Below are 57,671 nucleotides of genomic sequence, written 5' to 3'. Positions count from 1 at the left end.
AAGGGGCAATGGAACAAACGTATCGAACGTTGGCTGAAAAGCTTGGCGCTTCCGGCAATGTCCGCTTTTACGGCTTTTGCCGCGACATTCACGAGCTGATTCAACTGGCAGATGTATCTGTCGCATCCAGCATCAGAGAAGGCCTCGGCATGAATGTGCTTGAAGGGATGGCGGCGGAAAAACCGGCGATTGCCACGGATAACCGCGGGCATCGGGAAATCATCCGGGACGGAGAAAACGGTTTTTTGATCAAAATCGGTGACAGTGCCGCTTTTGCCCGCCGGATTGAACAGCTTTACAATCAGCCGGAACTCTGCAGAAGGCTGGGGCAGGAAGGCCGAAAAACAGCCTTGCGCTTTTCGGAAGCGCGAACGGTAGAAGAAATGGCAGATATATATTCCGCGTACATGGAGATAAAGGAGAAAAGCGTATGAACTCAGGACCGAAAGTTTCTGTCATTATGGGCATTTATAATTGTGAACGCACTTTGGCGGAAAGCATTGAATCCATACTCAGCCAATCCTATAAAAATTGGGAGCTGATTATGTGCGATGATGCGTCAACAGACGGCACGCTCCGAATCGCGAAGCAGTATGCCGCTCATTACAGCGACCGCATCAAGCTGATTCAAAACAAAACAAACAAGCGGCTTGCCGCCTCATTAAATCATTGTCTTTCGCATGCGACAGGCGAATATATCGCCCGCCAGGACGGAGACGATCTTTCGTTTCCGCGCCGTCTGGAAAAGCAGGTCGCGTTTTTAGAAAAGCATCGGCATTACCAGGTGGTTGGCACCGGCATGCTTGTATTTGATGAATGTGGCGTAAGGGGCACACGCATCCTGCCTTCTGTTCCAGAGCCGGCCATCATGGCAAAAGGGACCCCGTTTTGCCACGGAACGATTATGATGAGAGCCAGCGCCTACTGCACGCTGAAAGGCTACCGTTCGGTGCGGCGGACGAGACGGATGGAGGATATTGATTTGTGGCTTCGCTTTTTTGAAGAGGGCTTCAGGGGCTACAATCTCCAGGAGGCCTTGTATAAAGTAAGGGAAGACAGCGATGCATTCAAACGGCGGTCATTTACGTATTCCATTGACAATGCCATCCTTGTCTATCAGGCATGTAGGCGCTTGAAGCTTCCTTTATTTGATTACATATATATCGCAAAACCGTTAATCCGCGCGTTTATGCCCCCAGCCGTGATGAATCGCTACCACAAAAATAGAGTGACGAACCAAAAGGAAGGGCTTGTCAAGCATGAGTAGCGGCCAAAAACGCGTGCTCCATGTTCTCAGCGGCATGAACAGGGGCGGCGCGGAAACCATGGTGATGAATTTATATCGGAAAATGGACAGAAGCAAAGTACAATTTGATTTTTTAACGTATCGAAATGATCCGTGCGCTTATGATGAAGAAATTTTATCTTTAGGCGGGCGACTTTTTTATGTCCCGAGCATCGGACAAAGCAATCCCCTTACATTTGTGAGGAATGTGAGAAACACGATAAAAGAAAACGGGCCGTTCAGCGCGGTCCATGCCCACACGGATTTCCAAACGGGCTTTATCGCCCTTGCGGCAAGGCTTGCCGGAGTGCCGGTCAGGGTATGCCATTCCCACAATACGTCGTGGAAAACCGGCTTCAATTGGAAGGATCGCCTGCAACTGATGGTGTTTAGGCGGCTTATCTTGGCGAATGCGACAGCATTGTGCGCCTGCGGAGAGGATGCGGGCAGGTTTTTATTCGGGCAGTCCAACATGGAACGGGAGTGCGTTCATCTCCTTCCGAACGGGATTGATCTTGATTTGTTCGCTCCAAATGGGCAGAGGGCTGATGAAGAAAAAACAACACGCGGCATAGCGGCTGACCGGCTCATTATTGGCCATGTGGCCCGGTTTCATGAAGTGAAAAACCACGCGTTTTTGCTGAAGCTTGCCGCACATCTCAAGGAACGAGGGGTTCGCTTTCAGCTCGTTCTCGCAGGAGACGGGCCGCTGCGCGAGAAAATGGAAGAGGAGGTACGGCGGCTGAATCTGCTTTCAGAGGTCCTTTTTTTAGGCACTGAAGAACGCATTCATGAATTGATGCGCACATTTGATGTGTTTGTCATGCCGTCTCTGTACGAAGGCTTGCCGGTTGTGCTTGTGGAAGCGCAGGCATCGGGGCTTCCATGCATCATTTCAGACAACATTACAGAAAAAGTCGACGCCGGTCTCGGGCTTGTGACGAGATTGAGTCTTTCTGAGCCGATCGGTATCTGGGCTGAAACCATTGCAAGGGCAGCCGCCGCAAGCAGGCCGAAGCGGGAGCTCATCAAAGAAACACTTGCCGAACTCGGCTACGATGCACAGCAAAATGTAGGAGAGCTGCTGAATGTGTACAACATCAGCAGCGGAAAAGGACTATAAACGATGATTGTATATGCCGTCAATATGGGAATTGTATATATTTGGTCTTGGTTCGCTAAAATGTGCGGCGGCCGTGACGATTCGCTCGCTACGGGGTATCGGCCGAATAAGCTTCTGATCTGGATTCCGCTCGCCTCACTTGTGCTCGTGTCGGGTCTCCGCTACAGAGTCGGCACGGATTTTCAGACGTACACGCTGCTGTACGAAATGGCGGGCGATTATCAAAACGTGTGGCAGATATTCGGTTTCGGCACAGCGAAAATGGCGACAGATCCGGGCTTTACCGCACTGCTTTGGCTGATGAATTTCATCACGAAAGATCCCCAAATCATGTATATAACGGTTGCGGCCGTGACCTACAGCTTTATTATGAAGACACTCGCTGACTACGGAAGGCCGTTTGAGCTGAGTGTCTTTTTATTTTTAGGAACCTTCCATTATTACGCGTCTTTTAACGGCATCAGGCAATACATGGTGGCCGCTGCTTTGTTTTGGGCGATCCGTTATATCATCAGCGGGAACTGGAAGCGATATTTTCTGATCGTGCTGATCAGCTCGCTCTTTCATTCCTCGGCGCTGATTATGATTCCAGTGTACTTTATTGTCAGAAGAAAAGCCTGGTCACCGTCAATATTCGGCCTATCCGCTTTATTTCTCGGCATGACGTTTTTATATCAAAAATTTATTTCTGTGTTTGTCGTTGTGCTTGAAAACAGCTCATACAGCCATTATGAAAAATGGCTCATGACAAACACGAACGGAATGAACGTGATCAAAATCGCTGTCTTGGTTCTGCCGCTGTTTCTCGCCTTTTGCTACAGAGCGCGTCTGCGGAAGCTGTGGCCGCAAATCGATATCGTCGTCAATTTGTGCCTGCTCGGGTTTTTGTTCGGGCTTTTGGCCACAAAGGACGTGATCTTTGCCAGATTCAATATCTATTTCGGCCTGTATCAAATGATCTTAGTCCCTTATTTCGTCAGGATCTTTGATGAAAAATCGAATGCCCTTATCTATATCGCTATCGTTGTTTGTTATTTTCTTTACAGTTATTTGCTTATGCCGGTTGATTCGTCCGTTCTGCCCTACAGAACGATTTTTTCCCGGTAATTTATGCAAGAGGAGCCGGTCATTATGGAAACACCTGCGGTTAGTCTGTTAGTCGCTGTTTATAACACAGAAACATATATCAAAACGTGTCTCGAATCATTACGGAATCAGACGGTGGACAATATTGAAATCATCGTCGTCAATGACGGTTCAGCAGACGCCAGCCCGGATATCGCGGAGGAATACGCTAAAAACGACAACAGGTTCAGAGTGATACATCAGGAGAATCAAGGGCTCGGCGCGGTTCGGAATAAAGGCATCGAGGCGGCACGCGGCGAGTTTATCGCGTTTATCGATTCAGATGATTGGATCGAGCCTGATTATTGCGAGCGGATGCTCCAGGCAGCAGGCCATGAAACTGATCTGGTCATTTGCAATTACGCCGCGGAGTTTGAGGACACTGGAAAAACGATGATCTCTGACATTGCGGAAACCTATCAGGGGCAGCCGAAGGAGCACTATATCAAGGCGTTATTCGAAGGGAAGGTCAGAGGGTTTTCATGGAACAAACTGTACAGAAGAAGCATGATTGAAGCACACCGGCTGTCGTTTCCGCTCCGAGGTGAGCTGGAGCATGTCGAGGATCAGTTTTTCAGCTTCCGGGCTCATTTTTTCGCCCGCTCGGTATCCTACGTAAAAGCGTCGCTCTATCATTACCGAATTCACCTTTCCTCCATTGTGCAGCGCTATCAGAAAAAATTGTTTGAATCAGGACTTGCGCTATATGAGGCAAATGCGGCGTTTTTACAGGAGAACAACAAACTGGAGGAGTACCAAAAGGAGCTTGATACTTTTATGGTGCTTCACAGCAGCATCTGTATGCTGAACGAATGGAAAACAAGCGGCAGCCGCAGGCTGCTCGAAAAGCTTAGAAATGTCGGCGTGATTTGCGCGGACCCGGTGTTTCAGGAGAGCCTCTCAAAAACGGGTACTGCGCCTTTTGATGCAAAACGGTCATGCCTGCTTCTGATGGCGAAATACAGAATGATTCCGTTCGTCGCTATGGCGTCAGCCGTGTATCAGCGGGTAATCGAGTACAAAATGAGAAACAGAGGGTGAGGACATGTCGTTACAATCGTTGAAAATCAATCTTGCAGAATGGCTGCTGCTTAAGGTCAAATACCCGTCCCAATATTGGCTGGGTGCGGCCGATCAGCCGGTAAAGGCCGCAGCACATCAGAAAAAAATCATACTGACCCTGCTGCCGTCTCATGATAATTTGGGAGACCACGCGATTGCTTATGCCAGCAAGGCATTTCTTGAGCGGGAATATCCCGATTTTGACATCGTTGAGGTCGATATGAAGGACATTTACAAATCAGCGAAAGCGCTGCTCCGCTCGCGCCATCCGGAGGATATGGTCTTTATCATCGGCGGCGGAAACATGGGGGATTTATACCGTTATGAGGAGTGGACGCGCCGCTTTATCATTAAAACATTTCACGACTATCGAGTTGTCCAGCTTCCGGCAACGGCTCATTTTTCTGATACGAAAAAGGGGCGCAAAGAGCTGAAACGGGCACAGAAAATTTATAACGCGCACCCCTGCCTATTGCTGATGGCTCGGGATGAAACAACGTATCAATTTATGAAACGGCATTTTCAAGAAAAAACGATTTTGAAGCAGCCGGACATGGTGCTGTATTTAGATAGAAGCAAGACCCCCGCAGAGCGCGAAGGGGTTTATATGTGTTTGCGCGAGGATCAGGAAAGCGTCCTTCAGGAGGATGAGAGAAACCGGGTCAAGGCCGCGCTTTTTGCAGAATTCGGCGAAATCCAATCCTTTACAACAACGATTGGGCGCCGGGTCAGCCGCGACTCACGGGAGCAGGAGCTTGAAGCGCTGTGGTCTAAGCTGCAAAGCGCAGAAGCTGTTGTCACTGACAGGCTTCACGGCATGATTTTTTGCGCGCTGACAGGAACGCCGTGTGTTGTCATCCGTTCCTTCGACCACAAGGTGATGGAGGGCTATCAATGGCTCAAAGACATCCCATCCATGAAGCTGATTGAACATCCGGACCCCGAGCGCGTGACAGACGCAGTAAAAGAGCTGTTAACAAAAGAAACACCCCGTGCCGGCTTTCCAAGAGATGTGTATTTTAAAGGGCTGCGTGACAAAATCAGCGGTGAAGCGCAATGAACCCGCTCGTCAGCATTATTGTTCCGATGTATAACGTTGAACCATTTATAGAGGAATGCATTGACTCACTGCTTTGTCAAACGCTTTCTGATATTGAAATCATCCTCGTGAATGACGGAACCCCGGATCGTTCAGGCGAGATTGCAGAGGACTATGCAAAACGGGATGCGAGAATCCGGGTCATTCATCAGACAAACGGCGGGCTGAGTTCAGCACGAAATACGGGAATAAAGGCCGCGCGGGGCACTTACATCGGCTTTGTCGATGGAGACGATTATGTATCTTCCGACATGTTCCAGAGGCTGATTGAAGAAGCGGAGGAGAACCGGCTCGACATCGCTGGATGCGGTTTTTACAAGCAGTCAGCGGACAGGCGGCTGTATGTGCCGCCGCAGCTTGACATAAACCGCGTGCTGATAAAACCTGAAATGGCTGAACGGCTTAAACATGCTCACGAAACGAGATTTATCTGGTATGTATGGCGTTATGTTTATCGCCGTGAGCTTTTGGAAAGGGCCAATCTGCTGTTTGATGAAGACATCCGTTTTGCCGAAGACTCCCCCTTCAATTTGTCCGCTTTTTTCGAAGCGGAACGGGTGAAAATGCTGGATGAAGGCTTGTACATCTATCGTGAAAACCCGAACAGCCTGACAGAAATGCCTTATAAGCCGGCGATGGATGAACAGATTCAAAAGCAATATCAGGCTAAAATCGCATTCTACAATCATTACGGTTTAGCAGGTGCATGCAAAGAAGATTTAAATGTGTACATTTGCAAGCACCAGCTTCCGATGCTTCTGGCAAATGCCTGTGCTTCTCCAAATCCGCCGAAAGACATCAAAAAGCAGATCAGGCAGATTTTATCCTATGACATGGTGCGGCAGGCTGTCAGAAATACGCCGTTTCAGCATGAGAAATTATTAAGAGGCGAGCGTTTGGTATTAGGCCTGTGCAAACTGCGGCTCATATTTCTCATCAAGCTGTTTTTCGAGCAGCGGGGGACAATGAAAGGCAGTGCGAAGCAGGCATGAAATTCACGATAAACTTCAGCGCTAATCTCACGGCTTTTCTCTTGTCAGTATTCCTGTCGGTCTGGATGACGCCTTTTATTGTCAAAACACTTGGTGTGGAAGCGTTCGGCTTTGTTCATTTGACACAAAATGTGATTAATTACTTTTCAATTATCACCGTGGCGCTCAGCTCGGTTGTCGTGCGGTTCTTTTCTGTCGCCGCCCACAGGGGAGAGCGGGATAAAGCAAATGCGTATATCAGCAACTATTTGGCGGCGTCTGTTCTGATATCATTGCTTCTTTTGCTGCCTCTTGCGGGGTCAGCTTTCTTTATTGGCCGTATCATGAACGTGCCGCCAGCGCTTTTGGCCGATGTGCGTTTGTCGATTTTGATCGGCAGTCTGCTGTTCATCTTAACGTTTCTGATGGCGGGTTTCGGCGCTGCTCCATTTTATGCCAACCGCCTTTACATCACCAGCTCAATTCAGGCGGTGCAAATGCTTGTACGCGTGCTGTCTGTGCTGCTCTTGTTTGCATGCTTCACACCGAAAATCTGGCAGATCCAGCTTGCCGCTTTAGCTGGTGCTGTCATCGCGTCTGTGCTGTCTCTCTATTTCTTCAAAAAGCTGATTCCGTGGTTCTCGTTTCGTATGAAGGATCTTTCATTCCGCACAAGCAAGGAGCTGTTTCAGGCGGGCACATGGAGCTCCGTCAATCAAATCGGCGTCCTGCTTTTTTTGCAGATTGATCTATTAACCGCCAATTTGGTGCTGGGGGCGTCTGCATCCGGGAAATACGCGGCGATCATCCAGTTTCCGCTGCTGCTGCGCAGCTTGGCTGGTACTGTCGCATCCCTGTTTGCGCCGCTTATGACTTCGTATTATTCAAAAGGCGATATGGACGGATTGGTGAATTACGCCAACAAGGCAGTGAGGCTGAACGGTCTTCTGCTTGCGCTTCCCGCTGCCTTATTGGGCGGTTTGGCGGGGCCTTTTCTGACGATCTGGCTCGGACCGTCCTTTTCGTCTATAGCACCGCTTTTATATATTCATGCCGGATACTTAGTGGTCAGCCTCGCCTTTATGCCAATGTTCTATATATGGACCGCCTTTAATAAACAAAAAACACCGGCGATCGTTACCCTGCTGTTAGGCGCGGTGAATGTGGTGCTGGCCGTCGCGCTGAGCGGGCCGGCTCATCTTGGCCTGTACGGCATTACATTGGCCGGGGCGATTTCTCTTATTTTAAAAAATGCCATCTTTACGCCGCTTTACGTATCCCGCATTACCGGCTACAAAAAGCACGTGTTCTTCAAAGGCATAATTGGGCCTCTTTCAGCAGCTGCGTTTGCCTGGGCGGTCTGTGAGGCGATCCGGTTCTTTGTGAAGATTGACGGCTGGACATCACTGATAGCGGCGGGAATGACAGTCAGCTGCTGCTACGCCGTTTTCGCTTTTACGCTCGTTTGTACGAAAGAGGAAAGACAGCTGGTACTGAAACGGTTTCGAAAAACGAAAGGAGCTGTGAATCTTTGATCCTGAAACGACTTTTTGATCTGACGGCCGCCATTCTTTTATTGTACTGTACGAGTGTCATCATTTTGCTCACCATCGCCGTTGTCAGGCTGAAAATAGGATCACCCGTCTTCTTTAAGCAAGTAAGGCCGGGCCTGCACGGCAAACCGTTCACCCTTTATAAATTCCGAACGATGACGGATGAACGGGACAGTGAAGGAAATCTGCTGCCTGATGAAGTCCGGCTGACGAAAACGGGCAGGCTGATCAGGAAGCTGAGCATCGATGAGCTTCCGCAGCTGCTGAATGTCCTAAAAGGCGATCTCAGCCTTGTCGGTCCGCGGCCGCTGTTGATGGACTATCTGCCGCTTTATACAGAAAAGCAGGCACGGCGCCATGAGGTGAAGCCGGGTATCACAGGCTGGGCGCAAATCAACGGTAGAAACGCAATTTCCTGGGAAAAGAAATTTGAATTCGATGTTTGGTACGTTGACAACCGATCATTTTTTCTCGATTTGAAAATTTTATGTTTGACGGTGCGAAAAGTGCTTGTTTCAGAAGGGATTCAGCAAACCAATCATGTGACGGCGGAACGGTTTACAGGAAGCGGAGATGTGTCCTCATGAGAAACGTGGCTATTGTGGGTGACGGCGGACACGGAAAGGTGATCAGAGAGCTGATAAACGCCCGGCCAGACACGCGCTTAACCGCTGTGCTGGATGATAAATTCAGATCGTTTGAAGCCGGAAAAGAGTGGTGCACAGGCCCGCCGGAAGCCATTTCTGAAGTGCGCAGGCTGGTCCCCGATGTGTTGTTCCTCATCGCCATCGGAAACAACAGTGTCAGAAAACAGCTGGCAGAGCGACTGGGACTGAAGAAAGAAGATTTCATTACATTGATTCACCCGACAGCCATCGTCAGCAAGTCTGCTGTCATCGGAGAAGGGACCGTGATTATGGCGGGCGCGATCATTCAGGCGGATGCGCGTATCGGCGCCCACTGCATCATCAATACGGGTGCAGTGGCAGAGCACGACAATCAAATCAGCGATTATGTCCATCTTTCCCCGCGTGTCACGCTGTCAGGAGCGGTCGTTGTTCAGGAAGGCGCTCATGTCGGAACCGGCGCGTCCGTCATACCGCAGCTCACAATCGGGGCCTGGAGCAATGTCGGCGCCGGCTCCGCGGTGATCCGTTCCATACCGGACAGGGTAACGGCGGCCGGTGCCCCGGCGCGCATTATTTCTTCCATTCAAACATAAAACAAAGGATGATTATATGCATAAAAAAATCTACTTATCTCCCCCTCACATGAGCGGCAGAGAGCAGCACTATATTTCAGAAGCCTTTCGCTCAAACTGGATTGCGCCGCTTGGGCCTCTCGTGAATTCATTTGAAGAACAATTGGCTGAACGCGTCGGCGTAAAAGGGGGGGCTGCGGTCAGCTCTGGAACGGCGGCGATTCATCTGGCGCTGCGTTTGCTTGAGGTAAAAGAAGGAGACTGTGTGTTTTGCCAGTCCTTTACATTTGTGGCGACCGCCAATCCGATTTTATATGAAAAAGCGGTGCCCGTCTTTATTGATTCTGAGCCTGATACGTGGAATATGTCGCCGAAAGCCCTTGAACGAGCGCTGGAGGTTGCGAAAAGAAACGGAAAGCTGCCCAAAGCGGTCATTGCCGTCAATTTATATGGGCAAAGCGCGAAAATGGATGAAATCGTAAGCCTGTGTGACGCATACGGAGTTCCTGTCATTGAGGACGCAGCCGAATCTCTCGGCACAGTTTATAAAGGGAAGCAAAGCGGGACATTCGGGCGCTTCGGCATTTTTTCATTTAACGGGAACAAAATTATCACCACATCAGGTGGCGGGATGCTCGTTTCAGACGATGAAGCCGCCATTGAAAAAGCTAGATTTCTCGCTTCACAGGCCCGTGATCCGGCTGTTCATTATCAGCACAGCGAAATCGGACACAATTACAGACTGAGCAATATCCTAGCCGGCGTAGGCATTGCCCAGCTTGAAGTACTAGATGAGCGGGTGGAGAAAAGAAGGGCCATTTTTACGAGATACAAAAATGCGCTCGGTCACATAGACGGCGTCCGCTTTATGCCGGAGTATGCAGCAGGCGTATCCAATCGCTGGCTTACCACACTCACACTTGATAACGGGCTGAATCCATATGACGCGGTTCAGCGTCTTGCTGAAGAAAACATTGAAGCGCGGCCGCTGTGGAAGCCGCTCCATGCCCAGCCATTGTTTGCGCCGTCTTTATTTTATTCTCATGAAGGTAATGAGAGCATATGCGAAGATCTTTTCAAGCGAGGGATCTGTCTCCCGTCTGGGTCAAATCTGACGGAAGAAGAACAAGACCGGGTCATTGATGTGCTAGTACACTTATTCCAAACTGCCGAGGTGAAGAAATGGACAGCAAGCATTCGATGATCAGCCTGAAACAGAAACTGTCCGGGCTGCTCGATGTCATTCCGAAACAGTCCGAGATCATATATGCCGACTATCCTCTATACGGAAATGTAGGGGATTTATTTATTATGAAGGGAACAGAAGCCTTCTTTAAAGAACATGGGATCCGGGTCAGAAAACGCTGGAATCCCGACAATTTTCCAGTTGGGCGAAAGCTGGATCCGAACCTCATCATCGTCTGCCAGGGAGGCGGCAACTTCGGGGACTTGTATCCGTATTATCAAGGTTTTAGAGAGAAAATCGTCCAAACCTATCCGAACCACAAAATCGTGATCCTGCCGCAATCGATTTATTTCCAAAACGAAGACAATCTCAAACGGACGGCGGAGATATTTTCTAAGCATGCAAATCTCCATATCATCACAAGGGAAAAAGCTTCCTATACAACAGCACAGGCTTACTTTACAAGCAATCATATTAAGCTTCTGCCTGATATGGCTCATCAGCTGTTTCCTGTCGTTCCAACGCTGCAGCCGATTAATCAAAAGCTGAGATTTATCAGAACAGATCATGAAGCAAACAAGGAGCTTCAGGAAGACGCAAAAGCGGAAAGCTACGATTGGCGCACGGTGCTGTCAGCTTCAGACCGCCGGACGATCGCTTTTCTGCAAACGGTGAACGTTCTGAACAAAAAAGCGGGCAACCCTCTGCCCATCGCGTATATTTGGGAAAAATACTCGGATTATATCGTTAAAAAAGCGATTCGGTTTTTCAGCCGTTACGAATCGGTAGAAACGTCAAGGCTGCACGGCCACATCTTGTCCTCTCTTCTTCAAAAAGAAAACACGGTCATTGATAATTCCTACGGGAAAAATGCCAATTACTATCACACCTGGATGGAAGGCGTGCCGAATACTCGACTCATCCAGAGCGCTTCAAAGAAGGAAAACCTTCCTGCTCACATGTGAGCGGAAGGTTTATTTTGATTCTCCCCGTTTGACTTTGTTGTACGCTTCATCTAAATGCTGAATCCGTTTCAAGACGACTGCGTTTTTCGTCAGCTGGTCCTGCACAAGCGTTGAGACGACGGAACGGTAGTAACTGTTCATCGCGTGGATTTTATCCTCAGACTGATTCATTTCAATATGCTGTTTGAAATTCTCAATAAAATAAGGTACGGAAAAAAGTTCAGACATTTCTTTGGCAGCTCCTTTTTCATAAATGTATACGGTGCGATCTCAATCATGTACAATGAAGAAAGGGGAGTGAGCAAGATGGATATGAAACTTCAGCAAGTACAAGTATTAAAGCCTCAACTGACACAGGAGCTCAGGCAGGCCATCACGCTGCTTGGCTATCATTCGGCAGAACTCGCCGAATACATTGATGAGCTCTCACTGGAAAACCCTCTTATTGAACGAAAGGAAACAGACACACCGCCACTATCTTACCATAAAATAAACAAAAACAGGATGAATGCACAGGAAGCAGGCCTTCAATTAAGTGATCCGCAAAAAACATTGCAGGATGTGTTAAAACAGCAGTCACTTGATATGAATTTGACAAACTCTGAAAAAAAGATTTTCAATTATCTGATTCATTCGCTTGATTCGAACGGGTACTTGGAAGAAGAAGTGGAGGAGGCAGCACGGCGACTATCTGTTTCAATCAAGGAAGCGGAAGCTGTTTTGGCAAAACTCCAGTCGTTAGAGCCGGCTGGAATCGGTGCAAGATCTCTGCAGGAATGTATCCTTCTTCAATTACAGCGGCTGCCGAACAGAAATGAACAAGCGGAAATGCTTGTTTCAGCTCATTTTGATGCTTTCGCGCAAAAAAACTGGAAAGCGCTTTCAAGAGAAACGGGATTTCCGCTTCATACCATTCAAGATATCTCTGATGACATCGCAGCTCTTCATCCAAGACCGGGCCTTCTATTTGCCCGGCCAGAGCAAGATGTGTATATCGAGCCTGACATTTTTATCACCGTGAAAAACGGGCACATCGCAGCGGAGCTGAATACCCGCTCGTTTCCAGAAATAGACCTGCATCCTCAGTACAGAACGCTTTTATCGTCCGGCTCCTGTCAGGATACCGCCTCTTATTTATCTGCAAAATATCAGGAATGGCGCTGGCTGAGCCGCGCGCTGCGACAGCGAAAACAGACGATCACGAGAATCGTAAATGAACTGATCACACGGCAAAAGGATTTCTTTCTGAAAGGGCGAAGCGCAATGAAGCCGCTGACCCTCAGGGAGGTAGCGGACTGCCTAAGCCTTCATGAATCAACTGTGAGCCGGGCAATTAAAGGGAAAACGATACAAACGCCGTACGGACTGTTTGAGATGAAACTCTTTTTCTCAGCAAAAGCCGAGGCTTCAGGAGATGGAGATGCATCTAACTATGCAGTCAAAACGCATCTTGAAGGCCTGATCAATCAAGAGGACAAAACAAAACCGCTCTCAGATCAAAAGCTAGCTGATTTGCTATATGAACAGCACGGCATCCAAATCTCCAGACGAACCGTGGCAAAATACCGCGATCAAATGAACATTCCGTCATCGGCGGCGAGAAAACGGTATAAATAAAATCCTCCCTTGACGGGAGGATTTTTTTAAGGAATCATCCAGCTGAACACATGATGCTGCAAAAAAGTGATGATACAAACGAGCAGCAGCAAAAACAAGCTGTGCTTAATCGTAAAGCGGAAAAGATCTGATTCCTTTCCCGCGAGCCCTACCGCGGCGCACGCCACCGCAATTGACTGCGGCGAAATCATTTTTCCTGTGACACCGCCTGATGAGTTGGCAGCGACAGACAGAACCGGGTCCATGCCGACTGATAATGCGGTGACTTTCTGCAGGTTGCCGAACAGCAGGTTGGCAGAAGTATCTGAGCCGGTAATAAAGACGCCGAGCCAGCCGAGAACAGGCGAGAAGAAGGTAAACATTGAACCTGTCAGCGCGAGTGTCATCCCGAGTGTCGTGCTCATTCCAGAGGAATTGGTGACATAGGCAAAACCAACGACAGAAGCAATGGTCAAAATCGGAAACTTCAGCTCTTGGATCGTTTCCTGAAAAACAGCTCCCCAGTTTTTCCACGAAATCGCCGTGATGAACTTTGACAGCACAGCGGCAATCAATATCGCGGTGCCGGCCGAACCAAGCACCTCGAGCTTGTAAACCGCTTCAATCGGCGCACCGTCAGCATTGACAATTTGATTGTTCAAAAAAGGCACACCGGGGGCAAAAGTCAATTTTTCTCCAACAGCATTCAGCCACTTCAGGAAAACAGCGGAGCCTTCATAATGCCCGGTCAGCGCCGATTTGACAGATGGAATGCCCCATACAGAAATCATCACTGTCAGCAGCAGAAATGGCGACCAGGCCTTGAATATCTGTCCGCCGCTGTACGCAGGTGCTGCTGGATTCGTTTTCGCCGTTTCAATCGCAGCGGCCGATTCCTGTTCACTGGCAAACCGAAATGTTGTTTTCGGCTTCCACCATTTTAAAAACACAGCAAGTGCAGCCATCGAAACCAGAGCGGACAAAACATCCGGCAGCTCAGGCCCTAAAAAATTAGAACTGAGATATTGAACAACAGCAAAGGAAACACCGGAAACGAGAATCGCCGGCCAAACTTCAAAGGCTTTCCTGAACCCGCTCATGATAATGATTAAATAAAGAGGAATAAATACGGATAGAAACGGCAGCTGCCGCCCGACCATTTGCGAAATCTCCATCGCCGGAATCCCTGTCGGCCCTTCTACAGCTGTAATCGGAATCCCAATCGCCCCAAAGGCCACAGGGGCTGTATTGGCGATCAAACAGATTCCCGCTGCATAAAGAGGATTAAAGCCGAGGCCGACCAGCAGCGCGGCAGAAATGGCGACCGGCGCCCCGAAGCCCGCCGCTCCTTCTAAAAAAGCACCGAATGAGAAAGCGATCAGAAGCGCCTGAAGCCGGCGGTCATCGGTAATCGAGAGAACAGAGCTGCGAATAATATCAAACTGTCCCGTTTTCACAGTGATTTTATACAAAAAAACAGACGTTACAATGATCCAGCCGATAGGCAAAACCCCGTATACGGCTCCTTGTGTAGCGGACATCAGCGCTTTTTCCGCCGGCATCCGATAAACCAATACAGCAATCACAAGCGCGATCCCCAAGGTGGACAAGCCCGCTGTATACCCCTTCATCCGTTTAATCGCGAGTGCCCAAAAAAAGAAAATAATCGGTACAAGTGCGGCAAGCGCTGATAAAAGCAAATTTCCCCCTATAGGCGTAAATGCCTGTGTCCATTGCATCCCAAACCCCTCCTTGAAACATAAACTGGCGTCATATGTAAGCGGTTTCTAAAGATGATATGATCATCTGATGACTGGGTAATAAGACCAGTTACCTAGCATTATATTTTGAAAAAAATCAAAGTACAAGACTTTTTGACAAAATTGTCAAAATCTTTTGGCGGCCCCCAAAACAGAGTATAATAGATCGTAACCAGCCAGACCTACAAGTTACGGGGTGAATTGCATTGAAATACAAACAGATTAAAACAAAGAAAATATATGAAGAAGTAGCGGATGCATTATTAGATATGATCAAAAACGGCGAATTGAAGCCGGGAGATAAATTGGACTCCGTTCAGGCGCTTTCTGAAAGCTTTCAAGTCAGCCGCTCAGCGGTCCGCGAAGCACTTTCTGCATTAAAAGCGATGGGGCTTGTCGAGATGAAACAGGGAGAAGGCACGTACTTGAAGGAATTTGAACCGAATCAAATTTCTCAGCCGCTCTCAGCCGCGCTTCTTATGAAAAAAGAGGACGTCAAGCAGCTGCTCGAGGTCAGAAAACTGCTTGAAATCGGCGTGGCGTCATTAGCTGCTGAAAAAAGGACAGAAGAGGATCTCGAAAGAATTCATGCTGCGTTAAAGGAAATGAGCAGCATTGAAGCGGACGGGGAGCTGGGCGAGAAAGCAGACTTCGCATTTCATCTGGCGCTTGCTGACGCTTCCCAAAATGATCTTCTCAAACATTTGATGAATCATGTTTCATCATTGCTGCTGGAAACGATGAGAGAAACACGGAAAATCTGGCTGTTTTCCAAAAAGACCTCAGTCCAGCGGCTTTATGAGGAGCATGAACGGATTTACAAAGCCGTGGCAGCACAGGATGGAGCGCAGGCGGAGGCTTCCATGCTGGCGCATTTAACGAATGTGGAAGATGTGCTTTCGGGATATTTCGAGGAAAATGTGCAATAACCAACTCATTTCCCGGGCAATTCCACCGGTGCCGCATGATACAAACAACCGAGACTGAGCCGCAAATGGTTCAGTCTTTTTACATGATGCAGCAAGGGCTTTGTGCACTTGACATTTGCGGAAAAGGAAGTAAAATATTTTACTAAAATGAACAGCAAGCTGAATAATGGAGGCAGATGCAATGGCGACAATTAAAGATATCGCGCAGGAAGCGGGATTTTCGATTTCAACCGTTTCCCGCGTTTTAAATAACGATGAAAGCCTTTCTGTTCCTGATGAGACACGGGAGAAAATCTATGAAGCGGCAGAAAAGCTCAATTACCGCAAGAAAACAGTAAGGCCGCTAGTGAAACATATTGCGTTTTTATATTGGCTGACAGATAAAGAAGAATTAGAAGATGTCTATTTTAAAACGATGAGATTAGAGGTAGAGAAACTGGCGAAAGCATTCAATGTCGACATGACCACTTATAAAATATCGGATGGAATCGAAAGCATTCCTGAACATATCGAAGGGTTTATTGCCGTCGGCACATTTTCTGATCAAGAGCTGGCTTTCCTCAGAAATCTCACTGAAAACGGCGTCTTTATCGATTCAACTCCTGATCCCGATCATTTTGACTCGGTAAGGCCTGATTTAGCCCAAATGACAAGAAAAACGGTAAACGTCCTGAGCGAGAAGGGGCATAAGAGCATCGGGTTTATCGGCGGCACATACAAAAATCCCAACAACAATCAAGATGAAATGGACATCCGCGAACAAACCTTCAGATCCTATATGAGGGAAAAAGGCATGCTGGACGAGCGGTATATTTTCTGTCATCGCGGTTTCTCTGTGGAAAACGGGTACCGCCTGATGACAGCAGCGATTGACACATTAGGTGATCAGCTCCCGACCGCTTTTTTGATCGCGGCGGACCCGATTGCAGTAGGCTGTCTGCAAGCCCTGAATGAAAAGGGAATTGCCATACCGAACAGGGTGAGCGTTGTAAGCATCAACAACATCAGCTTCGCAAAGTATGTTTCGCCTCCTTTGACGACGTTTCATATTGATATACATGAATTGTGTAAAAATGCTGTTGAAATGCTGCTTGAACAAGTGCAAGACAAAAGAAGAACGGTAAAAACATTATACTTGGGGGCGGAATTAATCGTCAGAAAGAGTATGAATTAACAATGGCTTAGGAGACTAAGTCATTTTTTATTTAGGTAAAAAAATTTACTGATAGAGGTAAATAGTTTGTTTACACATTTTCTCAGGCGTGCTATATTATTTTAAAAGCGCTTTCATTCATACCGAGAGGGTGACAATCAATGAAAATGGTAAAAAAGTGTTCCGTACTCATGCTCTGCTCGGCTGTCAGTTTATCCTTGGCGGCTTGCGGCCCAAAGGAAAGCAGCAGTGCCAAATCAAGTTCAAAAGGGTCAGAGCTTGTCGTGTGGGAGGATAAAGAAAAGAGCATCGGCATTAAAGACGCCGTTGCTGCGTTTGAAAAAGAGCATGATGTAAAGGTTAAAGTCGTGGAAAAACCGTATGTCCAGCAGATTGAAGATTTGCGGATGGACGGACCGGCCGGCACGGGGCCTGACGTGTTAACAATGCCCGGTGACCAAATCGGAACGGCTGTGACGGAAGGATTACTTAAGGAATTACATGTCGAAAAGGACGTTCAATCGCTCTATACTGACGCTTCCATTCAGTCTCAAATGGTAGATCAAAAGCTTTATGGGCTGCCTAAAGCTGTCGAAACGACAGTGCTTTTTTACAACAAAGATCTCATCTCAGAGAAGAAATTGCCGCAAACGCTGGAAGAGTGGTACGACTATTCTAAAAAGACAGCTGACGGAAGCAAGTTTGGATTTTTAGCCCTGTTCGATCAAATTTATTACGCGGAAAGTGTGATGAGCGGATACGGCGGATACATTTTCGGTAAGAATCAAGACGGCAGCTATAACCCGTCTGACATCGGGATCAATAATGAAGGCGCTGTCAAAGGTGCGGCGCTGATTCAGAAGTTTTACAAAGAGGGCTTATTCCCGGCCGGCATTATTGGAGAACAAGGGATTAATGTGCTGGAATCACTGTTCACAGAAGGAAAAGCCGCCGCGATTATTTCGGGCCCGTGGAATGTAGAAGCCTTTTCGAAAGCAGGAATCAATTATGGCATAACGAAACTGCCGAAGCTGGAAAATGGGAAAAACATGAGCTCCTTTATCGGCGTCAAAAGCTACAACGTCAGTGCGTTTTCAAAGAATACAGAGCTGGCGCAAGAATTAGCCGTTTTTCTCGCGAACGAAAAGAATTCTAAAACACGATATGAACAAACGAAGGAAGTCCCTGCTGTGAAATCCTTAGCCAATGACCAGGCTATTATGAAAAGCGAGGCGGCACGGGCTGTTACTGAACAATCCCGCTTCTCAGAGCTGACGCCAAATATCCCGGAAATGAATGAAATATGGACGCCGGCTGATTCGGCATTACAAACGATTGCAACAGGAAAAGCGGATCCCAAACAAGCATTGGATCAAGCAGCTGAAACGGCCAAAGGACAAATCAAGGCAAAGCACAGCGGAAAATAAAGAGAAAGCTAGATTTGTATTGTAAGAGAGGTGAAAACGGTGCAGCATCGTCAAATCGCTTTGTTGCTGTCAATCATCCCGGGGCTGGGGCAATTTTATAACAAGCAATGGATAAAAGGTTTTGTCTTTCTTTTCTTAGGCGCATCGTTTTTTGCGGTCTTTGGAGATCTGCTCAATATGGGGTTTTGGGGAATCTTTACTCTGGGAACAGAAGTGCCGCGGGATAACTCCGTGTTTCTGCTGGCGGAAGGAATTATCGCTGTGATTGTGGCCTGCTTTGGCCTTGCGGTGTATTATGCGAATCTTCGCGATGCGTTTCAAAGCGGAAAACGGCGTGATGAAAACAAGCCGTTGGGTTCCCTAAAGGAACAATACCAAAATATCATTTCTCAGGGCTATCCTTATGTTGTCAGCGGCCCATCTTTGTTTATTTTAATATTCGCCGTGGTTTTTCCTATCTTGTTCAGCTTTGCAGTAGCTTTTACAAACTATGATTTGTACCATTCCCCTCCTGCTAAATTAATCGATTGGGTCGGTTTTCAAACCTTCTCAAACATCTTCACAGTTGATATTTGGAGGTCGACTTTTTTTGATGTGCTGGCTTGGATGGTGGTTTGGACACTTGCCGCATCCACACTGCAAGTCAGTTTAGGGATTTTTCTCGCGATCATTGTCAATCAGAAAGACATTCGTTTTAAACGCTTTTTCCGGACGATTCTGATTTTGCCATGGGCCGTTCCCGGATTTGTTACGATTTTAATTTTTGCAGGGCTGTTTAATGACAGCTTCGGTGCGATGAATCACGACATCTTGGCTTTTTTCGGGATAGAGCCTCTTCCGTGGATGACAGATGCCAATTGGTCTAGGCTTGCGCTGATTCTCATGCAGGGCTGGCTCGGGTTTCCGTACATCTTTCTCGTCTCAACAGGCGTGTTGCAATCGATCCCGGACGATCTGTATGAAGCAGCCACGATTGATGGCGCTTCTGTCTTCGCAAAGCTGAGATACATCACGCTTCCAATGGTGTTCATTGCCATGGCTCCGATTATCATTACTCAGTTTACGTTTAATTTTAATAACTTTAATATTATCTATCTATTTAATGGCGGAGGCCCGGCTGTAACTGGATCAACAGCGGGCGGGACAGATATTCTCGTTTCGTGGATTTATAAATTGACAATGCAGTCCAGCCAATATTCACTTGCCGCGGCTTTAACAATTTTATTATCTGTGTTTGTCATTTCCATCGCATTGTGGCAGTTCAGACGGACGAAGTCTTTTAAAGAGGAGGCATGAGGCATGCTGGCAGATATGAAGGTCAGAAAATATATCCGTCTCCTTTTCTCTTACTTGTTGTTAGCCTGTATGACGGTCATCATTGTTTATCCTCTCCTTTGGACGGCAGGCGCTAGCTTTAACCCCGGCAACAGCTTGATCAGTACATCCATCATTCCGAAGCATCCGACATTCGACCATTACAAGGAATTATTTGTGGGCAAAGAAAGCCTTCAATATGTGCAGTGGTATATCAACTCAATGAAGATCAGCCTGTTTACGATGGCAGGGTCTTTGATCTGTGTGACATTTACCGCCTATGCGTTTTCGCGGTTTCGATTTAAAGGGAGGAAATACGCTTTAACTCTCTTTTTATTGCTGCAAATGATTCCCCAGTTTTCGGCGTTAATTGCCTTGTTTGTATTGGCGCAAATCTTGGGGATGATCAATAGCCACTGGCTGTTAATCTTGCTTTATATCGGCGGCCTGATCCCGATGAATACGTATTTGATGAAAGGGTACATGGATTCCATCCCGATGGATTTAGACGAAAGCGCCAAGATTGACGGGGCCAGCAGCACAAGAATCTTCTTCCAGATCATTCTGCCATTATCAAAACCGATGGCGGCAGTGGTCGCTATGAACGGCTTTAACGGCCCGCTCGGAGATTTTGTGCTGTCCTCAACGATATTGAGAACGCCTGAATCATATACATTGCCCGTCGGCCTATTCAATTTAGTGAATGACGTCATGGGAGCCAGCTATACGACTTTTGCGGCCGGAGCCCTGCTCATCAGCATACCGGTTGCCGTCATCTTTATCATGCTGCAAAAGTATTTTGTGTCCGGATTAACCGCAGGGGGAACGAAAGGCTAAGAGAATAAGGAGGAGAATGTGATGTCAAAGCTTGAAAAAACGCATGTAACAGAAGCAAAATTTATGCTCCATGGAGGAGACTACAATCCTGATCAGTGGCTGGATCGGCCAGATATTTTAGCTGATGATATCAAGCTGATGAAGCTTTCTCATACGAATACGTTTTCTGTCGGCATTTTTGCATGGAGCGCGCTTGAGCCAGAGGAGGGCGTGTATCAATTTGAATGGCTGGATGATATTTTTGAACAGATTCACAGCATAGGCGGCAGAGTCATATTAGCAACGCCAAGCGGAGCGCGTCCTGCCTGGCTATCGCAAACCTATCCTGAAGTTTTGCGTGTCAATGCTTCCCGAGTCAAACAGCTGCACGGCGGAAGGCACAACCACTGCATCACATCAAAGGCCTATCGTGAAAAAACGCGCCACATCAACCGGTTATTAGCAGAGAGATATGGCAATCATCCGGCACTGTTAATGTGGCATATTTCAAACGAATACGGAGGAGATTGCCACTGCGAACAATGCCAGCATGCCTTCAGGGAGTGGCTGAAATCGAAATATGACAACAGCCTCAAGGCACTGAACCATGCGTGGTGGACTCCTTTTTGGAGCCATTCATTCAATGATTGGTCACAAATTGAAAGCCCTTCGCCGATCGGTGAAAATGGTTTGCACGGTCTGAACTTAGACTGGCGCCGGTTCGTCACCGATCAAACGATTTCGTTTTATGAAAATGAAATCATCCCGCTGAAGGAATTGACGCCTGATATCCCCATCACAACGAACTTTATGGCTGATACACCGGATTTGATTCCGTATCAGGGCCTCGACTACAGCAAATTTGCGAAGCATGTCGATGTCATCAGCTGGGACGCTTATCCGGTCTGGCACAATGACTGGGAAAGCACAGCTGATTTGGCGATGAAGGTCGGCTTTATCAACGACCTGTACCGAAGCCTGAAGCAGCAGCCTTTCTTATTAATGGAGTGTACGCCAAGCGCAGTCAATTGGCATCACGTCAACAAGGCGAAGCGCCCGGGCATGAATCTGCTGTCGTCCATGCAAATGATTGCCCACGGTTCGGACAGCGTTCTCTATTTCCAATACCGCAAATCACGCGGGTCATCAGAAAAATTGCACGGGGCAGTAGTGGATCATGACAATAGCCCGAAGAACCGGGTCTTTCAAGAAGTGGCCAAAGTCGGCGAGACATTAGAACGGCTGTCCGAGGTTGTCGGAACGATGAGGCCCGCTGAAACCGCTATTTTATATGACTGGGAAAATCATTGGGCGCTCGAGGATGCTCAGGGGTTTGCGAAGGCGACAAAACGTTATGCGCAAACGCTTCAGCAGCATTACCGCACATTCTGGGAACACGATATCCCTGTCGACGTCATCACGAAAGAACAAGATTTTTCACCATATAAACTGCTGATTGTCCCGATGCTGTATTTGATGAGCGAAGACACCATTTCCCGTTTAAAAGCGTTTACGGCTAACGGCGGCATCCTAGTCATGACGTATATCAGCGGGATTGTAAATGAGCATGATTTAACGTACACAGGCGGATGGCATCCGGATCTGCAGGCTGTTTTCGGGATTGAGCCTCTTGAAACCGACACGCTGTATCCGAAGGATCGAAATGCTGTCAGCTATCGTAGCCAAACATATGAAATGAAGGATTATGCAACGGTGATCGATGTCAAGACCGCGTCGGCAGAAGCGGTGTATCAAGAAGATTTTTATGCGCGTACGCCAGCGGTGACAAGCCATCAATATCAGCAGGGTAAGGCGTATTTTATCGGTGCACGTTTGGAAGATCAATTTCATCGTGATTTCTATGAAGGGCTGATTACAGACCTGTCTCTTTCTCCTGTTTTTCCGGTTCGGCACGGAAAAGGCGTCTCCGTACAAGCGAGGCAGGATCAGCACAATGATTATATTTTTGTCATGAATTTTACGGAAGAAAAGCAGCTGGTCTCGTTTGACCAGAGTGTGAAGGATATGATGACGGGGGACATATTGACAGGCGACCTGACGATGGAAAAGTATGAAGTGAGAATTGTTGTAAACACACATTAGGCTGTTGCTCCGCTCGATTTGGGCGGATTCTTTTATATTCGAAAACACTTACTTTGGAGTGAGGGGTGAAATCATGAGAAGCAGAGTGAAAATGTTCTTTGCAGCTGTTATCGTGTGGAGTGCATTCAGTTCAACGGGATATGCCGCTGTCATTGAGGGGGAGAAACATGTGCCAGAGCTTCGGGCAGATGATCTTTACGTTAAAAAAGTAAAGGGCATGAATAAGGACTTTATCAAGGGGGCAGATGTGTCCAGCGTTATTGCCTTAGAAAACAGCGGTGTCACCTTTTATAATACAAGCGGAAAACCTCAGGACATCTTTACAACCTTAAAACAAGCTGGCGTCAACTATGTTCGCGTCCGCATCTGGAATGACCCATATGATTCAAATGGCAACGGGTATGGAGGAGGAAACAATGATATCCAAAAAGCGATCGAAATCGGAAAAAGAGCGACAGCGAACGGAATGAAGGTGCTGGCCGACTTTCATTATTCTGATTTCTGGGCCGATCCTGCGAAACAGAAGGCACCTAAAGCTTGGGCGAATCTCAGCTTTGAAGCTAAAAAAGCAAAGCTCTATGAGTATACGAAACAAAGCCTTCAAAAGATGATCAAGGAAGGCGTCAACATCGGCATGGTTCAAGTCGGAAATGAAACAACAGGGGCATTTGCCGGCGAAACCGATTGGGCGAAAATGAGCCAATTATTTAATGAAGGAAGCCGAGCGGTCAGGGAAACAGACCCAGGCATTTTGGTCGCACTGCATTTTACCAACCCTGAAACGGCTGGAAGGTATTCATTTATTGCAGAAACACTCCGCAAAAACAAAGTGGATTATGATGTGTTTGCCAGCTCGTATTATCCTTTCTGGCACGGCACACTACAGAATTTAACCTCCGTGCTGAAGGCTGTTGCCGATACGTACGGCAAAAAAGTTATGGTGGCGGAGACATCGTACACCTATACCGCTGAGGATGGTGACGGTCATGAAAATACAGCGCCAAAAACCGGGCAGACGCTGCCATATTCAATTTCCGTTCAAGGCCAGGCAGATGCGATAAGAGATGTGATGGAGGCTATAGCAAATACAGGCACGGCAGGACTTGGTGTTTTCTATTGGGAGCCAGCGTGGATTCCAGTCGGGCTAAAAACGCAAATAGAGAAAAACAAAGTGTTATGGGAAACGTACGGGTCAGGCTGGGCCTCCAGCTACGCTGCCGAATACGACCCTGAAGATGCCGGGAAATGGTATGGGGGAAGCGCTGTGGATAATCAAGCTTTGTTTGATTTTAACGGACACCCGCTGCCTTCCTTGCAGGTGTTTCAATATGCGGAGTCAGGACATAACCCGAAGAAACGCTGAAACAGAAAATCCATGAGATGTAACAAATTATTGTTATGTCTCATGGATGTTTTTATTTCAAATCAACTAATATAAAACATTCGTCATCACTTTTATGATGGGCTTCCTTATGTTGATGGAGTGATGTAAGGATTTTCTCTTTCAGGTCGGTAATAGGAAACTCGGGATGCTCCTTCAATAAATCAAATAAATAACATGAAGCCGTAGGGTCCATCACGCCATCTGTATAAAGAAGAAGCCTTCCGCCCTCCGTGTATGGAAGGCTGCTTGACTGAAACACCGTGTCTTCAAACATCCCGATCGGAGGCGCAGTTGCCTGCAGCAGATTTTGGGTTCCTCCGGCGCCCTGCCATAATGCCGGGGGATGCCCTGCGTTGACATAATCAATTCTTTGCCGGGCTGTATCAATCTCGAGATAAATGGCAGTGCAATAATGTCTTGCTTCCTCATCATTTTGAAACAAGCTGTGAAGATGTCGGTCTAATTCTTTCATGACTTTGACGGGACTGAGACCTTGCGTGATCTGGCGCTGGAACAAAGGATGAAGAGACATCGTAATCAAAGCAGATGAAATCCCATGACCCATCACATCAAGGATAATAATGCCGTAACGGTGTTTATCGATTTGATAAAATCCGTATAGATCACCTGATAAGTCACTGGATGCTTTGTAATAAGACTCAATCTGAATCTGATCATTTACAATCGGTTCAGTCAACGAGTTTTCCTGAATCTTTCTGGCGAGCTCAAGCTCTCTTTTGGTGTTTAATTTAAATTGCTGATTTTGTTTGTTGATCTTAAGAAGCTCTTCTTGTTTAGCCTTCAGCGTTCCTAAAGCAATTTCTAATTCTGCATTGGCTTTCTGTTTGGCAAACAAAGCTTCTTGGGCCGCGTTTCTGGCCATCAGCAGTTCATTTTCATATTCATTTCGCTTCTGCATCGGAATCAGAACACACTCGGTGACAGATGCTCCGCGATCAGCTCTTACAACCGCATTGACAAGGACGGGAATTTCTTCTCCATCTCTTGTTTGCAGGGAAATGTACATTTCTTCAATGTGCTGCTCCAGTTTCAAAAGCGGAACAAAATAAAGCTGGTAGAAAAGCTGTGCGGAAACGGTCAAGATCGTATCCATATGCTGGCCGATTACCTGTTCCTGCTCATATTTTAGGATGTTGAGCAGGGTACGGTTGACCGCTATTATTGAACCCTCTTCTGACAAAGTGAGGAAACCGCATGGTGCATTATTCAATTGTTTGTCCATTCAGAGGGTCACCTCTATCCCTTTCGTTCCATATCACACGTGTGCTTTCAAATAATCGCTGATCAGCTGTATCGTTTCTTCAGGATGGCTCATGTGGGGACAATGCCCGCGAGCCTCCATTTGTTTCAGTCTGCTATAAGGCAGGTGTTTATGCATATACTCACCTACTGCTGCCGGTGCGATGATATCATCTGCGCATTGGAGAATAAGAGAGGGAACCGTTACCTTCGAAAGATCCTCCCGGTGATCAGAAAAAAACGCTGCTTTCGCGAATTGGCGGGCAATCACAGGGTCAGTAGAACAAAAACGGCTCTCAAGCTCTTCCCTGATTTCAGGCCGGTCTGGCTGATTCAGAACAGTTGCCGCAAATACAGTTGCCCAGCCTATGTAATTTTTCTCCATCATCTCCAGTAAACCAATTAGCTGTTCCTCCTCAAATCCTCCGTAATACTCAGGCGGGTCATTCAAATAGCAAGGAGAAGGGCCCACCATCACCAGATGGGAAAAGAGTTCCGGGCGGCGGATGGAAGCAAGCATCCCAATCACAGCTCCGACAGAGTGACCCACAAACACGGTATCTTCCAGATCTAAAGCTTCACAAACATCTAGAACATCCTGGGCATAGCCGTCAAGTGTCCGGTAACGATTCAGGTCATATGCGCGCAAATCTGAATGTCCCGAACCGACGTAATCAAATAAAATGACCTGATGATCTTCTTCGAAGGCCGGCGCCACGGCATTCCACACGCTTTGATCGCATCCAAAACCAGGTGCGAAAATGATAGATGCTTTGCCGCTGCCTTTCACCTTCACATCATTTCGAGACAAAATCGCTTCGTTCATGATTGGCTCCTTTCAGCCGGAAAGTAAAATAAAGTTCAATATGTATATCATAACACTCGGGCGGTTTGAAGAGGGTGTCTTTCTATGAAAGTAAATAGCAGTTTAAAAGAAAGAGGACATCCGGCATAGGAGAGCTGGATGAATTGGAAGATCTAGAGGATGGATGGCCTAGGCACCTGCGGCGGGAAAAAATATGACATTTGTCACTCAATCATCATGACACCCCATACTAACATCATCATCTCAGTCATTTTACAATCAATGTAAGCCATCAGGAGGTGCTCATGTGATGAATGAGGCAGTATCAGTAAGCAACGTGACAAAACATTTCCAGCAAAAAACAGCTGTAAACAACATCAGCTTCAGCATTGAAAAAGGAGAAATTGCAGCCATTCTCGGACCGAATGGGGCAGGGAAGACGACCGTTATCTCCATGATATTAGGATTGCTGAAACCGACTAAGGGAGAAATCAAACTATTTAACCGGGTTCCCGATGATCAACGGGTTCGCGAAAAAATAGGCGTGATGCTGCAGGAAGTGAGTGTCATGCCGGGTCTAAAGGTGAATGAAATCCTCGAACTCTTCCGAAGCTATTATCCGAATCCATTGTCCATGAAAGAACTCGTTTCGTTAACAGCACTCACAAAAGAAGACTTGAAAACAAGAGCAGAAAAATTATCCGGCGGACAAAAACGCCGTTTGAGCTTTGCTTTGGCTCTTGCCGGGAACCCGGAGCTGCTTATATTCGATGAACCGACAGTCGGAATGGACACATCATCAAGACATCGATTCTGGCAGACCATTCATGGGCTGGCGGATCAAGGGAAAACGATTATTTTCTCAACTCACTATTTACAGGAAGCAGATGATGCCGCACAGCGAATCTTATTTTTTGCTGATGGACGGCTTGTGGCAGACGATTCACCAATGCAGCTCCGCTCTAGGATTCAAAAACAGTCTGTTTCCTTTACGCTTCATTCAGATGAATCATTGGAAAAGCTGTCTCGTCACCCGGAAGTAGAGCGAGTGATCCAAAAGCATCAGAGAACCATCATCCAAACATCAAATACAGACAAAGTGTTAGCGCTGATCTTTCAAGAAAACATACATGCACGCGATATTCGAATTGAGCAAGGAACGCTTGATGAGGCATTTCGCCAGCTGGCTGACGGAAACAGGGAGGCGATGTGAGTGAACATGCTCCAGAAGCAAAGCATAGCTGAAATGAAAAGGGTGCTTAGGAATAAGTACTTTGTGCTTTGGTCGCTGATGATGCCGATTGCCTTTTATTATCTCTTTACCAATGTAGTGAATACCAACGTCCCTGATCAACGTGCATGGGACGCCCATTACTTAATGTCGATGACAGTCTTCAGCGTGATGGGTTCTTCTATCATGACGCTTGGAATCCGTATGGTTCAAGAACGGTCACAGGGCTGGACTGCCTTTATCCGCATTACCCCTCTTCCGGATCATATTTATTTATCAGCTCAGATGATTGGCCAAAGTGTGATTCACGTTTTATCCATTACCGTCATTTTTCTTTTCGGCGCCATTATCAATGACATTGCCTTGTCACCGTTTGAATGGGTCATGAGCGGACTGTGGATTTTGTTTGGCGCATTGCCGTTTTTAGCATTAGGCACACTAATAGGCCTCATGAGAAAAGTAGAAACAGCGGCCGGAATCAGTAATGTGCTTTACATGCTGCTGGCTTTAGGCGGTGGCATGTGGATGCCGTTTGAGGTCATGCCTGACATGATGCAGAACATTGGCCGGTGGCTTCCGTCTTATCATTTCGGGAGCGGAGCGTGGGAACTTGTCCGAGGCGAATTCCCATCCTGGAAAAATATTCTGATATTAATCGCTTATTTGATGCTCTTCATGCTACTATCTAAGTATATTAGAAGAAAACAAGAAGCGGTGTAATACATGAAAAAGGCAATATCAATTTTCCCGAAGCAATTCGGGTTTTTCCCTTATATCTTTCTGGTGTACACCATTATGCCGTTCCTCTCTTTATTGAAAGAATCAGGCATCAAACAGGTGATTGGATATGGCATGCTGGTCCTTTTTGTCGTAGCATATCGCCAGTTGTTCTGCAGCTTGGGCAGGGGATCGTTTACGTGTTGGCTCATCGTGCAAATGGCGGTTATTTTTATATACAGTCTGTTTTATGATATCAGCTATATGTACTTAGGTTTTTTCCCGGCAAACTTTGTTGGGTATTACAGAGAGAAAACGAAGTTTAACCGTGCTTTCTGCGGTTTAATCTTCATGCTGCTGCTCCCTTGTCTGTATCAATTATTTGCGAATTCGGTCTCAATTCGGGAGCTTTTCTCTATTCTTCCATTTCAGGTCATCATGCTCATTTCTCCATTCGGAATCCGTTCTATGTTTCGGAGAATAGAGCTTGAAACGAAGCTTGACCAAGCAAACGAACAGATAAGGGAACTCTCCAAAAGGGAGGAGCGCGTTCGAATCGCCCGTGATCTTCACGATACCCTCGGCCATACCCTGTCGCTTCTTACATTAAAAAGCCAGCTGATTCAGCGGCTGGCAACATCTGATCCAGAACGGACACGGCTTGAGGCAAAAGAAATGGAAACAAGCTCACGAGCCGCACTTAAGCAAGTTCGTGAGCTTGTTTCTGATATGAGAACAGTCACGATGACGGAGGAGCTCGCCAACATTCAGCACATATTAAAAACGGGGAACATTACCTTTCAATACGAAGGAGACGAAGACTTTTCAGCAATATCTCCCGTCACTCAAAACATTATCAGTATGTGTATGCGGGAAGCCGTGACCAATATCATCAAGCATAGCAAAGCAACCCACTGCGCCATCACCATTTCTCAGTTTGCTGACAAAATGAGGATTGTCATACGGGATGACGGAAAGGGAGCGGCAAAGGAGAAAACATTTGGGAATGGCTTGCGGGGAATGGAAGAACGGCTCATGCTCATTGAAGGCGGATTAACGCTTTCAGTCCATAACGGAACGGTTTTGACACTGACGATTCCGCTTATTAAAAAAGCAGAATGATAGGAGGACGAAAAGAATGATTCGCCTGTTTATTGCTGAGGACCAGCGAATGCTTTTAGGCGCTTTGGGATCTCTGCTTGATTTAGAAAAGGATATGACAGTCATCGGACAAGCATTAAACGGGGAAGAGGCGCTAAAAGCCATTTTGAAGCTGGAGCCGGATGTGTGCATCATGGACATTGAAATGCCGGTTCGAAGCGGGCTGGATGTGGCAGAGGCATTAATGCAAAAAGGCTGCGGCAGCAAGGTCATTATATTAACCACCTTTGCCCGCCCCGGATATTTTGAACGCGCCGTCAAAACCGGTGTACATGGCTACCTGCTGAAAGATGGGGAAATTGACGATCTGGCCGATGCCATCCGAAAGTGTGTAAAGGGAAAACGAGTGTTCAGCCCGGAGCTGACGTTTAATATGATTCGAGACGAAAATCCGCTCACCGTAAGAGAGCAAGAAATTCTGCGGCTGGCGGCTTTAGGCAAGACAACAAAAGATATTACGCTTGAACTCTATTTATCTCAAGGCACAGTCCGAAACTATATATCAGAAATCATCCAAAAGCTTGATGCGAAAAATCGGACAGAGGCCGCCAGCATTGCTGAGGAAAAGGGCTGGATTTAACCATGTGTTTTTCACCATCACGGCACTCCTGGGAGATCAGGAGTGTTTTTTATATGCCCGCAAATGAAAATATCCCCAGAAAACCCTTTCCTTCCATTATCAGAATAGTGTACGATATTCATATAGTTATTTTAACTCAGGTCATCTGATGACCTGATCATATATTGGGGATGAGAGAGGGGTTCATCATGAAAGTCTCACTTTTTGTCACTTGTCTTGTTGATATGTTTCAAACAAACGTAGGAAAAGCAACGGTTGAGCTGCTTGAGCGGCTTGGGTGTGAGGTTGATTTTCCGGAGGGGCAGATCTGCTGCGGCCAGCCGGCTTACAACAGCGGTTACGTGAATGATGCCAAAAAAGCAATGAAACGAATGATTGAAACGTTTCAGGAGTCAGATTATGTCGTCAGTCCATCCGGTTCCTGCACCACAATGTTCAGGGAGTATCCGCACCTGTTTAAAGATGACCCGAAATGGGCGGATAAAGCGCAGAAGCTTGCGGATAAAACGTATGAATTAACGGATTTCATCGTGAACGTCCTCGGGGTGGAGGATGTCGGCGCAACTCTTCATAAAAAAGCAACCTTACATACGTCATGCCATATGACAAGGCTCCTCGGGGTATCGGAGGAGCCGATGAAGCTGCTGAGCCATGTGAAAGGGCTTGAATTCACGCCGCTTCCGGGCAAACACAATTGCTGCGGATTCGGAGGAACATTCTCCGTCAAAATGGCCCAGATCTCTGAACAGATGGTCGATGAAAAAGTTGCATGCGTGGAGGAAACGGAAGCAGAGGTGCTGATCGGTGCTGACTGCGGCTGTTTGATGAATATCGGGGGACGGCTTGACCGAAAAGACAAGAATGTCAAAGTGATGCACATCGCCGAAGTGCTCAACAGCAGATAAAACTGGATTCAGAGGGGGAAAGGATCATGGCGATGAAAATCGGTACTGACGCTTTTAAAGAGCGGGTATCACAGGGGATTGATAATGAATTTATGAGAGGCGCTGTTTCAGGTGCGCAGGAACGTCTGCGGACACGGCGCCTTGAAGCAGCCGAAGAGCTGGGAAACTGGGAAGAGTGGCGCTCGCTATCAGAGGAAATCAGGCAGCATGTCCTTGAAAACCTCGATTTCTATCTTGGCCAGCTTGCGGAAAATGTGGCGAAAAGAGGCGGGCATGTCTATTTCGCGGAAACAGCGGAAGAGGCGTCTTCTTACATTCGCGATGTCATTCAAAAGAAGAACGGGAAGAAAATCGTGAAATCAAAATCAATGGTCACAGAGGAAATCAATCTGAATGAGGTGCTGGAACAGGAAGGCTGCGAAGTCGTCGAAACCGACCTCGGCGAGTATATTTTGCAGATTGATGATCATGATCCGCCGTCACATATCGTAGCGCCCGCCCTTCATAAAAATAAAGAGCAGATACGCGATGTGTTTAAAGAGAGGCTGGACTATCAACATACAGAAAAACCGGAAGAGCTCGTCATGCATGCGCGCACCATCCTCCGGGAAAAGTTTCTGGAAGCGGATATCGGCATTACCGGCTGTAACTTCGCCATCGCTGACACGGGCTCTGTCAGCCTTGTGACCAATGAAGGTAACGGACGGCTTGTGAGCACTTTGCCGAAAACGCAAATCACCGTGATGGGAATGGAGCGAATTGTCCCGTCATTTTCTGAATTTGAAGTGCTTGTCAGCATGCTGACAAGAAGCGCTGTCGGACAGCGGCTGACAAGTTATATTACGGCTTTGACAGGCCCGAGGCTTGAAGGGGAAGTGGACGGGCCGGAGGAATTCCATCTTGTCATTGTTGACAATGGCCGCTCCAACATTCTCGGTACGGAATTCCAGTCTGTGCTGCAATGTATCCGCTGTGCCGCTTGTATCAATGTCTGCCCTGTGTACCGCCATGTCGGCGGACACTCTTACGGCTCAATTTATTCGGGGCCGATCGGAGCGGTTTTATCGCCGCTGCTCGGCGGTTATGACGATTTTAAGGAGCTCCCGTACGCGTCTACATTGTGCGCGGCTTGTTCAGAAGCCTGCCCGGTCAAAATTCCGCTTCACGAGCTGCTTCTCAAGCATCGCCAGAACATCGTCGAAAAAGAAGGAAGAGCACCGATCAGCGAAAAGCTTGCGATGAAAGCGTTCGGACTTGGCGCGTCCTCTTTGTCGCTTTATAAAATGGGCTCAAAATGGGCGCCAGCCGCCATGACGCCTTTTACAGAGGACGAAAAAATTTCGAAAGGGCCCGGCCCGCTCAAAAGCTGGACTCAGATCCGCGACTTCCCGGCACCGCATAAATCAAGATTCAGAGACTGGTTTACAGACAGAGAAACAAGTGAACGCACGAAGGAGGAGCAGTGATGACGAAGGGAACCGTTCAGAATCAGGAGAGCTTTTTAAACCGGATCGCATCACGCCTAGGCCGTGAAAGAAGAACAGGAGGCGTGGCAGTCCCTGAGTGGGCGCACCAGCCGCAATATAAAACACTTGAAGGATATTCAGCAGATGACTTAGTGACAGTGCTCAAAAACCATTGTGTCAAAATCCATACAGAGCTGATTGAAACCGATTCAACCGGACTTTACGATGCCCTCCGTGAACAAGTCAGCCGGTTTTCCGGAGGCCCTGTCATCATTCCGAAAGACTCCCGCTTTGAAGCATACGGACTAAAAAGCCTGCTTACCAAAGACTGGCCGAGCGATGGAACACCGGTCTGGGAGTGGGATGCTGACAAAGGCGAAGAAAATATCAAAAAAGCGGAGCAAGCCAATGTAGGGATCACATTCAGTGAAATCACACTGGCTGAGTCGGGGACGGTTGTCCTCTTTTCCTCAAAAGACATCGGCCGGTCTGTCAGCCTTCTGCCGACGACATACATTGCGATTGTCCCGAAATCAAGCATTGTTCCGAGAATGACGCAAGCCAGTGATATCATCCGCCAAAAGATTGCGGACGGCGTCACTGTTCCCTCATGCGTCAACTACATTACCGGACCGAGCAACTCAGCCGACATCGAAATGGATTTGGTCGTCGGGGTGCACGGACCTGTAAAGGCAGCATACATTCTCGTATCTGATCGCTGATCTCAGGAAGCCCGGCATGTGTTGCCGGGCTTTTTGATTGAAAAAACTTCAACTTCCAATTTTTTGGCCGATGAGAAGAGTATGACTTGAAAAGGAGGAAATGCGATGAAAAAATGGCTGATTATTGCTGTTTCACTGGCGATTGCGATCGTGCTGTTTATGTATACAAAAACAGAAGCGAAGGCAGCCGGCATGACATTAGGCTACACCACTGGAGATACGGCCTCATACAATTCTCTTACGAAATATCATTCATACATGAATTCCATCGCCACAGATACGTTTGCCTTTGAAAAAAACGGACAAGTCATTGGCGATGCCCCGAGCAAGCAGCTGACATATGCGAAAAAGAAAAAAATCAAGACATGGGCTGTCATTTCAAACTATAATGACGCCATATACGATTTTGACGGAGATTTAGCGAGTCGAGTCATGAGTAATCAAACAGCGAAAAAACGATTCACAGATCAGCTGATAGCACTGGCCAAAAAGCACTCATACTACGGTATCAATATCGATTTTGAAGCAGTGCATCCAGAAGACCGATCCAAATACTCAAGCTTTATTCAATATGTCTCACAGGCCCTGAAAAAGAAACATATCAAAACAATGGTTTCCGTTCCGGCCAAAAGCGCCGATGATCAAAATGATGACTGGAGCTGGCCGTATGATTATGCGAAAATCGGTAAATATGCCGACTACGTACAAGTCATGACTTACGACGAACACGGCATTTGGGGCGAGCCGGGATCAGTGGCAAGCACAAGCTGGATCAAAAGCTCTCTGCAGTTTTCAGTCAAGAAAATCAAAGCCAATAAAGTCATCATGGGAATCCCTGCGTACGGCTATGACTGGGATGTAAAAGACGGAAGCGGCAGCGCCATGCGGGAATGGAATGAACTTAAGTCCCTCATCAAGAAGCAGAAAGCAAAGCCGGCATTCAACAAAAAATCAGGTTCGATGACGTTTTCTTACGTTGACAAAAAGAAGCATAAACATGTCGTGTGGTATGAAAATGAAAAAACCGTTCAAACGAAAAGCCATCTGGCAAAGCAATATAAAATAGCAGGTGTCTCAGTCTATGCATTAGGAAACGAGTCAGAATCCTTTTGGAAAGCCATCCAAAAAGGGACAAAATAACAGTTTCTTTTTTCTCTGAAGTTATTGACAGGGAAAAGAGAAGCACGTATATTATGTTAATATATTCAGATCATAAAATTTAAGTTTTTCAGAAAACTACAACACATAGAATGGGAGCAGTAAAAGAAAGCGATCAGAAAAGAGAGCTGCGGGGTGGTGCGACGCAGCCTGATTCTTCTTTGAACTCGCCCGGGAGTGGTAAGACGGAACGGAATAGATTGAATATTCCCTATGTTTTAACGGCTAACCTTCGTTACAGGTCAAAAGCTGGATTCTTCATGAAGAATCAACAAGAGTGGTACCGCGGTCAGCCAAAGGCTCGTCGTCTCTTTATCTATTAGATAGGAGACGGCGGGCTTTTTTGTTTTTGAAAACCAGAAGGAGAGGTACAAGAGGATGAAAAAGGACAATCAGACGTTAAAACGCACGATGACGTCCCGCCATATTATGATGATGGCGCTGGGCGGAGCAATCGGCGCAGGTTTATTTAAAGGGAGCAGCTCAGCGATCGATGTGGCAGGTCCATCTGTCATTATCGCATACCTGCTCGGCGGAATTATTTTGCTGTTTATTATGCAGGGGCTCGCGGAAATGGCTGTGCGCAACCGAAACGCCAGAACCTTCCGGGATCTTGTCCAGCAGGTATTAGGAAATTATGCTGCTTATTTCTTGGATTGGATATACTGGAAAATGTGGGTGCTTAACATTGCGGCTGAAGCTGTTGTCGCTGCGATCTTTATTCAATATTGGCTGCCGGGCTGCCCGATCTGGGTGCTGGCATTAGGGATCTCGCTTGTCGTCACGATTGTGAACTTGCTTTCTGTTAAAATCTTTGCTGAAACCGAATATTGGCTGGCAATGATCAAGATTACCGTTATTATTGTCTTTATTATATTAGGATTGCTGCTCTTATTTGTATCATTCGGTGATCATACAGCTGCCGGGTTTTCAAACCTGACAGAGCACGGCGGATTTTTCCCGCACGGCGGGACAGGGCTGATTACGGCGATGCTTGTCGTGATCTACTCCTACGGCGGTACAGAAATTATCGGTGTGACGCTTGCTGAGACAAAGAATCCTGAAAAGGTTGTCCCGAAAGCAGTCCGCAGCACATTGACACGGATTGTCGCGTTCTACCTGCTGCCGTTTTTCATCATCGTCAGCCTGATTCCATGGAATCAAGTCAATTCCGTTCCAGAAAGTCCTTTCGTCATGGTCTTTAAAATGGTAGGCATTCCGGGCGCGGATCATATCATGAACGCAGTCATCCTGCTGGCGATCATTTCTTCTATGAATTCAGGTTTATACGGATCATCACGCATTTTATATACACAGGCTACTGACGGAAGGCTTCCGAAGATCTTTTCGAAGCTTTCATCGAAAAATGTACCGATGTTTGCGATTCTAATGTGCACTTCCTCTCTCTATATTGGCGTATTGATTTCTCTGTTCGCAGGAAGCCAAACGTTTAATTACTTAATGGGATCCTTAGGGTATACCGTTTTATTCATTTGGCTGATCATCGGATTTGCTCATTTGAAATCGAGAAAAGAGCAAACAGAAACACCGGCCTATTATGTAAAATGGTTCCCGTACACGACATGGTTTGCGGTTTTGGCGTTACTCGCCATTCTGATCGGGGTCATCATGACAACGTCAATTGTCATTACCCTCATCACTGCCGCGATTTATCTTTTGATTACAATTTTTTATTGGATCAATGGACGCAAACATCAGTAAATGAGAAACCTCTTGTCACAACGACAAGAGGTTTTTTTATTATTGTGCAGCCTTCTCATTTACACCAATCGCCGCCGCTTTCTGTGCTTTTGATTTTGAATTTACGAGGCAGATGCTCGTCACAATCAGCAGCAGACCCGCCAATAGGCTTAAGGTAAGCGGTTCATGAAGGAAAATGGAGCTGGCCACAATCGAAATGAGCGGAATCAAAAAGGTATAGGATGCGACCTTGCTTGCTTCCCCTGAACCGACAAGTGTAAAAAAGACAAGCCATCCAAGCGCGATAACGAAGACAGAGATGAACAACAAGCTCGTAATAAACGGAACTGTCCATTGGATCGCAGAAAAGCTTTCTGTCCAAAAGCCGGATATAAGCAGAAACACGCTTCCGATCGTCAGCTGCAAAGCGACCATCCAGATGGAATCGACGCGGCTGCCTGTTTTTTTCATATATATTGTCCCGAGCGCCCAGCTGAGTGCGGAGCCGAGAGCCAGCAGAACCCCAATGACAGAAATATGCCCGCCAAAGCCTGCGGCACTGATGACAGCTACTCCCGCAAAACCAAGGATAAGCCCGATCACTTTCAGCGCAAACATGGATTCGCCGAGCCACAGCCAAGAAAACACGCCCATCAGCACCGGCTGAAAGAAGACGATCGCGGAAAACAGGCCCGCCGGGAGGTAATTCAGCCCGATCGTTTGCAGGCCGTAGAATAACGTAATATTTAAAAGTGCAGAAACAAGATAAATCGGCCACGTTTCTTTTAAGCGTAATTTATGAATACGCGGCAATGCGACAATAACTAATAAAAGCCCACCGATCAGCGTCCGGATGCCCGCGAACAATAATGGCGGCGAATAGGCGAGCGCTGCTTTCGACAGCGGCCAATTGATGCCCCACGTGATGACGAGAAAGGCGAGAAGGATAGCTGTCTGCGTTTTTGAAAGCTGTTTCACTTTTCAATCACTCCTTGTAGAACTTTTCCATTATGATACTGTAGAATATAAGATAAATAAAATGAATCTTTTTTATAAGGAGCATAAGTAAATTGTTATGACCATTACACAATTAAGGGTTTTTGTAAAAATAGCTGAAACGGGGAGCTTTACAAAAGCGGGGCAGGCGCTGAACATGACACAGCCGGCTGTCAGCCATGCGATTTCTGCGATCGAGGCTGAGCTTGATGTGAAGCTGATCATTCGTGACCGCCGCAATGGCCTGATGCTGACCGATACGGGGAAAAAGATCTTAGTCCACATCAGGGAAGTCTTAAAAGGCATTGAAAAAGTTGAGCAAGTTGCAGCCGCGGAAAAAGGGCTTGAACTGGGAACGATCCATATCGGCACATTCTCAACAGCCTCGGCTTATTTTATGCCGAAGCTGATCAGTGAGTTTAAACAAAAATATCCGAAACTGGAGCTTGTGCTGCACGAAGGAACGGTAGATGAAGTCAAGGAGTGGCTTCACACGCGGATGATAGATGTCGGGATTCTTCTGTATCCAACGGAGGAAATCGAGTACATTCCGCTGAAAAAAGACAAAATGTCCGTCGTTCTCAGGGACGATCACCCGCTTTGCAGCCGTTCGGCCATTACGCTGAAAGATCTAGATCACGAACCGATGATCGTCTGTGACGGGGGCTATGAATCACCTTTTATCGATATGTTCAGGCAGGCGGGCGCTACACTGCACGCCGCTTTTACAGTCTATAACATTAACACCTCGATCAGTATGATCAGAGAAGGACTGGGCCTGGCGATCTTATCAGAAATGTCCATGTCGGGCATGCCGCTGCCGGAGCATGTGGTGACGCGGGATCTGGACCCGCCGGTATACCGTGATGTGCAGCTTGCTGTTCCGTCGCTAAAGGAGGCTTCTCTGGCGGCTAAACTATTTATTGATATGGCGCAGGAACTGTTTGGGACAAAATAACGGTGCCAAAACGTTCGTTTTATATTGTTCGAATTTCATCGAATCAAATTCTTTTATTCCTGATTGCAGTTGTGTTATGGTGTGATAGAAGTCCTTTCGATCATGACTTGACAGCTTGAGGCTGTTTACTGATATCACAATTGCAAAGGAGAAAAACATGTCTACTCAACAACGCAAAGATACCTTGCTTTCTGTCTTGAATTTATCTCCGGTTGTTCAGGGAGGAACGGTTGCGGAATCATTCCGAAACAGCATGGACTTGGCGCGCTGTGCTGAGGAATGGGGCTATCATCGCTACTGGCTCGCTGAGCATCATAATATAGAAGGTGTCGCAAGCTCTGCCACATCGGTTCTGATTGGCCATATTGCCGGCGGCACAAAGAAAATCCGCGTCGGTTCCGGCGGTATTATGCTTCCGAACCATTCTTCACTAGTGATTGCCGAGCAATTCGGCACACTGGAAACGCTGTATCCCGGACGGATTGATCTGGGGCTCGGGCGTGCTCCGGGAACGGACCAATTGACAGCAAGAGCGCTCCGCAGAAACATCAACAGCGGTGAAGATTTCCCGGAACAATTAGAGGAACTGCGCAATTACTTTAAACCGTCTGGAAATGTGCGCAATCAAGTCCGTGCCATTCCGGGAGAGGGCATAGATGTGCCAATTTGGCTGCTGGGCTCAAGCGGCTTCAGCGCCCGTCTGGCAGGCGAACTAGGTCTTCCCTTTGCATTCGCCGCTCATTTTTCACCGGCGAATACGGTTCCCGCTTTGGAGCTGTACCGCAATTCCTTTACGCCGTCAGACGTGCTCGACGAACCGTATGCGATGGTCGGCGTAACCATTATCGCGGCAGATACAAACGAGAAAGCGCAGCATCTTGCGACTTCGCATTATCAAAGATTTCTTGATCTTGTCCGCGGCACACCGAACCAGCTTAAGCCGCCTGTTGAGGATATGGATCAAATCTGGAGCCCGTATGAAAAAGCGATGGTCAATGAGCAGCTGAGCTCGACGATTGTCGGCGGTCCGGAAGAAGTGAAGGCGAAGCTCGAAGACTTTGTCAAAACGACACAGGCTGATGAAATTATGGTCAACTCAGAAACCTTTGAACATACAGATAGAATGCGTTCGTTTGAAATCATCGCAGACGTTTGGAAAAACAGATAACAGCTATAAAAAAAAGCAATGTAGCGGGGAGACCCATACATTGCTTTTTTTATTCATTCAGTTTTCTGGCTGACTGGCGGATGATCAATTCAGGCTCAAAAATGACATCCTCCTGCTTCGGCTTTTTATGCTCTAAGCAGTCAATGACATATTTGGCAGCTGCTTTTCCGAGCACGGATTTCGGATGCTTCACAGAGGTTAATTTCACCTCGGAGATTTGCGCAAAATGCGAATCATCATACCCGACGATAGACATATCCTCTGGCACTTTGATATCCATCTCCCGCAGCATATCAATCACCTTCAGCGCAATTTCATCGTTATAACAAAGAATGGCTGTCGGCATATGCTTGCTGTTTTTCTCCAGTGTGGCCTTCACTTTCTCCAGCAGCTTTGATTCTTTTTCCTCCGTCGTAAATGTCACAATCATATCCGGAGAAGGGAATAGCTCACGATCCCGGTGCGCCTGAATAAACCCGTTCATCCGCTTCACACCTTGTGTATCATCAGCTTTAAAAATGCCCATCATGTGCGTGTGGCCGAGAGAAAGAAGATGCTCTGCCGCCATCATGCCGCCTTTCACATCATCCAAGGTAAAACTCGGAGCGGCAAGCTCAGCGTATGAAGCGTTAATCATCGCGAAAGGAATGCCGTTTTTCTCCAAATTTAAATAGTAGCCGATATTCGGAGTTTGCAGGGCGCTTTTTGTCGGCTCCACGATGAGTCCGTCGATATTCTGGGACAGCAGGTTCTCTAACCCTCTTCTTTCATTGTCCGGGTTGTTGTTTGTGCTGGTCAGCAGCATGGAATATCCCTGCTCGCTTAAATAGGACTCGATTCCTCTGATGATGCTCGGGAAAATATAGTCTGATATGTAGGTTGTCAGAACACCAATCGTTTTATTGGAATGCAGCGCTGACTTAGCAGAGCGTGAAGCGACAAAGGTTCCCCCGCCTTGCACGCTGTACAGCAGACCTTGTGATACGAGGTCTCCGATCGCTTTGCGAATGGTATGCCGGCTGACGCCGAATTGCTGCATTAACTCGTTTTCGGTAGGGATCTTTTGATCAGGCAGTATTTTGCCTTGATTAATCCATGAACTGATTTCTTCTTTTACTTGAGCGTATTTTGGTAACATATCTATTCCTCCAAAATGTATACGGACAAATTTCAGTATATCACAGCGTTCTTTGTAAGAAAACATTGACAGAAAATGCAAACAAGATTATTCTGTATTTGTACGTACTAATTAAAAGAAATTTTCGTTAAATTTTAATATAAGTACGTACAATTACAGAGGTAAATGTAAACGCTTTACTCAACATTCGGGAGGGCAGGGAAATGAAGAATACTCCAACTCAATTAGAACCAAATGCTCCTGTAACAAGAAGCCATTCAATGGGATTTGTCATTTTGATCTCATGCGCGGCGGGACTTGGCGGCTTATTGTACGGCTATGACACGGCAGTGATTTCAGGCGCCATCGGTTTTCTGAAAGATTTATACAGCCTGAGTCCGTTTATGGAAGGTCTTGTGATTTCCAGCATTATGATTGGAGGAGTGGCGGGCGTCGGGATATCCGGATTTTTAAGCGACAGGTTCGGACGGAGAAAAATTTTAATGACAGCCGCTTTGTTATTTGCGATATCAGCAATTGTTTCGGCGCTTTCTCAAGATGTGTCTACCTTAATCATTGCAAGGATTATCGGGGGCCTTGGGATTGGGATGGGCTCATCACTCTCTGTTACGTATATTACGGAAGCGGCGCCGCCAGCCATCCGGGGAAGCCTTTCTTCCTTATATCAGCTCTTTACGATATTGGGCATATCCGCAACGTACTTTATTAATCTCGCTGTGCAGCGGTCTGGAACATACGAATGGGGCGTTCACACCGGCTGGAGATGGATGCTTGCTTATGGAATGGTGCCGTCCGTGATCTTTTTCCTCGTATTGCTCGTCGTTCCGGAAAGTCCGAGATGGCTGGCGAAAGCGGGCAAAACAAATGAAGCTTTAAAGATACTGACACGTATTAATGGAGAAACTGTCGCAAAAGAAGAATTAAAGAACATAGAGAACTCTTTAAAAATAGAACAAATGGGGTCGCTCTCTCAGTTGTTCAAGCCAGGTCTCAGAAAGGCGCTTGTCATTGGAATCCTGCTGGCGCTCTTTAACCAAGTCATCGGCATGAACGCGATTACTTACTACGGGCCGGAAATTTTCAAAATGATGGGGTTCGGTCAAAATGCCGGATTTGTGACAACCTGTATCGTCGGTGTTGTAGAAGTCATTTTTACAGTTATTGCGGTTTTGCTGATTGATAAAGTCGGACGAAAAAAATTGATGTCCATCGGTTCTGCTTTTATGGCTATTTTTATGATCTTAATCGGAACGTCGTTCTACTTTCAGTTAACAAGCGGATTTATGCTGATCTTCTTTATTTTAGGTTTTGTGGCGGCATTTTGTGTATCTGTAGGGCCGATCACATGGATTATGATTTCTGAGATCTTCCCGAATCATCTTCGGGCGAGAGCCGCAGGGATTGCGACCATCTTCTTATGGGGAGCAAACTGGGCGATCGGACAGTTTGTGCCAATGATGATCGACTCATTCGGGCTCGCCTATACATTCTGGATCTTTGCGGTGATTAATATCCTTTGCTTCCTGTTTGTCGTTACGATCTGCCCGGAAACAAAGAACAAATCGCTCGAAGAGATTGAAAAGCTCTGGATAAAATGAAAACGCTTTAAAAGGGCGGCCCTTTCTATTGGAAGGGCTGTTTATGTTAGGATGCACCTTTTGGCGTTTTCTGTATAAGATAAAGATATAAAGGAAAAAATATTGCTGGATAAAACCCCGCGGCATGAAAACTCTGCGAATATTGTCGATGAATTGGCTCTTAACAGTTGAATAAACAATTCCACCCTGTTAAAATAATTAAAGAAAGCAGAAATAATTTTTTTTGGCTATGATGGGACGTTTTTTGTCATAGCGGGACACATAATGTCCAGCAAAAAAAGGAAGGAACGTTTGAGTCATGAACCAGTTAATACAAGCTCAAAAAAAATTATTGCCTGATCTTCTGGTCGTTATGCAAAAGAGGTTTGAAATCTTGCAGTATATCAGGCTGACAGAACCCATCGGGCGAAGAAGCCTGTCTGCCAGTCTCGGAATCAGCGAGCGTGTGCTGAGGGGCGAGGTTCAGTTTTTAAAGGAACAGAACCTAGTCGATATTAAAACAAACGGCATGACATTGACAGAAGAGGGCTATGAACTGCTTTCCGTTCTGGAAGATACGATGAAAGATGTTTTAGGTTTGACGCTTTTGGAAAAGACATTAAAAGAACGATTAAATCTAAAGGATGCCATTATCGTATCCGGAGACAGCGATCAATCCCCATGGGTCAAAAAAGAAATGGGAAGAGCGGCTGTCGCATGTATGAAAAAAAGATTTTCAGGCAAAAATATCGTCGCTGTAACTGGCGGTACGACAATTGAAGCTGTCGCCGAAATGATGACGCCGGATTCTAAAAACCGCGAGCTTTTGTTTGTGCCCGCAAGAGGCGGTTTAGGCGAAGACGTGAAAAACCAGGCGAACACCATATGCGCGCATATGGCGGAGAAGGCTTCAGGCACTTACCGGCTTTTGTTTGTTCCGGGACAGCTGTCACAAGGCGCCTATTCATCTATTATTGAAGAGCCTTCAGTCAAAGAGGTGCTGAACACCATTAAATCAGCGAGTATGCTGGTTCACGGAATCGGCGAAGCTAAAACTATGGCTGAGCGGAGAAACACGCCTTTAGAAGACTTAAAGAAAATAGATGACAACGACGCGGTGACAGAAGCGTTCGGCTACTATTTTAACGCGGACGGCGAAGTGGTCCACAAAGTGCATTCTGTCGGAATGCAGCTGGATGACATAGACGCCATCCCCGATATTATTGCGGTAGCGGGCGGATCATCAAAAGCCGAGGCGATCGAGGCTTACTTTAAAAAGCCCCGCAACACGGTTCTCGTCACAGACGAAGGAGCCGCAAAGAAGTTATTAAGGGATGAATAATCCCTCAATATAAATATCTCTCACTTATTTAAAGGAGGAAACAATCATGGCAGTAAAAGTCGGTATTAACGGTTTTGGTCGTATTGGACGTAACGTATTCCGCGCAGCATTAAACAATCCTGAAGTTGAGGTAGTAGCGGTTAACGATTTAACAGATGCTAACATGCTGGCTCACCTTTTACAATATGATTCTGTACACGGAAAATTAGACGCTGAAGTTTCAGTTGACGGTAACAACCTTGTTGTTAACGGCAAAACAATTGAAGTTTCTGCAGAACGCGATCCTGCTAAACTTAGCTGGGGCAAACAAGGCGTTGAAATCGTGGTTGAATCTACTGGTTTCTTCACAAAACGCGCAGACGCTGCGAAACACTTAGAAGCTGGCGCGAAAAAAGTAATCATCTCTGCTCCTGCTAACGAAGAAGATATCACAATCGTTATGGGTGTTAACGAAGATAAATACGATGCGGCTAACCACGATGTTATCTCTAACGCATCTTGCACAACAAACTGCCTTGCGCCGTTTGCAAAAGTACTTAACGATAAATTCGGCATCAAACGCGGTATGATGACAACTGTTCACTCTTACACAAACGATCAGCAAATCCTTGATCTTCCGCACAAAGACTACCGTCGTGCGCGTGCAGCAGCTGAAAACATCATCCCAACATCAACTGGTGCTGCTAAAGCAGTTTCTCTAGTTCTTCCTGAACTAAAAGGCAAACTGAACGGTGGAGCAATGCGTGTTCCAACTCCAAACGTTTCTCTAGTTGACTTGGTTGCTGAACTGAACCAAGAAGTAACAGCTGAAGAAGTAAACGCAGCTCTTAAAGAAGCGGCTGAAGGCGATCTTAAAGGAATCCTTGGCTACAGCGAAGAGCCATTAGTTTCTGGCGACTACAACGGAAACAAAAACTCTTCTACAATCGATGCTCTTTCTACAATGGTTATGGAAGGCAGCATGGTAAAAGTAATTTCTTGGTACGATAACGAAAGCGGCTACTCTAACCGCGTTGTTGACCTTGCAGCTTACATCGCAAAAAAAGGTCTTTAATTTATAGCTGAAAAAAGGACCTGACTTGGTTCTTTTGAATAGAAGCGCTATAATGAAAGCGGACAAGGGAAGGGGACGGACTCCCTTTCCCTTTTTCCATGAAGACCGGCTTTCAGAAAACGTTCTGTGAAAGAGAAACGACCGCGTTTCAGCAGTTTTGCCGGCGCTTTCGCCTAAGGCCGCTGCCCTGGCTTCAGACGAACTGCCCTGTGCCGAAAAAGACTGCGATCTGCCCTGGCGGAGTTATCGCTTGACCAGACGGTTTCACGTTTTTCGTGCTGTATGCAAACCATTTTGAAGGAGGATCTCCTAGGCATGAATAAGAAAACTCTCAAAGACATCGACGTAAAAGGCAAAGTTGTATTCTGCCGCGTTGACTTTAACGTTCCAATGAAAGACGGGGAAGTAACAGACGATACACGTATCCGTGCTGCGCTTCCAACAATCAAACACCTTGCAGAACAAGGCGCGAAAGTCCTTCTTGCGAGCCATTTAGGCCGCCCGAAAGGCGAAGTGGTTGAGGAGCTTCGTTTAACTCCTGTCGCTGCACGTCTCGGCGAACTGCTTGGCAAACAAGTGAAAAAAGCAGATGAAGCTTACGGCGATGCTGTTAAAGCACAAATTTCTGACATGAAGGACGGAGACGTTCTTGTATTGGAAAACGTACGTTTCTACCCTGGTGAAGAGAAAAATGATCCTGAGCTTGCAAAAGCATTTGCTGAGCTTGCAGATGTATATGTAAATGACGCATTCGGTGCTGCCCACCGTGCTCACGCATCTACAGCTGGAATTGCCGAGCATCTGCCAGCAGTTGCAGGTTTCTTAATGGAAAAAGAGCTTGACGTACTCGGAAAAGCGGTTTCTAACCCTGACCGCCCGTTCACAGCGATCATCGGCGGAGCGAAAGTAAAAGACAAAATCGGTGTGATCGAAAGTCTTCTTGATAAAGTAGACAACCTGATCATCGGCGGAGGTCTTGCTTATACATTCGTTAAAGCGCTTGGCCATGAAGTCGGTAAATCTCTTCTTGAAGAGGATAAAATCGAGCTTGCGAAATCATTTATGGACCGCGCGAAAGAAAAAGGCGTTAACTTCTACATGCCTGAAGATGTACTCGTTGCAGATGATTTCTCTAACGATGCAAACGTGAAAATTGTGCCGATCTCTGAAATCCCTAGTGATTTAGAAGCAATCGACATTGGTACAAAAACACGCGAAACGTATGCTGACGTCATCAAAAACAGCAAACTTGTCGTGTGGAACGGACCGATGGGCGTATTCGAAATCGACTTGTTCGCTCAAGGAACAAAAGCGGTTGCGGAAGCATTGGCAGAGGCGAAAGATACATACTCTGTCATCGGCGGAGGAGACTCTGCGGCAGCGGTTGAAAAATTCGGCCTTGCTGACAAAATGAGCCACATCTCAACAGGCGGCGGCGCATCCCTTGAGTTTATGGAAGGCAAAGAGCTTCCAGGGGTAGCTGCACTTAACGATAAATAATCTCAAAACTGCTATAAGGAAGTGGAACAGATGAGAAAACCAATTATCGCCGGTAACTGGAAAATGAACAAAACACTCGGCGAAGCTGTCAGCTTCGTTGAAGAAGTGAAATCTTCCATTCCAGCAGCAGACAAAGCGGAAGCTGTTGTTTGCGCGCCAGCACTTTTCTTAGAAAAGCTTACTTCTGCTGTTAAAGGCACTGACCTAAAAGTCGGCGCTCAAAACATGCACTTCGAAGAAAGCGGCGCGTTCACAGGCGAAATCAGCCCGGTTGCACTGAAAGACCTTGGCGTTGACTACTGCGTCATCGGCCACTCTGAGCGCCGTGAAATGTTCGCTGAAACTGATGAAACAGTTAACAAAAAAGCACATGCTGCTTTCAAACACGGCATCGTGCCGATCATCTGTGTGGGTGAAACGCTTGAAGAGCGCGAAGCCGGCAAAACAAATGATCTTGTTGCTGACCAAGTGAAAAAAGGCCTTGCTGGTCTTTCTGAAGAACAAGTTGCTGCTTCTGTAATTGCGTATGAGCCAATCTGGGCAATCGGAACAGGCAAATCTTCTACAGCGAAAGATGCGAACGACGTGTGTGCGCATATCCGTAAAACCGTCGCTGAAAGCTTCAGCCAAGAAACTGCAGACAAGCTTCGCATCCAATATGGCGGAAGCGTAAAGCCTGCAAACATTAAAGAATATATGGCAGAGTCCGATATTGACGGTGCTTTGGTCGGCGGCGCGAGCCTTGAGCCACAGTCATTCGTTCAATTATTGGAGGAAGGTCAATATGAGTAAAAAACCAGCTGCACTCATCATTCTTGATGGGTTCGGATTACGAAACGAAACAGTAGGAAACGCAGTCGCTTTAGCGAAAAAACCGAATTTTGACCGCTATTGGAACCAGTATCCACATCAAACATTGACTGCTTCAGGCGAGGCTGTAGGTCTTCCTGACGGACAGATGGGGAACTCCGAAGTAGGTCACTTAAATATCGGTGCGGGACGTATTGTGTACCAAAGCTTAACACGCGTAAATGTTGCCATTCGTGAAGGGGAGTTCGAACGCAATCAAACATTCCTTGACGCGATTAGCAACGCGAAAGAAAACAACAAAGCCCTGCACCTGTTCGGCCTTTTATCAGACGGCGGCGTGCACAGCCATATCAACCATTTATTCGCGCTGTTAAAGCTTGCGAAAAATGAAGGGCTGACAAAGGTTTACATTCATGGTTTTCTTGACGGCCGTGATGTAGGTCCGCAAACAGCGAAAACATACATCAAGCAGCTGAACGAACAAATTGAGGAAATCGGTGTTGGAGAAATCGCCAGCGTTTCCGGACGCTACTACTCAATGGACCGCGACAAACGCTGGGACCGTGTAGAAAAAGCGTACCGCGCAATGGCGTACGGCGAAGGCCCGACATACCGCAGCGCAATGGATGTTGTGGATGATTCATATGCGAATGGTATCTACGATGAATTCGTGATTCCATCCGTCATCACAAAAGAAAACGGTGAGCCTGTTGCGAAAATCCAAGATGGCGATTCTGTGATTTTCTATAATTTCAGACCGGACCGCGCCATCCAGATTTCTAACACGTTCACAAACAAAGACTTCCGCGATTTCGACCGCGGCGAGAATTATCCGAAGAACCTTCATTTCGTTTGCCTGACTCACTTCAGTGAATCAGTTGACGGCTATGTGGCGTTTAAACCGATAAATCTTGATAACACAGTCGGAGAAGTATTATCTCAGCACGGATTAAAACAGCTTCGAATTGCAGAAACTGAAAAGTATCCGCACGTCACGTTCTTTATGAGCGGCGGCCGTGAAGCTGAATTCCCGGGTGAAGAGCGTATTCTCATCAACTCGCCGAAAGTGGCAACATATGACTTGAAGCCTGAAATGAGTGCGTATGAAGTGAAGGACGCGTTGGTCAAAGAAATTGAAGCTGACAAGCATGACGCGATCATTCTTAACTTCGCAAACCCTGATATGGTCGGCCACTCCGGAATGGTTGAGCCAACAATTAAAGCAATTGAAGCAGTGGACGAATGCTTAGGCGAAGTCGTTGACGCGATTCTCGCTAAAGGCGGGCATGCTATCATTACCGCTGATCACGGTAATGCTGACATTCTGATTACAGAATCAGGCGAACCGCACACTGCGCATACGACAAACCCAGTCCCTGTGATTGTTACGAAAGAAGGCATCACGCTGCGTGAAGGCGGAATCCTAGGCGACCTTGCACCAACGTTATTAGACCTTCTCGGTGTTGAAAAACCGAAAGAAATGACAGGAACATCTTTAATTCAAAAATAAGTTGAAATCAAAAGGAGAGACAAAACTCATGCCATACATTGTTGATGTTTATGCACGCGAAGTATTAGACTCCCGCGGCAACCCAACAGTTGAAGTTGAAGTATATACAGAAACAGGAGCTTTCGGCCGCGCATTAGTGCCAAGCGGAGCTTCTACAGGTGAATACGAAGCAGTTGAGCTTCGTGACGGCGACAAAGACCGTTACCTTGGAAAAGGCGTGTTAACAGCTGTTAACAACGTAAACGAAATCATTGCTCCAGAGCTTCTTGGCTTTGATGTAACTGAACAAAACGCAATCGATCAGCTTTTAATCGAGCTTGACGGTACTGAAAACAAAGGCAAACTCGGTGCGAACGCAATCCTTGGCGTATCTATGGCTTGTGCGCGCGCAGCTGCTGATTTCTTACAGATTCCTCTTTACCAATACCTTGGAGGATTCAACTCAAAAACGCTTCCTGTACCGATGATGAACATCGTAAACGGCGGAGAGCATGCTGATAACAACGTGGATATTCAAGAATTCATGATCATGCCTGTAGGTGCTCCTAACTTCCGTGAAGCACTTCGCATGGGCGCTCAAATCTTCCACAGCCTGAAATCAGTTCTTTCTGCTAAAGGAATGAACACAGCTGTAGGTGATGAAGGAGGATTCGCTCCAAACCTTGGTTCTAACGAAGAAGCGCTTCAAACAATCGTTGAAGCAATCGAAAAAGCCGGCTTCAAACCTGGCGAAGAAGTGAAGCTTGCAATGGATGCTGCATCTTCTGAGTTCTACAACAAAGAAGACGGCAAATACCATCTGTCTGGCGAAGGCGTTGTGAAAACATCTGCTGAAATGGTTGACTGGTACGAAGAAATGGTTTCTAAATACCCAATCATCTCTATCGAAGACGGACTTGACGAAAACGACTGGGAAGGCCATAAGCTTCTTACTGAGCGTCTTGGCAAAAAAGTTCAGCTTGTTGGTGATGACCTCTTCGTTACAAACACGAAAAAACTTGCTGAAGGTATCAAAAACGGCGTAGGTAACTCTATCCTGATCAAAGTAAACCAAATCGGTACATTGACTGAAACATTCGATGCGATCGAAATGGCGAAACGCGCAGGCTACACTGCTGTTATCTCTCACCGTTCTGGTGAAACTGAAGACAGCACAATCGCTGACATCGCTGTGGCAACAAACGCAGGACAAATCAAAACAGGTGCTCCGTCTCGTACGGACCGTGTTGCGAAATACAACCAGCTTCTTCGTATCGAAGATCAGTTGGCTGAAACTGCTCAATACCACGGTATTAACTCTTTCTACAACTTAAACAAGTAATAAAATGACCGCCGAGATATGTCTCGGCGGCTTTTTTGTGCTTTTAGAGATCCAAATAAAGCCTCACCATATCACGGCATTGAATGCCGTTTTCAAAGATCTCCTCATCGTAGTGTCTGATAAAAAAATCATGGTCAATTGCTTGAAGGCGAAACCCGCATTTTTGATAAAGCGACAGTTGATGGATGCTGGAATTCCCAGTGCCAATCTCAATCACCTTTGCTCCCATGTGTTTCGCTTTTTCAATGGCGTCGCGGATAAGAAGCTTGCCAATGCCCTGTTTTTGCATTGTTTGTTTTACTGCGATGTTAACGATTTCTGCGGTTTGCGGTCTAGTTGTGATGATCACGTATACACCAGCTAATTCGCCCGATATATAAGCTGTGTAGCATTCTCCTCTGGCAATGTATTCATCAACAATCTCTTTTGAAGGATCGGCAAGCAGCAGAAGCTCATACAGAGCTTGATCATGGTTTATTGCTTTTTGAATGGTGAGATGTTGCATCGTCATTCCACCTTTTCATATGTTTATTGAGATATTTTCGTGATTTCCTCCAATTTCATACCATTCTATTATAAAATATGTAACATAGGAAATATGTACAAAATAGTGGATAACAAATAGGAGGAAAGTCACATGTTTTGTAAGGAATGCGGTCAAAAAAATAATGAAGGGGCTAAGTTTTGTAAAGAATGCGGCACCCCGATTGGTGGGAGCAGCAGACAGGTACAAAAAGAAACAGCAAGCACTGCTGAAACGAGGCAGGCTCCGCGAAGACCAATCCCTAAGAAAACCATCATTTTATGGAGCAGCATTGCCGCAGCGTGCGTCATATTATTTGCCGCATATAAAACCGGAGCGTACTTTACTTCAAAGGATAGGTTAGTCGACAAGTTTGAACAGGCTATAAATGATGAGGATAAAGACCAAATCGCGTCTCTCCTTACGCCGGTAAATGACAAGCTTAAGCTTACTAAAAATAATGTAAAACCGTTTCTTACATATTTAAAGGATCATCCTGACAAAAAAGATGAGCTTTTTGCATCGCTGCGTGCTGAAACAGCCCAAAAGGATATCGTATACGCGGAGAAAGACGGGAAAAGCCTGCTGGTATTTGACCATTATGACTTAAAGATAGCACCTGTTTATTTTGAAGTGACCAGCAATTATAAAAATACCGATTTATATGTCAATAAAGAGGATGCCGGATCTGTAAAGAAAGCGGATCAAGCACAAACCCTCGGACCGTACATACCCGGAGAATATACAGTCTCAGCCAAACTGAAAAACGATGTAGTCGATCTTGTGAAAAAGGAAGACATTCAGGCGGTTGGCGATAACAGCTTTCGTGTGGATCTCTCATTGGAAGCAGACGATGTGACATTCAGCTTAGCAGATGACATCAAGAGCGGGAAGGGAGATTTGCTGATTAACGGCAAATCGATTCATAAAGACCCGTTTAAATCCGTAACTTACGGTCCGCTTCTGACAGACGGATCAATGACGGCTGCGGTCGAAGCGGAATTTCCGTGGGGAAAAACAAAAACAGCGGGCGTTCCGATTGATCATAAAGATATGGAGTTACCATTAATTCCTGATCAAGATACACAGGAAACGATTATGAACACGATTGTCAAAGCCACAAAACAGTACTCAAAAGCGCTATCAGACGGGAATACAGCCCAGATGACAGAGGCGAGTGCCAAATGGAAGGCAGAGACGAAGGATACCGTCGATTCTATGAAAAACACGGATTCATATTTAAAAGACAAGTACTTAGAAACTGATTTTGACCTGGATACCTTCGCGCTCTCTCAGGAAAATGACGGGACGTGGCAGGTATCGGTAACAGGGAAAGAACTTCACCAGTCTTCTTCGTATAATGACTATTCAAAGTCCGAAATGACTGATAACAGTCCGAGTTATGAATATCTCCTTTCATATGATAAAAAACAGAAAAAGTGGATATTCGAAGATGCAGAATCAACATTCGAATCTGCCGGAACAAATGTAAAGAAAATCAAAAATGATAAACCAGAGACATACACATCCGCCTGGGCGGGCTCGAAAAACAAAAACAGTGAAAGCTCTGCAAGCGGTGATGTTACAGATGAACAAGTGACATTATTTATGGGCAGTTATCTGCAAAGTCAGGCAGATGCCGTCAATCAAAATAATTTCTCACTGATGGCAGACAGCCTTGAAAAAGGCAGTTCCCTTTATTCCGACCAGCAGCATCTCGTAACAAAATTAAATAAAGAGGGGACAACAGAAGATTTTAATAACTATAAAGTGAAAAGCTGGAGTCAAAATGGATCAGCGATTACGATTAAGACGTATGAAGAATTCTATATCACAAAATCAGGCGGCAGTCCAAAGCTTAGAACATATAATTGGACCTATACCGGTACAGTGAAGGACGGAAGAATTTACTTAACGTCTATTCAATAAAAACACCCCTATCACCAGCAGGTGATGGGGGTTGTTTTTAAAAGAACATATAACGGAAAATCTCTTTAATATAGTGTTCGATAATAAGCTGAAATGTAACGCAGGTGATCAGATAAATCACAATCGTTGAGTAAATCATATCAACCTTTCCTTTATATGAATGCTGGTAACTGCTCAGCATTGCAGGAGGAATGGCAAAGAATGCACCGATTAAACCAACGGCTAACACGGTGAAGCAAATGTCTGTTTGTAATAAAAATAATAAAAGGGCAAGAATCAAAATAGCTGTAAACGGAATGAGAAACGCACCAAATCTGGAAAATGAATCTTTAAAAGATACTTGGTTTCCCGCGATTTTCAAAGCGAAAAAGATCAATGCATGCAAACCGAAAATAAACAGGGCAAAGTAAATGGTTGGCTCTAAAAAGACTGCTGTAAAGCTTACGCTTCCGGGACCGTCTGAAAAAAGAGTATAAAACATCAAAGGGGTCAGCAAACTGAATAGAACCATCGTAATAACCGCGCTGATCAGCTGTTCTCCGCCTGTTGTTTTACATTCCTGATAAGGGCGTTTCAGGACGGCCAAGACAAAAGAACCGAACTGCTTTGCCGCTTGTTTTGCAGCGGCTCCAGTTTGAACTGCCTGCTGCTGGCCTGATTGACCAGGGAGCGGCGATCCGCATTTCTCACAAAACTTTCCGCCATCTGTTTGATGGCCGCATTGAGGACAATACATAAAATAACTCCTTTATCTGTAATATAGGGAAAATAGACTAATAGTTTTATTATAAAAGAAAAAAGTTGTAAAGTAACCAATATTCATACAAAAATACCACACAAAAAAGACACGGCCCCAATATCAGCTGTGTCTTTTTTTATGCTAGTTATTCATATATTTCTCAAATACATCTCCAAAATCCTTAATATGATACTGCGAGCGAACGGATGTCAGCCATGTGAATCCGAATTCAGTCAGCTCTTTATATTGCGTTTCAATATTGACGTGCTCGGGGCGGGTATGGTGAAGAATCGTCACGGCTTTATCCAAGCTTTGTTCCGCTTGATTAATTAAAATATCATTTTCATAGGTTGTTTCAGCGATGCGAAGCAGTGCTTTATAAAGGTCTTTTAACTTTTCAATTTGGTCTTTGTGCACATCGATGTCGAATTGTTCACCGCCCAGCTTGAACTTAATCTCAACATCCAAATCGACTTTTCCGGCAGTTTCCAGAAAAACATCAGAGATTTTATATTGCGAATAAGGATAGCGTTTCAACGTTCGTTTTGAGGAAGTGGCCCGTGCGCCGTCTACATGGATCAGAGCCAGATTCGTAAAGCAGTATTCGTCTGCTTTCGTTTTAATCAAGAAATAAATTTTTTCATTGTCTTCATGCATGACATAGTCATCAGAATCTGTTTTGTCATAATCCTGAGGTTCGATAATTTTTCCGATATCAGATAAGCCCAGTGCATCTGCTGCAATTTTTTTGAACATCTGTATACGTCCTTCCTATTCCATTTGTCACCATTGTAGCATGGAGCGTTTCTGACAGGCTATAAACATTTATCAAGAAATCGCCTTCGGCTACAAGGGTGGAGAATATTTCTTTTTTCCTATGCAGACACTGATAAAATCCTAAAACCGAATTTTAAAATTTTATTAACAAAAGAAAGCAGTTCCCTTACTTCAGGGAACTGCTTTCTTTCGTTCTAGGCACGTATTGAAAGACTTCCTCACTCTCAAAAAATTCAATCAATCTGTTCAGCCAGTCATAGTAATGGAGCCATTCTCTTAATTCATTCAGCAGCTGATTGACTTTCTCTTCCGCTTCCGGCGTTAGCCCGTCCCTTTGTAAAAGATCAGTCAGCTCTCGGTTTAATTTTTTATACAGCACTTTGTTTTTGCTTACGACCTTTGTCCAGTTCGCCGCAAATAAAGAAATGAAGGTTTGATAATAATCCTGCTCGACGTCATATAGGTCTTTTCGTACGCCTTTTTCAAACACCTTTTCGGCAATATTGGCGTCGATCATTTCGCGGACAACTTGGCTCATCCGTGTTTTGCTCATCCCTGTTGCCTCTGACAGCTCGCTTAAGGTCATCGGTTTTCGATTCATATAGATAATTCCAAGCACACGCCCGACAGTTGAAGGCATTCCAAACGTATGCATATTTTCGGCAATCTTCTCAATGAGATGCTCTTCAGCATGTTCAATGATGTCGAGAGCAGTTTTTTCCACAGCTGATCATCCCTTCAAATGGCAATTGATGGTGTCAATATAACATATTTCTGTCAGTTGTTGAAAATAGCTGAATACAGAGGAAGAGGGAGGGATCCGGCGTAATTGTAAGAACACCCTCTCCGTCTTGGTCATAACAATAAATAATCTGTAAATAACATATAATTTCAACACATTGTAAACTTTTTATTTCACAAAGTTCAAACTATAATAAAGATTATACTTTTCAGAAAATTTAAAGGAAACTTGCGGAGGTGCACGGATTGCTGAAATTGGAACGAGTATCAAAAGTATATAAAGGCGGCAAAAAAGCTGTGAACAGCATTGATTTAGATATTGCCAAGGGCGAATTTATCTGTTTTATCGGCCCGAGCGGCTGCGGAAAAACGACGACGATGAAAATGATTAATAGATTGATTGAACCATCGTCAGGAAAGATCTTTATTGACGGAGAAAATATTATGGAACAGGATCCGGTTGAACTGAGGAGAAAAATCGGTTATGTGATTCAGCAGATTGGTTTGTTCCCCCATATGACCATCCAGCAGAACATCTCACTTGTACCGAAGCTGCTGAAATGGCCTGAAGAAAAACGGAAAGAACGGGCGAGAGAGCTGTTAAAGCTAGTCGATATGGGCCCGGAATATTTAGACCGTTATCCCCATGAGCTCAGCGGCGGACAGCAGCAAAGAATCGGTGTGCTGCGCGCACTGGCTGCGGAACCCCCACTCATTTTGATGGATGAACCGTTCGGAGCGCTTGATCCGATTACGCGTGATTCCCTTCAGGAAGAATTCAAAAAACTGCAGAGAACCTTAAACAAAACGATTGTGTTTGTAACCCACGATATGGATGAAGCGATTAAGCTTGCTGACCGGATCGTGATTTTAAAAGCGGGAGAAATCATTCAAGTCGGCACACCTGATGAGATTCTCCGGAACCCGGCAAATGAATTTGTTGAAGAATTTATCGGGAAAGAACGCCTGATCCAGTCAAGGCCGGATATCGAGCGGGTTGAGCAAATGATGAACAGAACGCCAGTGACGGTGTCAGCGGACAAAACGCTTTCCCAGGCGATCCAGCTAATGAGAGAAAAACGTGTCGATTCACTGCTCGTTGTAGACCGGCAAAATGTGCTGAAGGGCTATGTTGATGTGGAAATGATCGATCAAAACCGCAAAAAAGCGAGCGTCGTTGGCGATGTATACCGCTCCGATATATATACCGTGCAAAAAGGGGCGCTTCTTCGCGATACGGTCCGAAAAATCTTGAAGCAGGGCATCAAGTATGTTCCTGTGGTGGATGAGGAGAACCATTTAGCAGGAATTGTGACGAGAGCAAGCCTTGTTGATATCGTATACGATTCCATCTGGGGCGAGGAAGACCAGCTCATGACGATCTGACCAGGGGAGGAGCTCTATTAAGATGAATCAAATGATGACTTTTTTGCAAACGAACGGCGGAGAGCTGTTGTATAAAACAGGAGAGCATTTATATATTTCACTCATAGCCGTTGTATTGGGCATTATCGTCGCGGTGCCGCTCGGTGTTGCTCTCACTAGAATGAAAAAAGGCGCAGGCACGGTTATAGGCGTGGTCAACATTGTGCAAACCCTGCCGAGTCTGGCGATTTTAGCCTTTTTTATTCCGCTTCTCGGCGTAGGAAAAGTGCCTGCAATTGTCGCTTTATTTTTCTATTCGGTGCTGCCGATCCTGCGCAATACGTATACCGGCATCAAAGGTGTCAACAAAAATCTGCTGGAATCGGGAAAAGGGATCGGTATGACCGGCTGGGAGCAGATTCGGCTCGTCGAAATCCCGCTGGCGATTCCGATCATTATGGCGGGAATCCGCACGTCAACGATCTATTTAATCGGCTGGGCGACACTTGCCTCGTTTATCGGGGGCGGCGGTCTCGGTGATTACATTTTTATCGGCTTGAACCTGTATCAGCCTGAATATATTATTGGCGGCGCCGTACCGGTCACGATCCTGGCGATTATTATTGATTATGTGCTGGCCGTGACAGAACGAAAGGTGACGCCGAAAGGATTGCAAGGGATGAAGGAAGTTTCGTAAGGAGTTGGCTCTGTTGAAAACAAAAAAAATCAAATGGCTCGGCGCGCTCGCTCTCGCCTTTGTCCTGCTGCTGAGCGGCTGTTCTCTGCCGGGGCTCGGCGGCGCTTCAGACGATACGATCAAAATCGGGGCGCAAAGCATGACAGAATCAGAAATTTTAGCGAACATGATCGCGCAGCTTATTGAACATGATACAGATTTGAATACCGCTTTAGTCAAAAACCTCGGGTCAAACTATGTGCAGCACCAAGCGATGCTCGGCGGTGACATTGATATTTCTGCCACGCGCTATTCCGGAACGGATTTAACAAGCACCCTCGGCAAGGAAGCGGAGAAAGATCCGAAAAAAGCGCTGAAGATTGTGCAGAATGAATTTGAAAAGCGCTTTGCTTATAAATGGTTTGATTCCTACGGATTTGATAACACATATGCCTTTACCGTGACAAAAAAGTTTGCGGAAAAGGAGCATATCAACACCGTGTCTGACCTGAAGAAAAACGCTTCCCAATATAAACTGGGCGTCGACAATGCCTGGCTGAAACGGAAAGGCGACGGGTATAAAGGCTTTGTCAGCACGTACGGATTTGAGTTCGGCACAACCTATCCGATGCAGATCGGGCTTGTCTATGACGCAGTCAAAAACGGAAAAATGGACGCCGTATTGGCTTATTCAACGGATGGACGGATTAAAGCCTATGATCTGAAAATCTTAAAAGACGACAAGCGTTTTTTCCCGCCGTATGACTGTTCACCGGTGATTCCGGAAAAGGTGCTTAAGGAGCATCCTGAGCTTGAAGGCGTTATAAATAAGCTGATTGGGCAAATCGATACGGAAACGATGCAGGAGCTTAACTATGAGGTGGATGGCAAGCTGAAGGAGCCGTCTGTCGTAGCGAAGGAATTTTTAGAGAAACATCATTATTTTGATTAAGAAAAGAGGCAGATTATATGGAAGTACTACAGCAGCTAGGCACTTACTATTCGCAAAACGGCGGTTACGTACTGCAGGAGTTTTACCGCCATTTTCTGATGTCGGTGTACGGCGTTTTGTTTGCCGCCATTGTTGGGATTCCGCTCGGCATCCTGATAGCCAGGTACAGAACATTAAGCGGATGGATTTTTGCGGTGACGAACGTCATTCAGACCATCCCGGCTCTCGCCATGCTCGCCGTGCTGATGCTTGTCATGGGGCTGGGCGCTAATACGGTGATATTGTCATTATTTCTGTATTCTCTTCTGCCGATTATCAGAAATACGTATACAGGCATTATCAGCATTGAACACGCTTATCTTGAATCCGGAAAAGCGATGGGAATGACAAAATTTCAAGTCCTTCGGATGGTCGAGCTTCCGCTTGCGCTTTCTGTCATTATGGCCGGCCTCCGCACCGCGCTTGTCATCGCCATCGGGATTACGGCAATCGGGACATTTGTCGGTGCAGGTGGTCTCGGAGATATCATCGTCAGGGGATCAAACGCAACAAACGGAACCGCGATTATATTAGCGGGTGCAATCCCCACGGCTCTGATGGCGGTGATAGCCGATTTGGTGATGGGCTGGCTTGAACGCACGTTAAGCCCGATTAAAAAGAAAAAGAAGAAAAATCTGGCCGGCGCCGCATAAGAAAAACGCCTTGTGAATGGGACTGACCCCCGTTTTTGAGACAGGGATCAAAACACCTTTTAAACAGCCAATTGCCGATAGTTTATCGGTGATTGGTTGTTTAGTTTCGTTTGAATACGAATATTGTTATAATAATGAATGTATT

The 57,671-nt window shown here is 46.3% G+C and carries 53 protein-coding genes, 1 pseudogene and 1 other annotated feature (1 of these 55 running past the window's edge); of the genes and pseudogenes, 43 read left to right on the top strand and 11 right to left on the bottom strand.

What is annotated here, in order from left to right; translation table 11 throughout:
- From CVV77_RS20160 to CVV77_RS20105, 12 genes and pseudogenes are all read left to right on the top strand, one after another.
- A protein-coding gene (locus tag CVV77_RS20160) for a glycosyltransferase family 4 protein (RefSeq protein ID WP_100276342.1) crosses the window boundary here: on the top strand, positions 1–434 show its end. It extends 706 nt beyond the left edge of the window; the window shows 434 of its 1,140 coding nt (coding positions 707–1,140); the start codon falls outside the window, past its left edge; its stop codon occupies positions 432–434.
- Positions 431–1,267 (top strand): glycosyltransferase EpsE, encoded by an 837-nt coding sequence (gene epsE, locus CVV77_RS20155; RefSeq protein ID WP_100276341.1) that lies wholly within the window; start codon positions 431–433, stop codon positions 1,265–1,267. The genes CVV77_RS20160 and epsE overlap by 4 nt, the downstream gene beginning before the upstream one ends.
- Positions 1,260–2,415: pseudogene (locus tag CVV77_RS20150) on the top strand (glycosyltransferase family 1 protein). The gene epsE and the pseudogene CVV77_RS20150 overlap by 8 nt, the downstream one beginning before the upstream one ends.
- Positions 2,412–3,515 (top strand): biofilm exopolysaccharide biosynthesis protein EpsG, encoded by a 1,104-nt coding sequence (gene epsG / locus CVV77_RS20145; protein ID WP_100276339.1) that lies wholly within the window; start codon positions 2,412–2,414, stop codon positions 3,513–3,515. Before CVV77_RS20150 ends, epsG begins: the two are co-directional and overlap by 4 nt.
- A 24-nt stretch (positions 3,516–3,539) precedes the next feature.
- Positions 3,540–4,574 (top strand): glycosyltransferase family 2 protein, encoded by a 1,035-nt coding sequence (locus CVV77_RS20140; RefSeq protein ID WP_100276338.1) that lies wholly within the window; start codon positions 3,540–3,542, stop codon positions 4,572–4,574.
- 4 nt (positions 4,575–4,578) lie between these two features.
- Positions 4,579–5,655 (top strand): polysaccharide pyruvyl transferase family protein, encoded by a 1,077-nt coding sequence (locus CVV77_RS20135; RefSeq protein WP_100276337.1) that lies wholly within the window; start codon positions 4,579–4,581, stop codon positions 5,653–5,655.
- A complete protein-coding gene (locus CVV77_RS20130; protein ID WP_100276336.1) occupies positions 5,652–6,686 on the top strand; it encodes a glycosyltransferase in 1,035 nt (344 codons plus the stop codon). Before CVV77_RS20135 ends, CVV77_RS20130 begins: the two co-directional genes overlap by 4 nt.
- Positions 6,683–8,200 carry an MATE family efflux transporter gene (locus CVV77_RS20125; RefSeq protein ID WP_100276335.1) on the top strand — a complete coding sequence of 506 codons (1,518 nt, stop codon included), beginning with the start codon at positions 6,683–6,685 and terminating at the stop codon, positions 8,198–8,200. The genes CVV77_RS20130 and CVV77_RS20125 overlap by 4 nt, the downstream gene beginning before the upstream one ends.
- On the top strand, positions 8,197–8,805 hold the full coding sequence (locus CVV77_RS20120; RefSeq protein ID WP_100276334.1) for a sugar transferase: 609 nt from the start codon (positions 8,197–8,199) through the stop codon (positions 8,803–8,805). Before CVV77_RS20125 ends, CVV77_RS20120 begins: the two co-directional genes overlap by 4 nt.
- Positions 8,802–9,440, top strand: a complete 639-nt coding sequence (locus tag CVV77_RS20115) for an acetyltransferase (RefSeq protein ID WP_100276333.1) — start codon at positions 8,802–8,804, stop codon at positions 9,438–9,440. Before CVV77_RS20120 ends, CVV77_RS20115 begins: the two co-directional genes overlap by 4 nt.
- A gap of 16 nt (positions 9,441–9,456) precedes the next feature.
- Positions 9,457–10,623, top strand: a complete 1,167-nt coding sequence (locus tag CVV77_RS20110; RefSeq protein ID WP_100276332.1) for a DegT/DnrJ/EryC1/StrS family aminotransferase — start codon at positions 9,457–9,459, stop codon at positions 10,621–10,623.
- Positions 10,602–11,570 (top strand): polysaccharide pyruvyl transferase family protein, encoded by a 969-nt coding sequence (locus CVV77_RS20105; RefSeq protein WP_100276331.1) that lies wholly within the window; start codon positions 10,602–10,604, stop codon positions 11,568–11,570. The genes CVV77_RS20110 and CVV77_RS20105 overlap by 22 nt, the downstream gene beginning before the upstream one ends.
- Before the next feature lie 9 nt (positions 11,571–11,579).
- Here the strand turns inward: CVV77_RS20105 and yvfG are convergent, their stop codons facing one another.
- Complete coding sequence (yvfG, locus tag CVV77_RS20100; RefSeq protein ID WP_003235267.1) at positions 11,580–11,798, bottom strand: protein YvfG; 219 nt, start codon at positions 11,796–11,798, stop codon at positions 11,580–11,582.
- A gap of 78 nt (positions 11,799–11,876) precedes the next feature.
- Between yvfG and rpoN the strand changes: the two genes are divergently transcribed.
- Complete coding sequence (rpoN, locus tag CVV77_RS20095; RefSeq protein WP_100276330.1) at positions 11,877–13,187, top strand: RNA polymerase factor sigma-54; 1,311 nt, start codon at positions 11,877–11,879, stop codon at positions 13,185–13,187.
- A 26-nt stretch (positions 13,188–13,213) separates the two neighbouring features.
- Here rpoN and lutP read toward each other — a convergent pair whose 3' ends face one another.
- Positions 13,214–14,905 (bottom strand): L-lactate permease LutP, encoded by a 1,692-nt coding sequence (gene lutP, locus CVV77_RS20090; RefSeq protein ID WP_100276329.1) that lies wholly within the window; start codon positions 14,903–14,905, stop codon positions 13,214–13,216.
- A 227-nt stretch (positions 14,906–15,132) separates the two neighbouring features.
- Here lutP and lutR point away from each other — a divergent pair, with 227 nt between their 5' ends.
- From lutR to ganB, 7 genes are all read left to right on the top strand, one after another.
- A complete protein-coding gene (gene lutR / locus CVV77_RS20085; protein ID WP_100276328.1) occupies positions 15,133–15,855 on the top strand; it encodes an L-lactate utilization/bacilysin biosynthesis transcriptional regulator LutR in 723 nt (240 codons plus the stop codon).
- 181 nt (positions 15,856–16,036) lie between these two features.
- The gene (ganR, locus tag CVV77_RS20080; RefSeq protein ID WP_088112055.1) at positions 16,037–17,029 is read left to right on the top strand and encodes a galactan degradation operon transcriptional regulator GanR; all 993 of its coding nucleotides are present in this window, start codon (positions 16,037–16,039) and stop codon (positions 17,027–17,029) included.
- Between the two features lie 140 nt (positions 17,030–17,169).
- Positions 17,170–18,435, top strand: coding sequence for an arabinogalactan oligomer ABC transporter substrate-binding protein GanS (gene ganS, locus CVV77_RS20075; RefSeq protein WP_100276327.1), 1,266 nt, complete (start codon positions 17,170–17,172; stop codon positions 18,433–18,435).
- A 39-nt stretch (positions 18,436–18,474) separates the two neighbouring features.
- Positions 18,475–19,731: a galactooligosaccharide ABC transporter permease GanP gene (ganP, locus tag CVV77_RS20070; RefSeq protein WP_100276326.1), complete on the top strand. Its 1,257-nt coding sequence runs from the start codon at positions 18,475–18,477 to the stop codon at positions 19,729–19,731.
- Positions 19,732–19,734: 3 nt separating this feature from the next.
- Positions 19,735–20,586 (top strand): galactooligosaccharide ABC transporter permease GanQ, encoded by an 852-nt coding sequence (ganQ, locus tag CVV77_RS20065; RefSeq protein WP_100276325.1) that lies wholly within the window; start codon positions 19,735–19,737, stop codon positions 20,584–20,586.
- 18 nt (positions 20,587–20,604) lie between these two features.
- Positions 20,605–22,668: a beta-galactosidase GanA gene (ganA, locus tag CVV77_RS20060; protein WP_100276324.1), complete on the top strand. Its 2,064-nt coding sequence runs from the start codon at positions 20,605–20,607 to the stop codon at positions 22,666–22,668.
- A gap of 73 nt (positions 22,669–22,741) precedes the next feature.
- The gene (gene ganB / locus CVV77_RS20055) at positions 22,742–24,031 is read left to right on the top strand and encodes an arabinogalactan endo-beta-1,4-galactanase (protein ID WP_100276323.1); all 1,290 of its coding nucleotides are present in this window, start codon (positions 22,742–22,744) and stop codon (positions 24,029–24,031) included.
- Between the two features lie 52 nt (positions 24,032–24,083).
- Here the strand turns inward: ganB and rsbP are convergent, their stop codons facing one another.
- Together rsbP and rsbQ are read right to left on the bottom strand one after the other, a co-directional pair.
- The gene (gene rsbP, locus CVV77_RS20050; protein ID WP_100276322.1) at positions 24,084–25,295 is read right to left on the bottom strand and encodes a phosphoserine phosphatase RsbP; all 1,212 of its coding nucleotides are present in this window, start codon (positions 25,293–25,295) and stop codon (positions 24,084–24,086) included.
- A gap of 33 nt (positions 25,296–25,328) precedes the next feature.
- Positions 25,329–26,138 carry a sigma factor SigB/phosphatase RsbP regulator RsbQ gene (gene rsbQ / locus CVV77_RS20045; protein ID WP_100276321.1) on the bottom strand — a complete coding sequence of 270 codons (810 nt, stop codon included), beginning with the start codon at positions 26,136–26,138 and terminating at the stop codon, positions 25,329–25,331.
- Between the two features lie 286 nt (positions 26,139–26,424).
- Here rsbQ and CVV77_RS20040 point away from each other — a divergent pair, with 286 nt between their 5' ends.
- From CVV77_RS20040 to CVV77_RS20000, 9 genes are all read left to right on the top strand, one after another.
- Positions 26,425–27,330, top strand: a complete 906-nt coding sequence (locus CVV77_RS20040; RefSeq protein ID WP_100276320.1) for an ABC transporter ATP-binding protein — start codon at positions 26,425–26,427, stop codon at positions 27,328–27,330.
- Positions 27,331–28,068, top strand: a complete 738-nt coding sequence (locus CVV77_RS20035) for an ABC transporter permease (RefSeq protein ID WP_084993438.1) — start codon at positions 27,331–27,333, stop codon at positions 28,066–28,068. It abuts the gene before it with no gap.
- Between the two features lie 3 nt (positions 28,069–28,071).
- Positions 28,072–29,187, top strand: coding sequence for a sensor histidine kinase (locus tag CVV77_RS20030; protein ID WP_019259504.1), 1,116 nt, complete (start codon positions 28,072–28,074; stop codon positions 29,185–29,187).
- Positions 29,188–29,203: 16 nt separating this feature from the next.
- Complete coding sequence (yvfU, locus tag CVV77_RS20025) at positions 29,204–29,806, top strand: two-component system response regulator YvfU (RefSeq protein WP_100276319.1); 603 nt, start codon at positions 29,204–29,206, stop codon at positions 29,804–29,806.
- Between the two features lie 188 nt (positions 29,807–29,994).
- A complete protein-coding gene (gene lutA / locus CVV77_RS20020) occupies positions 29,995–30,711 on the top strand; it encodes a lactate utilization iron-sulfur protein LutA (protein ID WP_003235238.1) in 717 nt (238 codons plus the stop codon).
- A gap of 26 nt (positions 30,712–30,737) precedes the next feature.
- A complete protein-coding gene (lutB, locus tag CVV77_RS20015; protein WP_019259502.1) occupies positions 30,738–32,177 on the top strand; it encodes a lactate utilization iron-sulfur protein LutB in 1,440 nt (479 codons plus the stop codon).
- Positions 32,177–32,899, top strand: a complete 723-nt coding sequence (gene lutC, locus CVV77_RS20010) for a lactate utilization protein LutC (RefSeq protein WP_019259501.1) — start codon at positions 32,177–32,179, stop codon at positions 32,897–32,899. The genes lutB and lutC overlap by 1 nt, the downstream gene beginning before the upstream one ends.
- Positions 32,900–33,004: 105 nt before the next feature.
- Complete coding sequence (locus CVV77_RS20005; RefSeq protein WP_100276318.1) at positions 33,005–34,039, top strand: glycosyl hydrolase family 18 protein; 1,035 nt, start codon at positions 33,005–33,007, stop codon at positions 34,037–34,039.
- A 97-nt stretch (positions 34,040–34,136) separates the two neighbouring features.
- Positions 34,137–34,372, top strand: a binding site (T-box leader).
- A gap of 63 nt (positions 34,373–34,435) precedes the next feature.
- Positions 34,436–35,779, top strand: coding sequence for an amino acid permease (locus CVV77_RS20000; RefSeq protein ID WP_084993434.1), 1,344 nt, complete (start codon positions 34,436–34,438; stop codon positions 35,777–35,779).
- 39 nt (positions 35,780–35,818) lie between these two features.
- On the opposite strand, the gene CVV77_RS19995 is transcribed toward CVV77_RS20000, so the two are convergent.
- Positions 35,819–36,736, bottom strand: coding sequence for a DMT family transporter (locus CVV77_RS19995; RefSeq protein ID WP_003235227.1), 918 nt, complete (start codon positions 36,734–36,736; stop codon positions 35,819–35,821).
- A gap of 97 nt (positions 36,737–36,833) precedes the next feature.
- On the opposite strand from CVV77_RS19995, the gene CVV77_RS19990 reads away from it, so the two are divergent.
- Both CVV77_RS19990 and CVV77_RS19980 read left to right on the top strand, forming a co-directional pair.
- Positions 36,834–37,712: a LysR family transcriptional regulator gene (locus CVV77_RS19990; protein ID WP_019259499.1), complete on the top strand. Its 879-nt coding sequence runs from the start codon at positions 36,834–36,836 to the stop codon at positions 37,710–37,712.
- A gap of 157 nt (positions 37,713–37,869) precedes the next feature.
- A complete protein-coding gene (locus CVV77_RS19980) occupies positions 37,870–38,880 on the top strand; it encodes an LLM class flavin-dependent oxidoreductase (RefSeq protein ID WP_100276317.1) in 1,011 nt (336 codons plus the stop codon).
- Positions 38,881–38,929: 49 nt separating this feature from the next.
- On the opposite strand, the gene araR is transcribed toward CVV77_RS19980, so the two are convergent.
- Positions 38,930–40,018: an arabinose utilization transcriptional regulator AraR gene (gene araR / locus CVV77_RS19975; protein ID WP_003235221.1), complete on the bottom strand. Its 1,089-nt coding sequence runs from the start codon at positions 40,016–40,018 to the stop codon at positions 38,930–38,932.
- A gap of 203 nt (positions 40,019–40,221) precedes the next feature.
- On the opposite strand from araR, the gene araE reads away from it, so the two are divergent.
- From araE to eno, 7 genes are all read left to right on the top strand, one after another.
- Positions 40,222–41,616, top strand: a complete 1,395-nt coding sequence (araE, locus tag CVV77_RS19970; RefSeq protein ID WP_003235220.1) for an arabinose-proton symporter AraE — start codon at positions 40,222–40,224, stop codon at positions 41,614–41,616.
- A gap of 298 nt (positions 41,617–41,914) precedes the next feature.
- The gene (gene cggR / locus CVV77_RS19965) at positions 41,915–42,937 is read left to right on the top strand and encodes a gapA transcriptional regulator CggR (RefSeq protein WP_088112062.1); all 1,023 of its coding nucleotides are present in this window, start codon (positions 41,915–41,917) and stop codon (positions 42,935–42,937) included.
- Positions 42,938–42,983: 46 nt separating this feature from the next.
- Complete coding sequence (gap, locus tag CVV77_RS19960) at positions 42,984–43,991, top strand: type I glyceraldehyde-3-phosphate dehydrogenase (protein WP_003219957.1); 1,008 nt, start codon at positions 42,984–42,986, stop codon at positions 43,989–43,991.
- A gap of 315 nt (positions 43,992–44,306) precedes the next feature.
- Positions 44,307–45,491 (top strand): phosphoglycerate kinase, encoded by a 1,185-nt coding sequence (locus CVV77_RS19955; protein WP_003235216.1) that lies wholly within the window; start codon positions 44,307–44,309, stop codon positions 45,489–45,491.
- Positions 45,492–45,521: 30 nt separating this feature from the next.
- Complete coding sequence (gene tpiA / locus CVV77_RS19950; RefSeq protein WP_003235214.1) at positions 45,522–46,283, top strand: triose-phosphate isomerase; 762 nt, start codon at positions 45,522–45,524, stop codon at positions 46,281–46,283.
- Positions 46,276–47,811, top strand: a complete 1,536-nt coding sequence (gpmI, locus tag CVV77_RS19945) for a 2,3-bisphosphoglycerate-independent phosphoglycerate mutase (protein WP_003235212.1) — start codon at positions 46,276–46,278, stop codon at positions 47,809–47,811. The genes tpiA and gpmI overlap by 8 nt, the downstream gene beginning before the upstream one ends.
- Positions 47,812–47,839: 28 nt before the next feature.
- Complete coding sequence (eno, locus tag CVV77_RS19940; RefSeq protein WP_003151625.1) at positions 47,840–49,132, top strand: phosphopyruvate hydratase; 1,293 nt, start codon at positions 47,840–47,842, stop codon at positions 49,130–49,132.
- A gap of 43 nt (positions 49,133–49,175) precedes the next feature.
- Here the strand turns inward: eno and CVV77_RS19935 are convergent, their stop codons facing one another.
- Positions 49,176–49,637 carry a GNAT family N-acetyltransferase gene (locus CVV77_RS19935; protein ID WP_003235206.1) on the bottom strand — a complete coding sequence of 154 codons (462 nt, stop codon included), beginning with the start codon at positions 49,635–49,637 and terminating at the stop codon, positions 49,176–49,178.
- A 132-nt stretch (positions 49,638–49,769) separates the two neighbouring features.
- On the opposite strand from CVV77_RS19935, the gene CVV77_RS19930 reads away from it, so the two are divergent.
- A complete protein-coding gene (locus CVV77_RS19930) occupies positions 49,770–51,584 on the top strand; it encodes a zinc ribbon domain-containing protein (RefSeq protein WP_100276316.1) in 1,815 nt (604 codons plus the stop codon).
- Between the two features lie 37 nt (positions 51,585–51,621).
- Here CVV77_RS19930 and CVV77_RS19925 read toward each other — a convergent pair whose 3' ends face one another.
- From CVV77_RS19925 to opcR, 3 genes are all read right to left on the bottom strand, one after another.
- On the bottom strand, positions 51,622–52,320 hold the full coding sequence (locus tag CVV77_RS19925) for a zinc ribbon domain-containing protein (protein ID WP_084993422.1): 699 nt from the start codon (positions 52,318–52,320) through the stop codon (positions 51,622–51,624).
- 144 nt (positions 52,321–52,464) lie between these two features.
- Positions 52,465–53,079 carry a PH domain-containing protein gene (locus CVV77_RS19920; protein ID WP_019259493.1) on the bottom strand — a complete coding sequence of 205 codons (615 nt, stop codon included), beginning with the start codon at positions 53,077–53,079 and terminating at the stop codon, positions 52,465–52,467.
- A 187-nt stretch (positions 53,080–53,266) separates the two neighbouring features.
- Entirely contained in the window at positions 53,267–53,824 is a 558-nt protein-coding gene (opcR, locus tag CVV77_RS19915) for an opuC operon transcriptional regulator OpcR (protein WP_003235200.1), read from the bottom strand.
- 263 nt (positions 53,825–54,087) lie between these two features.
- Here opcR and opuCA point away from each other — a divergent pair, with 263 nt between their 5' ends.
- The 4 genes from opuCA to opuCD are packed head-to-tail and all read left to right on the top strand — an operon-like array spanning position 54,088 to position 57,526.
- Positions 54,088–55,227, top strand: coding sequence for an osmoprotectant ABC transporter ATP-binding protein OpuCA (opuCA, locus tag CVV77_RS19910; RefSeq protein ID WP_100276315.1), 1,140 nt, complete (start codon positions 54,088–54,090; stop codon positions 55,225–55,227).
- A gap of 22 nt (positions 55,228–55,249) precedes the next feature.
- Positions 55,250–55,903, top strand: coding sequence for a glycine betaine/carnitine/choline/choline sulfate ABC transporter permease OpuCB (opuCB, locus tag CVV77_RS19905; protein ID WP_003235195.1), 654 nt, complete (start codon positions 55,250–55,252; stop codon positions 55,901–55,903).
- 13 nt (positions 55,904–55,916) lie between these two features.
- Positions 55,917–56,834: an osmoprotectant ABC transporter substrate-binding lipoprotein OpuCC gene (gene opuCC, locus CVV77_RS19900; protein ID WP_088112067.1), complete on the top strand. Its 918-nt coding sequence runs from the start codon at positions 55,917–55,919 to the stop codon at positions 56,832–56,834.
- Positions 56,835–56,851: 17 nt separating this feature from the next.
- The gene (gene opuCD / locus CVV77_RS19895) at positions 56,852–57,526 is read left to right on the top strand and encodes a glycine betaine/carnitine/choline/choline sulfate ABC transporter permease OpuCD (protein ID WP_100276314.1); all 675 of its coding nucleotides are present in this window, start codon (positions 56,852–56,854) and stop codon (positions 57,524–57,526) included.
- 59 nt (positions 57,527–57,585) lie between these two features.
- Here opuCD and CVV77_RS22105 read toward each other — a convergent pair.
- On the bottom strand, positions 57,586–57,671 hold an 86-nt coding region (locus CVV77_RS22105), incomplete at its 5' end, for an IS3 family transposase (RefSeq protein ID WP_131121716.1).

The organism is Bacillus sp. SN1 (assembly GCF_002796895.1).
Taxonomy (GTDB): Bacteria; Bacillota; Bacilli; order Bacillales; family Bacillaceae; genus Bacillus; species Bacillus inaquosorum.
The sequence above is the reverse complement of the archived record's forward strand: the minus strand, read 5'-3'. Positions and strand labels throughout refer to the sequence as shown.

Excerpts from the sequence above, each read along its gene's own strand:
- CVV77_RS20115 (WP_100276333.1), top strand. The coding sequence starts at position 8,802 with ATGAGAAACGTGGCTATTGTGGGTGACGGCGGACACGGAAAGGTGATC.
- araR (WP_003235221.1), bottom strand. The coding sequence starts at position 40,018 with ATGTTACCAAAATACGCTCAAGTAAAAGAAGAAATCAGTTCATGGATT.
- opuCD (WP_100276314.1), top strand. The coding sequence starts at position 56,852 with ATGGAAGTACTACAGCAGCTAGGCACTTACTATTCGCAAAACGGCGGT.
- CVV77_RS20000 (WP_084993434.1), top strand. The coding sequence starts at position 34,436 with ATGAAAAAGGACAATCAGACGTTAAAACGCACGATGACGTCCCGCCAT.
- CVV77_RS19935 (WP_003235206.1), bottom strand. The coding sequence starts at position 49,637 with ATGCAACATCTCACCATTCAAAAAGCAATAAACCATGATCAAGCTCTG.
- lutB (WP_019259502.1), top strand. The coding sequence starts at position 30,738 with ATGGCGATGAAAATCGGTACTGACGCTTTTAAAGAGCGGGTATCACAG.
- CVV77_RS19955 (WP_003235216.1), top strand. The coding sequence starts at position 44,307 with ATGAATAAGAAAACTCTCAAAGACATCGACGTAAAAGGCAAAGTTGTA.
- CVV77_RS20135 (WP_100276337.1), top strand. The coding sequence starts at position 4,579 with ATGTCGTTACAATCGTTGAAAATCAATCTTGCAGAATGGCTGCTGCTT.
- CVV77_RS19920 (WP_019259493.1), bottom strand. The coding sequence starts at position 53,079 with ATGTTCAAAAAAATTGCAGCAGATGCACTGGGCTTATCTGATATCGGA.
- rsbQ (WP_100276321.1), bottom strand. The coding sequence starts at position 26,138 with ATGAACGAAGCGATTTTGTCTCGAAATGATGTGAAGGTGAAAGGCAGC.
- rsbP (WP_100276322.1), bottom strand. The coding sequence starts at position 25,295 with ATGGACAAACAATTGAATAATGCACCATGCGGTTTCCTCACTTTGTCA.
- yvfU (WP_100276319.1), top strand. The coding sequence starts at position 29,204 with ATGATTCGCCTGTTTATTGCTGAGGACCAGCGAATGCTTTTAGGCGCT.
- CVV77_RS20005 (WP_100276318.1), top strand. The coding sequence starts at position 33,005 with ATGAAAAAATGGCTGATTATTGCTGTTTCACTGGCGATTGCGATCGTG.
- lutP (WP_100276329.1), bottom strand. The coding sequence starts at position 14,905 with ATGCAATGGACACAGGCATTTACGCCTATAGGGGGAAATTTGCTTTTA.
- CVV77_RS20105 (WP_100276331.1), top strand. The coding sequence starts at position 10,602 with ATGGACAGCAAGCATTCGATGATCAGCCTGAAACAGAAACTGTCCGGG.
- epsG (WP_100276339.1), top strand. The coding sequence starts at position 2,412 with ATGATTGTATATGCCGTCAATATGGGAATTGTATATATTTGGTCTTGG.
- CVV77_RS20140 (WP_100276338.1), top strand. The coding sequence starts at position 3,540 with ATGGAAACACCTGCGGTTAGTCTGTTAGTCGCTGTTTATAACACAGAA.
- CVV77_RS20130 (WP_100276336.1), top strand. The coding sequence starts at position 5,652 with ATGAACCCGCTCGTCAGCATTATTGTTCCGATGTATAACGTTGAACCA.
- CVV77_RS20030 (WP_019259504.1), top strand. The coding sequence starts at position 28,072 with ATGAAAAAGGCAATATCAATTTTCCCGAAGCAATTCGGGTTTTTCCCT.
- ganB (WP_100276323.1), top strand. The coding sequence starts at position 22,742 with ATGAGAAGCAGAGTGAAAATGTTCTTTGCAGCTGTTATCGTGTGGAGT.
- CVV77_RS19930 (WP_100276316.1), top strand. The coding sequence starts at position 49,770 with ATGTTTTGTAAGGAATGCGGTCAAAAAAATAATGAAGGGGCTAAGTTT.
- rpoN (WP_100276330.1), top strand. The coding sequence starts at position 11,877 with ATGGATATGAAACTTCAGCAAGTACAAGTATTAAAGCCTCAACTGACA.
- lutC (WP_019259501.1), top strand. The coding sequence starts at position 32,177 with ATGACGAAGGGAACCGTTCAGAATCAGGAGAGCTTTTTAAACCGGATC.
- cggR (WP_088112062.1), top strand. The coding sequence starts at position 41,915 with ATGAACCAGTTAATACAAGCTCAAAAAAAATTATTGCCTGATCTTCTG.
- eno (WP_003151625.1), top strand. The coding sequence starts at position 47,840 with ATGCCATACATTGTTGATGTTTATGCACGCGAAGTATTAGACTCCCGC.
- epsE (WP_100276341.1), top strand. The coding sequence starts at position 431 with ATGAACTCAGGACCGAAAGTTTCTGTCATTATGGGCATTTATAATTGT.
- CVV77_RS20125 (WP_100276335.1), top strand. The coding sequence starts at position 6,683 with ATGAAATTCACGATAAACTTCAGCGCTAATCTCACGGCTTTTCTCTTG.
- ganS (WP_100276327.1), top strand. The coding sequence starts at position 17,170 with ATGAAAATGGTAAAAAAGTGTTCCGTACTCATGCTCTGCTCGGCTGTC.
- araE (WP_003235220.1), top strand. The coding sequence starts at position 40,222 with ATGAAGAATACTCCAACTCAATTAGAACCAAATGCTCCTGTAACAAGA.
- gap (WP_003219957.1), top strand. The coding sequence starts at position 42,984 with ATGGCAGTAAAAGTCGGTATTAACGGTTTTGGTCGTATTGGACGTAAC.
- CVV77_RS19990 (WP_019259499.1), top strand. The coding sequence starts at position 36,834 with ATGACCATTACACAATTAAGGGTTTTTGTAAAAATAGCTGAAACGGGG.
- CVV77_RS20110 (WP_100276332.1), top strand. The coding sequence starts at position 9,457 with ATGCATAAAAAAATCTACTTATCTCCCCCTCACATGAGCGGCAGAGAG.
- opuCB (WP_003235195.1), top strand. The coding sequence starts at position 55,250 with ATGAATCAAATGATGACTTTTTTGCAAACGAACGGCGGAGAGCTGTTG.
- gpmI (WP_003235212.1), top strand. The coding sequence starts at position 46,276 with ATGAGTAAAAAACCAGCTGCACTCATCATTCTTGATGGGTTCGGATTA.
- CVV77_RS19925 (WP_084993422.1), bottom strand. The coding sequence starts at position 52,320 with ATGTATTGTCCTCAATGCGGCCATCAAACAGATGGCGGAAAGTTTTGT.
- ganQ (WP_100276325.1), top strand. The coding sequence starts at position 19,735 with ATGCTGGCAGATATGAAGGTCAGAAAATATATCCGTCTCCTTTTCTCT.
- tpiA (WP_003235214.1), top strand. The coding sequence starts at position 45,522 with ATGAGAAAACCAATTATCGCCGGTAACTGGAAAATGAACAAAACACTC.
- lutA (WP_003235238.1), top strand. The coding sequence starts at position 29,995 with ATGAAAGTCTCACTTTTTGTCACTTGTCTTGTTGATATGTTTCAAACA.
- ganR (WP_088112055.1), top strand. The coding sequence starts at position 16,037 with ATGGCGACAATTAAAGATATCGCGCAGGAAGCGGGATTTTCGATTTCA.
- yvfG (WP_003235267.1), bottom strand. The coding sequence starts at position 11,798 with ATGTCTGAACTTTTTTCCGTACCTTATTTTATTGAGAATTTCAAACAG.
- CVV77_RS19980 (WP_100276317.1), top strand. The coding sequence starts at position 37,870 with ATGTCTACTCAACAACGCAAAGATACCTTGCTTTCTGTCTTGAATTTA.